A 57671-nucleotide genomic window follows, 5' to 3' on the forward strand; every position below is an offset into this window, starting at 1 on the left:
GAGCAGAAAAGATGGTAGCTCAAATGGATGCTGAAGGTTTTGGAGCTTGCACCAACACTGGGGCATGCGAAGCTGAATGTCCAAAAGGGATTTCAATCACCAATATTGCGCGAATGAACAGAGAATATTTCTCCGCTGTAGTAAGCAGCGAAAACGTCTAATTACTTTCCGAATTGAGAAAAAGCCAGACCAAAAGTCTGGCTTTTTTATTTTCACTATTCCAAGACTAAATTGAATTATTATATCATATTTACGATATAAACGCAATAAAATTGGGTTTAATCCTTAAAATATTTAACTTTGGCGAATTATATTTCTATTTCAAATTGATTCAAATCCAAAAAAGTAATGCATTTCATAGATCTGGGGATCTTCATAGCCTACATGCTCGCCATGCTTGGTGTAGGGTATTTTTTCATGCGGAAAAACTCCAGCCAAGAAGATTACTATGTTGGTGGCAGATCAATAGGTAGCTGGCACATCGGATTGTCTGTAGTGGCCACTGATGTTGGCGGCGGGTTTTCAATCGGTCTGGGCGGCTTGGGTTTTGCGATGGGGATTTCAGGTTCTTGGATGCTTTTCACAGGCTTGGTAGGTGCTTGGCTAGCTGCAGTTGTACTGATTCCCCGAGTCAAATCAGACTCAGCATTCGCCCGGTTTTTCACTTTTCCCCAGATTATTGGCCATCTATTTGACTCGACCGCAGCAAAGGCTGCAGCAGTCATTTGCTTTTTGGGTTACTTGGGTTTTACTTCCTCCCAGCTGCTCGCAGGAGCCAAACTTGCCTCAGGGACTTTCGAAGGAATAGACCTTCATACTGCCCTACTGATCATGGGCGTCATCGCGGTGGTGTACACGGTCATGGGAGGTCTCAAGGCGGTGATTTATACAGATACCATCCAATGGATTATTTTGATGCTGGGTCTGATGTTTATCGGGATTCCCATGTCTTACAATTTTGTCGGAGGCTGGCAAGGAATCACCCAAACTTTGCCTCCTGAATTCTTCTCCTTTGGTAATCTTTCCTGGCAGGATTTAGTCAATTGGGCAATCACCATCATCCCGATTTGGTTTGTAGGAATGACCTTGTATCAGCGCATTTTTGCTGCGAGGGACGTGAAATCAGCCAAGAAGGCATGGTTTATCGCGGGACTTTTTGAATGGCCAATTATGGCATTTTTGGGAGTGTCTTTGGGGTTACTATCCAGAGTGGCAGTGGATCAAGGTGTGCTGGAGGGATTTACCGCCGCCATGGATCCCGAGATGGGATTGCCCGTCTTACTCAGTCAGATTTTGCCCGCGGGGATTTTGGGATTGATGATGTCGGCCTATTTTTCAGCGGTTCTTTCCACGGCCGATTCCTGTCTGATGGCAGCCTCAGGTAATCTTTCTACAGATTTGATTGGTAAATACCTAAAAAATAAAACGCATAAACAGGAGGTTAGAATCAGTCAGTATTTAACCCTCGGTATTGGGGTCTTAGCGGTTTTTTTAGCTTGGCAAATGACAGAGGTGCTTAGCCTGATGCTTTATTCGTATGCTTTTATGGTGTCGGGGTTACTCGTGCCGGTTATTGCCGGTCTTTTCTTTGACCAGCGAAACCCCAAAGCCGCAGTCGCATCGATGATTGCCGGAGGTACATTGACGGCTGGTCTGACCTTTTCAGGACATTCCTTACCCTTAGGCTTAGATCCCAATTTTTTTGGGATTTTGGTTTCGCTCCTTGCCTTTTGGACGGTAAATAAAATTTCAAAAAAAAGATAAAAACTAAGATTATGACTACACTAGAGACGCTCTCCGCTATAGATAATGCCACTTTTCTCCAAAAGAATGAAATCGCTGATTTCCTTTTTGAGCATCTGGGAAAATATGGAGATCCCAAAGAGGACATTATGAAATGTCTCGATTATGCACTCGATGCGGGATTGCAGGCCGGAGGATTTGTGATTTTGGCAAGAGAAAATGGAAAAATTGTAGGTGCCTTGGTGATGAACAAGACTGGGATGTCCGGCTACATCCCTGAAAATATCCTCGTTTACATTGCAGTGGATGCCAACCAACGTGGAAAAGGAATCGGTGGGAAAATAATGGATTTGGCGATAAAAATGGCAAATGGGGCCGTCGCACTTCATGTTGAAGCCGATAATCCAGCACGCAAACTTTATGAGCGATTGGGCTTTACCAATAAGTATTTGGAAATGAGATTAACCCGAAAGTAACATGGCAAGTCTGACATTAAATCTAGAAAAGCTACGGGTCAATTTTCAATTTCTTAAAGACTTATTTGGACAAAAGGAGGTGAGTTGGGGCGTTGTGTCAAAACTCCTCTGTGGAAACAAGCTTTTTTTACAGGAGTTGATCAATCTGGGCATTCGGGAAATTCACGACAGCAGGATATCGAATTTGGCAATGGTCAAGCGGATCAATCGGTCGGTTCAGACGGTTTATATTAAGCCAGTCTCAAAGAAAAATGTATCCCAGATGGTGGAATTTGCCGATGTGAGTCTGAACAGTGAGCTGGAAACCATCCGGATGATCAGTCAGGAAGCAGTCAAGCAGGACAAACTTCACAAGATCATCATCATGGTCGAGACTGGAGATCTTCGTGAAGGCGTGCTGGGGGAAAATCTTGTGGATTTCTATGCGGGGATTTTTGAATTGCCCAATATCGAGGTCATCGGATTGGGGACTAACCTGAATTGCCTCAATGGAGTGATGCCTAGCACAGATAAGCTCATTCAACTCTCCCTTTACAAGCAAATCATCGAGTTGAAATTCGGAAAAGAGATTCCTTGGGTCTCGGCAGGTACCTCAGTGACTATTCCGCTGATGTTTTCCCATCAACTTCCCAAAGGGATCAACCACTTTAGGGTAGGGGAGACCTTGTATTTCGGAGTGGACTTGGTGGAGGAGAAAGTGATCGATGGAATGTATGGTGATGTCTTTGAGCTTGAATCTGAAATTATTGAGCTTCAGGAAAAGCCACTTTTGCCTACTGGGACTTTAGGAGCAAATCCTCAGGGCGAGGTGACCGAAATTGATGAATCTCTCTACGGAAAGACCTCATTTCGGGCAATTTTGGATATTGGATTACTCGATGTAGATCCCAAGTATCTGATCGTATCCGATCCCAAAATTGAAATTTTAGGCGCTAGTTCGGATATGTTGATTGTCAATCTAGGACAAAATGAACACAATCTAAAAGTCGGTGATACCCTGAGTTTTAAGCTGAAATATATGGGGGCATTGGCCTTGATGAATTCAAATTATATAGAGAAAGCCGTGGTCTGATGAGTCCCTTGCTGCTTGATTTGGATGGTTTTGGTATTGTTTTGGACTACTATCAAGCGAATCAAACCCAAGTAGACATGAAAAAAATATTTTTAATCCTATTTCTAGGTGTTTTCACGGGATTAAATGCCAGCGCTCAATCAGGCTTAGGTATCAGAGGAGGTGCAAGTTTCTTCAATTTTGGAGGAGAGGATGTATCTGAAAATGACTACACGAATAGAACAGGATTTCATGCGGGTGTATATGCAAGCATTTTTGGTGGTAGCGCCATCTCGATCGAGCCGGGGATTTACTATTCTGTAAAAGGGACCCAGAATGATGATGTCCTCAATACTCGGGCAATTCTGGATTACATAGACGTTCCAGTTTTGGTCAGGTTAAAATTTGGAGAAGGATTTAATTTCTTCGTAGGACCTCAGGTGTCATTTTTAGCAAGGTCTAAGTTTGAGGGTGATTTTGGTGGATCTACAGTATCCTTGGATACCGATTCGGTAAAAGAAACGGATGCGGCCTTGGTTTTCGGATTAGGGTACAACCTGCCAAAAGGGTTGAATATTCAGGGTTCGTACGACTATGGATTTACGCCGATATTTAAAAATAGCGACGCAGACGTATACAACAGAGGCTTTAAAGTCTCTTTAGGTTATACTTTTTAATATGAGCGTTGGATCGAAAGGGCTGCGAAAGTGGCCCTTTCTTTTTTGTCTATTCCAATTCAGCAATCCAAGCCTTAATCAGTTCCACACCTTTTTTATCGACAGTGGTCCGGCCAATCTCTGGCATGGCTACTCCTACTTGAGTTGAATTCATCCGATGAATCAGAATAGACTCTTCAGGCTTGCCGGGTACGATATCGTAGGTAAAGCTTCCTGCTCCACTTCCTGCTGCGACAGGGGTCTTATTGATGCCCAATTTCATAGGATCCTGCTGATCATAGGTTAGAAAAAGCCCAGAGGTACTGGCTGGTCCTGCAGCGCTATGACAATGTGCGCAATTAATGTCCAAGTAGGCCATAGCCCGGTCATTCAGTTCCTGGCTTTGATCCTCATAATTTACCAATGTGGGATAAGCTTTTGCCTCATCCCATCCAAGGAGCTTCCTACGGTCACTCCAGTATTTCAATTGGTTTGCCTGGATGTGGCCATAGTCCACTTCATTGTTGAGATGCTTGATCTGTACTCCGATGGGGGCCATTGCCTCATTTTTATTGTGGCAGCTTTTGCACTGGTTTTTATTCGGAACAAGGTAATTGATGATTTGATTTTCACCTTGCAGGTCGATATACCTTACTTCAAATTCACCTCCGACAACCCTGAGTACTGCCTCGGTTTGACTTTCATTCCACACGTAAGGATAAGCTTGCCAGCCTTTTTCTTCATGGATCATCAGTCTGGTTTCGATGATTTTTCGGTCTCCGTCAGGATTTCTGAAGTCTGTAGGGTAGTAAAAGTTTTTGATTAGAATAGTGCCCAGTGGCAAATTCAATTCCTCGGCTTCGATTTCGGCATTATTCCCCTCAGGGATGAAGACAAAGCGGCTTTTGAACGCATTATCCGTGAAAAGTGAGGAGGCAGGTTTGTAAAAGATGACCCCCTCAGTCGGATCTAAGGCATTAAGATCTCCCTGGAAAAAACCATACGTAGAGAGTCTTCGGTAAGGGTAATTCCCACTGGCAGATTCCTCTTTTAAACTATCCTCAGGTAAGGCGGATTGTATTTTTATAGTGGCATCTTCTGTTTTTTGACAGGAAATAAACAAGACCAGCAACAGTATGCAAAAGCTGATGGCTAAAACCCATTGTTGATTTTTACGCTTGATATTTTCCATTCTGATATAATTTATTGCCGGTAATCGTTCACTCTGCTGAGTTTGTTGGGATCTATTCCAGACCTGATCGATCCGTGTTCACTTTTACCTCACAGTTTTTAAATGGGGTGGCGTCTTTTGAAGCAGTGATGTTTTCCTCCCCTTTGCTCAGGTCAAAGCGTGTGAATCTCAGATTTTCAATTTCCGATTCTTGGATACACACGCGCATGGGATTGGAATCGATCGATGCACTGAGCTTTTCATCCCAGATTCCATCGTAGATGATGTCTTGGGTTTTTGCAAATCCGTGTGCATTGTATACTAGAATCAGTTTTCCAAGTTCCCGTGAGAAATCAGGGAATTGATACCAGTTTCGCTCGTATTCATTTTCGTGAACATAGATATCGGTAGTGTATGGTGACCAATTTGGGGCTTCGGCAGGGAAGCCAGTGACCTGATAGCTAGCGATGGATATGCCCGCAGTCTTGTTTCGTAGAATTCGATTTCCATAGACTTCGACTTCTTTAGCTGCCAAAAGCACAACCCCTGATCCGGGAGGGATCATAGTCACGGTGTTCCCATTTGGCCCTTCTCCCAGAGGGGTTGCAAAGTTTTCATGGTTATTGTCTAGGATATCATTGTCATAAATCTTGGTGCCTTTGCCGTCAGATTTGGGCAAACCGGGCAAGTTAAAGACCAAAATCCCTCCTGCATTATCACGAGCAGTATTTCCAAAAACCTCAGCATTGTCGCAGTTTTCGATTTCAATTCCAGCGACATTTCCAAATGCCAAGGAATTCTTCACCACAATATTTTCGGATTGGCCGACGTAAATCCCGGCATCCTTAGAGTGAGAAGCGATGCATTCGTCGATCACTACATTTTTGCACTGTACGGGATAAATGGCATAGGTGCCGTTTTTGGATTTGTCACCATTGGTCCAGGTTACGTTGATTCGCCGGAAAGTAATTCCGTCGGAATGTTGCGCTTTGATTCCATCTCCCGGAGCGTCTTCTATGGTGAGATCTTCAATGCTGATAGCATTGCCGACGATTTTAATGCCTTCGCCACCAGACTTCAGGTTCCGAAATGAGATCACCGTCTGATCCATTCCAGCGCCTTTTATTTTAACCCCGGTTTTGTTGTCCAAGATTAATTGGGAGTTCATTTCATAAAAGCCAGCCGGAATCTCAATTGTGCTCGAATCCTCTGCCATGATGAAGGCCTCAATTACCTGATCAACTTCAGTCTGACTTACTCTAGTCAATTGAGAGGAATCAAAAGACTGCTCAGAGGTACTGCTTCCGCAGGAAAAAAGGACTGATGCCAAAGCTATTCCGATTAAGCAAGGAATGGATTTTCTCATAGAAAGTTGGAATGGGGTGATTTTTTTCAAAGCTACCCATTGACCAAAGAATTATCTTTTGAGAAAAGTCAATTAATCAGATTCTTGCTCTGATGCGGCTGAGTGTCTCAATACTCATGTCAAGGTAGGATGCAATCTGGCCTACAGATGCCCGCTGGATGATCTTTGGTCTGTATTCCATCAGATCAAGGTATCGATCTCTGGCAGATTTGAATTTGGTGAAGATCAACTGTTCTTCCAGGGTAATGTAATATTGCTCCAAGATAAGTCGGTAAGCGCGCTCGAGGTCGTGGTGTTTTTCAAACAATTTCAGGAGAGATTCATATTTGATACGTCCCACTTTGGTCTTTTCCATGGCTTCTAAATTTTCATAAGAAGGTTTCCGTGAGATGAAGGAATGCATGGCTGTCAAAAACTCGCCTTCCAGCGAAAATGAAACTGTAATATCTTTGTTGTCCCGGGTATAAAAGCTTCTGGCTGATCCCTCAGTGATGAAATAGAGATGGTTACATACTTGTCCCTCTTGCTCGAGTAATCCCCCTTTATCTACAGAAATCACGTCTAACTCCGCTTCGAAGGCTCTTTTAGCCTCTTCACTCAGGTCAGGAAATTGGTCAAACATGTCAAAGTTTTTCTTCATCTGGGGTTTAAAAAGTTGAGGTTAGACAAGAAATGGATAATCTTGCGTTTGTATACTGTAAATTATAAAGATTTGAATCATGAGAAAAATTTTATTGGCATTCTTTCTTCTAGGAATGGCTGCCACTGCACATGGGCAATTTGGAGTGAGGGCTGGATATAATTCCGCAAATTTTGCCAGCACTAATTTTGATGCGAAATCAGGATTTCATGTTGGAGGGTATTACACAATAGGAGCGGGTTTTATTTCAATAGAACCGGGCATTCAATATTCTCAAAAGGGCTACCAGGGTACCGAAACCGCAACTGGGAAGATCGTCGATGAAAGCCTTGGGTACATAGACGTCCCGGTGCTACTCAGATTGAATCTCCTGCCGGCGGTGAATATTTTCGCGGGGCCACAAGCATCTGTATTTGTTTCGAGCAAATATCAGCTGGGAGATGAGATGTTTGACAGCTCTGAAGCGATCAAAGGGTACGACCTAGGCGGAGTAGTAGGTGCTCAGGTGAAGTTGCCTCTTGGTTTCAATGTCCAAGCAAACTATGATTTTGGTCTCAGCTCGCTCAATTATTATGATACCGATGTGAAAAACCAAGTCTTCAAAATCTCCCTTGGGTACACTTTCGGAAGTACCGATTAAATTTCGGTTAAAGTCAATTGAATAAATCCCGGCTCCAAAAAGTCGGGATTTATTTTTTTATCCGGTTGGGATTTTCCTCGATGAATGACTTCCATCCCTCATTTCTTCCTCTGGTCTGAACTCTTCCTTCGTGAAAATGATGGCAAAGCGCCACTGCCAAAGCATCTGTCGCATCGAGCATTTTAGGTAGTTCGGTCAGGCTAAACAAGGTCTGAAGCATGGCTGCCACCTGCTCTTTGGAGGCGTTGCCATTGCCGGTGACTGATTGCTTCACTTTCTTGGGCGAATATTCGGTGATGGGGATTTCCCTGGCCAAAGCTGCTGCCATCGCTACCCCTTGAGCTCTTCCGAGTTTTAGCATGGATTGTACGTTGGCCCCATAGAATGGTGCCTCCAACGCCATTGTATCCGGTAAAAATTCATCAATAATTCCAGTAACCCGCTCGAAAATTTTCTTGAGTTTGAGCTCGTGGGTTTCGTATTTTTTTAGGTGAATGACTCCGTATTGAAGGATTTTGTACTTTTTTCCCTCAGTCAAAATCAACCCATACCCCATGACATTGGTACCTGGATCGATCCCGAGTATGATTTTTTCGTTTGGCTCTTTTTTATCTTCTTTACTCACCTGCGCAAGTTAGCCGAAAAGATGATCAGTTTTTACCTCCTGTGGATAGGATGCTATGTAGTTTTGCTTGGTTTACTGGCGCAAAAGTGGCCCCGAAAAAGGCCCAATGGTAAAGTGGAAGACTTTTTCCCTGCGGTCACGATTGTAATTCCTTTCAGAAACGAGCTCAAAAATCTGCCTAATCTTCTTTCCGAACTTCAGGCAATTACCTATCCAGATTTGGATGTTTTGCTCGTGGATGACCAAAGCGACGATGATTCTGTTGCCTATATTCAAGAAAGACTTCCATCCGATTCCCGGATTCGGCTAGCTAGAAGTCAAGGAATCGGAAAAAAAGAGGCAATTGAATATGGGGTTAAAGCAGCTAAGAATGATTTGATTCTTTGCTCCGATGCCGACTGTTCTTTTCCAGAAGATTGGGTGAATGGATTGATTTACCCGTTTTCTGATCCCAAAATCCAATTGGTAGCCGGACCTGTCATGGGTAAGGGGAGTACTAATTTTTTTGAGCGATTTCAACAGATCGAATGGTCCAGTATCCTATTGGTCACCCAGTATTTTTTTAGCAAAAAACAGCCCTTAATGTGCAGTGGGGCTAACCTTGCCTACCGAAAGTCTACCTTCGAGGCAGTGGGTGGCTATTTTACCAATAAACATCATTTGTCTGGTGACGATGAGTTTTTGCTGAAAAGAGTAGCCGATACTTTCGGAGGCGAATGTTGCGTCTATCTTCCTTTCTCAGAAAACTTAGTTCATACCCAATCCGTCAGTACCGTGTTTGATTTGATCAATCAGCGAGTTCGCTGGGCAGGCAAGTGGAAGGCCCATCGGGAGATTATTCACTTAATTTCAGCAGTTTTTTCATTTGTTGTACAATTAGTCTGGTTGGTTAGTCTCCTGCTCTTATTCATGGGCACTTGGGAGATAGTAGTATTTTGGGTCGTGTGGATAGGGAAAATTGCAGCAGAAAGGCTGGTATTGGGCAAAGTCCTGAACTCTTTTGGAAAAGTATTGCCGACGTTGGACTTTTTGAAAACAGGCTTTGTTCACCCGTTTTATGTTCTGTTCGTTGGTTTTGGGGTAATTCGTGGAAAATTTACTTGGAAAGGGCGAAGCAACTGAAGAATCCTTAATTTAGCCTTCGAATTGAAAACTATGAGTGACGAGGAATTTGACCTGCTCGATGAGCTGTATTTTGTGCAGCATTATGAATACCTCAAAGAAAGATTGGGATGGGAAAATGAGTTGCTTCTGGCTACACTCCAATCACTCTATCAGAACGGGATGATCAAATGTCTCACAACTCCTGATTCCGAGCGCTTTGACAGGGTTGAAATCTTAGCCGAAGGGAAAGCCCTCTTTTACCTGGCTACAAAAAAAGGCCTCATGGCTCACAACACGATATAAGACTTGCTGGACGATACCTACAAATACCAACGAAAAGAACTAGAGCTCAAGGCATTACTTGAGATCACCCAGGCGATCAATGAGAACCAATCTGAAGCTACCCTAGTCAATATTTTTAAATTCACTTGCCTAGTTCACCTGGATATCAAGTCCTTGATCTTATACGTGCTGAAAAAGGATGTTTTTGAACGAAAGATCTCTCATGGAGTAAAGGGAAAAGTTCCGGTGACCCTAGAATCAGCTGCCATCCTAGACAAAAAGGAATCCGGCCAACTACAAATCCAATTAGGGGAGGAATATACATTCGAAGAATTGGAAACCTATCTTCCTGTATATCACAAGGACAAGTTACTCGCAATTTTATTTCTGAAACGGAAATCAGAGGAGATGGAATTGGACTTGGACTTTACTCAAGCTTTAGCAAATATCTTGGTAGTGGCTTTGGAAAATAAGCGGTTTGCCAGAAAACAGCTGGAGCAAGAGGTTCTCAACCGTGAGGTAGAGATTGCTTCGCAAGTCCAACAGATGCTTTTTCCCTCCTCGCTGCCTAATACTCCTGAGCTAAAAGCTATGGTAACCTATTACCCACACAGCATGGTGGGCGGCGACTATTATGACCTGATTCAGAAGTCGTCAGATGTCCTTTATTTCTGCATTGCTGATGTATCCGGCAAGGGGATTTCTGCTGCACTCCTGATGTCCAACTTCCAGGCAGCCTTGAGAACGTTGCTACGGAGTGATGCAGACTTCAATGTCATCATTCATCAGTTAAATTATACGTTGATCGAAAATACCAAGGGAGAGCGTTTCATCACTTTTTTCCTCGGAGAATACAACCGGAAAACCAAAAAACTGAGGTATGTCAATGCCGGACATAACCCACCGATCCTGTGCTGGGAGCGAACGAAGAAAAGTGAGCTTCTGGAGGCAGGGACGACTATTTTGGGAGCATTTGATGAATTGCCGTTTTTGGAAGTCGGGGAGCGTGAAAATCTAGAGAATTTCACCGTCCACCTGTATACCGACGGATTGACCGAGTCGATGAATGCGGAGGAAGAAGAGTTTGGAGAGGAGCGATTCCAGCAGTTTGTAAATGAGCATTTATGCATGAATCCAGAGGATTTTCACCAAGAGTTTTTTGATAAGATGCAAGCCTTTACCCAACAGATTCCTTTACGGGACGACTTGACGCTGTTAAGCCTTAGATTTCGGTAGAATATGGTTTGGCATACCGTCCCTAAAGCTGTTCAACTCTTATTTCCAAAGCGGATTTGGACTGCGGATGGGTTGGAGAACCAAGTTTACCTCACTTTTGATGATGGGCCAGTTCCTGGAGTAACGGATTTTGTCCTCAATGAACTTGCAAAAAGAGGACAGCAAGCCACTTTTTTTTTGGTAGGGGATAACCTTCGGAAAAATCGGGCTTTAGGACGCGAGATCATAGCATCGGGGCATCACATCGGCAATCATACCTTTAATCATCTGAATGGGTGGAAGACATCCGATCAGGATTATTTGAAAAATATTCAAGCTTTTGATCAGGAATTTGAAGCATCTCTTGGTCTCAAGACTGATCTCTTCCGTCCACCTTATGGATTGATTCGTAATTCGCAAGCCAAAGCGCTTCTAAAAACCAAGAAACTGATCATGTGGAATGTACTCTCCGGTGATTATGATCAGCGGATCCCAGGCAAACAGATTTTATCCAAAAGTATCGATCATACAAGATCTGGTAGTATCGTTGTTTTTCATGACCAAGAGAAAACTGTGGAGGTTCTTCCCAAAGTCCTTCCACCGTATCTTGATTTTTTGCTCGAAAGAGGGTTCATTACCGGACTTTTGTAGTCATGATTTGGGTCGCTATTTTCTCCGGAATTCTGATTGTCCAGTATGTATTGCTGGTGTTTTTCCTGAAAATGAACTGGAAAAATCATGCACGGAAAAAAAGTTTACTTCCAAAAGTTTCCGTTTTGGTAGCAGCTCGAAACGAAGAAGTTCACATTTTGAACTTGCTCCAAAGCCTAAGTGACCTTGACTATCCCCCAGAATTGCTGCAGGTATTGCTTGCTGATGATCAAAGTGAGGATCGCACGGCTCAAATAATTAGGGAATGGGTTCAAAATGAAGGAAATAGAACTCTGGTATCGATTGGTTCGATTGAGGGAACAAAAAATCCAACAAATGGGAAAGCAAATGCGCTGGCGATTCTGGGTCATCAAGCCACTGGAGATTACTTTTTTTTCACAGATGCAGATTGTGAAGTGCCTGCCACTTGGATCAGAGAGGGAGTCAAATGTTTTGAGGGAGGAACAGGATTAGTGATTGGGATTACACAGGTTCGCAGTCGAGGCTTCTTCGAACAAATGCAGGAGATCGATTGGTGGAATACTCTTGGCCTAGTGAAAGTGGTGACGGACTTGGAAATGCCGACTACTGGACTTGGTAATAATATGGTCATCAGCAGAGCGGCCTATGAAGAGTGTGGTGGGTTTGATCAAATACCATTTTCACTTACTGAGGACCTTGAGATCTCCAAATCCATCCATAAACAAGGATACAAAATCAGACATCAGGTCAGTGAGGATTTTCTGGTTCGGACAAAACCGGAAAATGGGTTAAAATCTCTGTTGAAACAGCGGAAACGATGGATGGCAGGAGCAATGACACTTTCAATTCCTTGGAAGATATTACTCAGTCTTCAGGTGCTTTTCTATCCTGCAATTTTGATCCTGATCGCTTTGGATTGGCAGGTTGGAGTTTTTATTTGGTGTATAAAAGCACTTGTTCAATCAGTTTTTCTCCAGTTTTTCTTAAAAAAAGCAGGGCAATCTAAAGGAGTTTTGGTGCTGATTCTTTTCGAGTTTTACCAGATTTGGAACCTTAGCCTGACGATTCTTTATTACTTTTGGCCCGGGAAAATAGAATGGAAAGCCCGAAAATACCCATGAACCTGATCGATACACACGCACATATTTATTCCGCCAAGTTTGATTCCGATCGTGATGAGGTCATCGAAGAGATCCGACAGGCAGGGATAGAGCGGATCTATATGCCCAATGTTGATGTGGAAACGATTGACCGCATGCTGGAGTGTGAGTCACGCTACGGAGATCTCTGCGTGCCAATGATGGGCTTGCATCCTTGTGATGTCAAGGAGGATTTTGAGCAGCAACTCTATGTGATGGAAGGCTGGCTCAATTCGCGGGAATTTGCGGCAGTGGGAGAGATTGGCACCGATCTGTATTGGGACAAGACCAATTTTGACAGACAAAAGGAAGCGCTGCAGATCCAGCTCGGTTGGGCCAAGGCAAAGGGACTTCCTGTTGTTTTGCACTGCAGAGAATCGATTGATGAGACCATTGAGCTCCTAGAAAATGCGCAGAATGGATCACTTACGGGGATTTTTCATTGTTTTACGGGCTCACTTGAGCAAGCTAATAAGATTGTCAAATTGGGATTCTTGTTAGGAATAGGAGGAGTAGCCACATATAAGAATGGTGGACTTGACCAAGTTATTCCATTTATTGGTTTGGAAAATCTGGTTTTGGAGACAGACGCCCCTTATTTGGCCCCGGTTCCATACCGAGGAAAAAGAAATACTCCGGCCTATTTGCCTTCTATTGCTGAGCGGGTTGGGGATATGTTGCATATTTCCGCAGAAATTGTCGCTACGAAGACCAAGTCCAATGCATTGAATTTATTTAAGGAGATCAATTCATGAATTATAAAATCGTACGTCTGAATACGGGACTGAAAACAGCCAGAACAGCTTCCGTTTTGATTATTTACACCGGAGGGACACTAGGTATGGCCTATGACGAATCCGGAGCACTTGTACCTTTCAATTTTGGTCAAATCCTGGAAAAGATCCCTATCCTTTCCAATATGGATATTGCTATTACGGTGATCTCATTTCCTGAGCCGATCGATTCTTCTAATGTGACCATGCGTCACTGGAAAGATATGTCCTATATCATCTATGAGAACTATGACAGTTATGACGGTTTTGTGGTTTTACATGGGACAGATACTATGGCGTATTCCGCTTCCATGCTCAGTTATATGCTGCATGGGTTAAACAAACCAGTGATTTTTACCGGGGCGCAATTACCCATCTCAGCGATGCGATCTGATGCTAGGGAGAATCTGATGACGGCATTGGAAATAGCTACAGCTAAAATCAACGATCGACCGATAGTACCTGAGGTTTGTATTTTCTTCAATCACATGCTGCTGCGAGGCAATCGCTCCAAAAAAGTCCAAAGCATCCATTTCGATGCCTTCGAATCTGAAAACTATCCCTCTTTGGCTGAGGCAGGTATCGTCATTGATTATAATATGAATGCAATCCGTCCTTTTGAAGCAAAGCGAAAATTGGTCAAAATGAATCATCTGGATAATCGGGTGATGATTTTAAAGTTGTTTCCGGGGATTACAGACAAAATAATGGACGCCTGCTTTAATATTGAGGGACTTCGGGGAGTGGTTTTGGAAACTTATGGTTCGGGAAATAGTCCTTCGGAATCTTGGTTTATGAAATCGCTAGATCGTGCTATTAAGAAGGGGCTGATTATTCTAAACGTCTCCCAGTGTAATGGGGGAAGAGTAATCCATGGGCGATATGAGACCAGTAAGGAGCTTTTGGCAGTTGGTGTGGTCAGTGGCGCTGATATGACTACTGAAGCTGCAGTGACCAAGCTTATGTTTTTATTGGGTCAAAATTATACCCGTGATGAGATTTGTCTCAAATTAACCCAATCCCTCGCCGGAGAGATCACCGCTTGATTTTGATTGAATTTTAGAATTGGGTTTGGAATCGGCGGGAATAATAATTTTCTTTGCACTCCGATTCGCAAAATCTGCGAAAATCAACACAGAGAGGTGTCCGAGTGGTTGAAGGAGCACGCCTGGAAAGTGTGTATACCCCTCAAGGGTATCGAGGGTTCGAATCCCTTCCTCTCTGCATGAAAAGCCAACTTTAGAAATGAAGTTGGCTTTTCTTTTTTTAAGTCCATACCGTATGTCAGAAAAAAGGCTGGGGAATCGAGACATGAATTTATTGAGGGATTGGACATTAGATTGAGATATGTCTGAGGGCTATTATTCTTGGGCTTTTCAAGAAAGGAAAGTGTTCAGGTGGATTTAGCCTCAGAATAGAATTTATTTTTCTTTAAATCTGAATAAAGGGTCACTTTTTCGCCAAAACAGAAAAAAGAGTTGGGTATTTTGATAAAAAATGGATAAGCTTGAACCTCTTTAGATTTGTATAACGGACAAGAGGCAAAAAAGACCGTTATCCTATTTAAAAGAGCAGTTTCGAAAAAATTTTAAAACAGGTCATTCACTCCATTCGTGTAAAAATTGCCTCAAATTCGATTTAAACAGGGGATTCTTTCAAAAAAGTTAAAAGACCCCATTGTTTTTTGAATTTAAAAAATCATAACTTTAAAACTCGATTTTAATCTGGAAACCATTTAACCTTTATCAAAAGTCTAATTCAAAACAAATTATGAGAAAGTTAATCGCTTTGTTCATGCTTGCAGGTATCATGTTTGTTCCTGTCTTTGCTAACGCACAAGATGCATCAGCAGATACTGCTGCTACAGAAGAAGTAACCCCTGCAGCTGAGCCTGCCGCTTCACCAACTATTGTTGACGACGAAATTGTCGCTGAGGAACAAAGCTTCCATCAAGTGATCAAGGAAAAATTCATCGAGGGAGATCCGCTTTACATGACTCCAGTATTGATCTGTTTGATCTTGGGTCTTGCTATTGCTTTGGAAAGAATCATCTCTTTGAATTTGGCAACTACCAACACTAAGAAACTTATCTTGAAAGTGGAAGATGCACTTTCATCAGGTGGTATCGAAGCTGCAAAAGATGTGACTAGAAACACTAAAGGTCCTGTTGCTTCTATCTTTACCCAAGGTCTGATGAGATATTCTGAAGGTATCGAAATGGTAGAAAAATCTATCATCGCGTACGGTTCGGTAGAAATGGGACGTCTCGAAAAAGGTCTTGTTTGGATCTCGCTTTTCATCTCCCTTGCCCCGATGTTGGGTTTCATGGGTACTGTAATCGGTATGATCGGTGCCTTTGACTCAATCGAAGCTGCAGGTGATATCTCTCCATCTTTGGTTGCTGGTGGTATCAAAATCGCACTTTTGACTACAGTTGCTGGTTTGATCGTTGCGATTATCCTTCAATTGTTCTACAACTACCTAGTAGCAAAAATTGACTCTTTGGTTAACGACATGGAAGACGCTTCTATCTCTTTGGTAGACGTATTGGTGAAGCATAAATTGACCGGTAAGTAAACCGTAAGTCACTTTTGCTTAAATCAAATCCTATAATTTTAACAAAGAATCAATACTATGGATACTTGGGATATATTGCTCTACGGGAGCTACGCACTGGTCGGAATTGGAGCTGTAGTTTCAGTTCTTATGCCACTCTTCAAATCACTTGACAATCCCAAAAGTTTACTAAAAACTGGGCTTGGTATAGTACTGATTTTGGTCTTATTCTTTGTGTGCTACAGCATTTCCAGCAACGAGGTACTTCCAAAATTCGAAAGTGATCCGTTTAACCTCACCCCTGCCATGTCTCAAATGGTTGGAGGTCTTATGATCACTACTTATGTGTTAACTATCGTGGCTCTAGTAGGCATTGTAGTTACAGAATTTAATAAAGCTATCAAGTAACAAAATGGCAAGAAATAAAAGCAGAGCGACTACGGAGGTAAACGCAGGTTCGATGGCTGACATCGCATTCCTGCTTTTGATCTTCTTCCTCGTTACCACCACGATCGCTTCGGACAAGGGTATTTTGAATATTCTGCCTCCAAAGTTGGATCCAAATGTTCCGCCACCTGATATCAAGAAGAACGAACGTAACATCTTCAATATCTTGATCAACGCTAATGATGATTTGTTGGTCGAAGGAGAATATAGAAGAACAGCGGAAGGTCTAGATGAGGATATCAAAGATTTTGTGTTGAACTTCGGTGCACCTGATGAAGAGGCACAGGCTCTATTTAACTCTCTTCCAGCTTCTCTTCAAGCAAAGGCACTCAGAAGACCAGAGTCCTCAGATCATCCAGGTGAAGCTGTAGTTTCTATCAAAACTAACCGTGGGACTAGCTATGAGTTATATTTGGAGGTTTTTGACCTTGCAAAAAAGGCTTATTTTGAAATCTACGGTGAGCGAGTAGGATTGACAGCTGATGAATATCGTGCACTTACTGGCGACGATGAAGCATCAAAATTGTTGCTAGACAGAGGCAAAGAGGGATTCCCTTTGGCGATTTCTATTGCAGAACCGGATAAAATAGGAGGAAATTGATATGGCAAAGTTTAAGAAAAAAACAAATACTTCTACAAGTATTCCTACTTCAGCTCTTCCCGATATTATCTTCATGTTGCTGTTCTTTTTCATGGTAACGACCGTATTGAGAGAGCAGGATCTATTGGTTGAGCAAAAAATTCCTCAAGCTTCTCAACTTCAAAAACTTCAGAAGAAAACTCTTATTTCTTACTTATATATCGGTAAGCCTAAGAATACGAGTTTGTATGGCTCTGAACCAAGAGTTCAAGCCAATGATGTTTTGATCAGCCCACCTGAAATTGTGCAGTGGGTGAATCAGGAGAGAGATTTGCTGCCTGAGTCAGATAGAGGATTTATCACCATCTCCATGAAAGTGGATAAAGACGTGAAAATGGGTCCAATTTCAGATGTTCAGACCGAATTGAGAAATGCTGATGCCAGAAGGGTTCTTTATGCATCCACAGGAAAAGTAATGAATTAAAAAATTCAATATTTATATTTAAAGCCATTCGCTCAGCGAATGGCTTTTTTGTTGATAAGCTATGAAACCTCTTCTCTCAAATAAAAATAAAGTTCATGGTGCTTGGGCCATGTACGATTGGGCCAATTCTGTATATAGTTTGGTCATTACCTCTACTATTTTCCCCGTCTATTACAATAGTGTCACTAAAGGTATTGATGGATCCGATAAGGTTGACTTTTTCGGGTGGGAGGTAGTCAATACTGTATTGTATTCCTATTCTATCTCATTCTCCTATTTGGTAATTGCGATTTTTTCGCCACTGCTTTCGGGTATTGCTGATGCTTCCGGAAAGAAGCTTTTTTTCATGAAAGTATTTGCTTACATGGGTTCAGTGGCATGTATTGGATTATTCTTTTTTGATGGGGATAACTTGGAGTTTGGAATATTTTGTAGTGTGATGGCTAGTATTGGCTACGCTGGAAGTATCGTATTCTATAATGCGTATTTACCCGAAATAGCTGAGGAGCATGAGTATGATTTCCTCAGTGCAAAGGGATTTGCTCTGGGGTATATTGGGAGTGTGATCTTGCTTGTTTTTAACCTTGCCATGATTCAGTTTCCTGATTTTTTTGGAGTTCCAGAGGGAAGTTTCGCTGCCCGTTTTTCATTTTTAATCACTGGATTATGGTGGGCTGGGTTTTCACAAATTCCATTTCGGATTTTGCCTAAAAACCCTTACAAAAAGAAGATAAAAAGTGAATTTTTGATTAAAGGATATCAGGAAATTCAAGAGGTTTTCTCTCAAGTTCGTCAGTTCCCTGTGATGAAACGATTCTTGGCTTCTTTCTTCTTTTATTCCATGGGTGTTCAGACAGTCATGTACTTAGCCGCATCATTTGGAGATAAAGAACTTGGTCTGCCGGGAGATCAGCTGATACTTACTGTTTTGATTATTCAATTTGTTGCGATTGGTGGTAGCTATCTTTTTGCATTTATATCCAAGGTGTTTGGCAATAAGATCAGCCTTATGGTTATGGTTTTAATTTGGGTGGGAATATGTGGTGCTGCATATTATGTTTATTCTGTCTATGAGTTTTATGCACTTGCATTTGTAGTAGGGATGGTTATGGGAGGGATTCAATCACTCTCTCGCTCAACTTTTTCCAAACTTATTCCAGAAGAAACCACCAAACATGCCTCTTTCTTTAGTTTTTATGACGTCACCGAAAAGCTTGCAATAGTGATCGGTACGTTTACTTATGGTGCGATTGAACAATTAACAGGAAGTATGCGAAATAGTGCGGTTTCATTGGGTGTATTCTTTTTAGTAGGACTTGGATTTTTGATTTTGGTGACTATTCCCAAGCAATCTATTATCCAGCAAAAAGTCTAATTATGCTTAAAATTCTCAATGGAAATCAGGTAAAACTACTTGACCTTCACCATATTCAGATGACTGGAATAAGTAGTCTGGAATTGATGGAGCAGGCGGCCCTTGGTTTTGTGAGGTGGTGGAAAGATCAAGGTTTTCCTCAAGACTTGCCCGTTGCCATATTTTGCGGAGCTGGAAATAATGGAGGAGATGGTTTTGCAATTGCAAGATTGCTGTATGAGTTAAGGTTAAATATTACAGTTTATACCTGTTTTGATGAAAGAAATAACCTCAGTGCTGATGCCTCTCGAAATTTTCAAAAATTGCCTGAAAAGGTAAATGTCAGAGATTGGAAAGATTTTAATACAAATGGTAAAGCACTAATTATTGATGCTTTTTTGGGAGTTGGATTAAAGGGAGATCTACGCGGCCAAGCCAAAGAAATACTTGCTAAAATCAATTCTAGTTCCGGAATCAGAGTTTCTGTCGATATTCCCAGTGGGCTTCCATCGGATACGATTTTGGGTGAAGGATGTGTCAAAGCAGACTATACGGTGACTTTTGCCTTTCCGAAGCTATCTCTCCTCTTTCCTGAGCATGCATCTGTTACAGGCGAACTAGCTGTAGTTGATATAGGAATCAAAGATGAAGCTTACGAAGGCTTTCAGACCTCAACTTTTTTTCTTAGAAAAAAGGATGTTTCCCTTCATCATCGGAAATTTCATCGCTTTTCACATAAAGGAGATTTTGGGAAAGTGCTTTTGGTGTCCGGAAGTAAAGGTAAAATGGGAGCTTCACTGTTGGCGTGCAAGGCTGCACTTCGTACTGGTTCTGGATTGGTAAGTGCATTGGTTCAGGAATCTGAGCGGCAAATAATTCAAAGTTCTGTGCCGGAAGTCATGTGTCTTTTCGATCTTCCTCAGGATTTATCCACTTTTGACTCAGTAGGACTTGGTCCAGGAATAGGTATCGAAGGGAATGCCTTTTTGGTGGAAAGGGTTTTTCAGCTCTTTAAAAAACCAATGGTTATCGACGCAGATGGCCTTACCATACTTTCTCAAAACCCGGATCTGATGCCGCTGATTCCTGAGGGAAGTATTTTGACCCCACACTTGAAGGAGTTTGACCGATTACTAGGACAATCTACTGATCACCCTCAAAGACTTAAAAAGGCAAAAGAATTTTGCCAAAAATGGAAGCTTAACTTAATCATCAAAGGGGCCAACTCTGTAATCTGCTTAGCCGATGGAAGGCAGATTTTTAATTCCTCCGGTACCCAATATATGGCAACTGGAGGATCCGGTGACGTGTTGACGGGGATGATTACTTCGTTTTTAGGACAGGGCTATAGTCCCGAGAATGCAATGATCTGTGGTGTGTATCATCATGGTCTCGCGGGTGAAATTGCCGGAGGGAAAAAACGCCGCGGAACAATCGCCTCTGATATAATTGAGGCTATTCCAGCTACCTTTATTGAATTAGATATTTCCTGAAAAAATATGCTTTTGACCAAACTTAATTTTTCCAGTCTCGGTTTTCAAACCATAGATTTTTGATATGCAAAAGGAAAAAGCGATTCTTTGGACACTCGCAGCCATCAATTTCATTCACATTGTAGATTTTATGATTCTCATGCCGCTGGGTCCACAGCTGATGAGAATCTTCGATATTGGTCCCAGTGAGTTTAGCTTGTTGGTTTCTTCTTATACGTTCAGTGCGGGGATTTCTAGTTTTTTTGGAGCCTTTTTTCTGGATCGTTTTGATCGGAAGAAGATCCTCATTTGGGTGTATGTGGGATTTACCGTCGGAACCCTCGGTTGTGCTTTGTCGCCAAGTTATCCTGTTTTGCTGGCGGCTCGGGTGATTTCGGGAGTTTTTGGAGGGCTGACTTCCGCTTTGATTCTTGCGATAATCGGAGATGTCATTCCTGATGAGCGAAGAGGTCGTGCAATGGGGTTGGTGATGGCAGCTTTTTCTTTTGCATCTGTGATGGGGGTGCCTTTGGGGCTTTTTTTGGCAAGTTTATCTAACTGGCATATGCCATTTTACATTTTGACAGGGCTTGCGGTATTAAGCCTTGGCATGATTTATAAGTTTATTCCGCCGATTAGGGAGCACTTGGGTAAAGAGATCAAGCGGCCACATCCGCTAGCGGTAATCTCCCGTGTGACTAGCAATAGCAATCAGATGCGCGCCATCACGCTATCGGTGATGATGATGTTTGGGCAGTTTATGATTATTCCGTTCCTGAGTCCTTATAATGTTGCCAATGTAGGCTTTACGGAGATGGAACTTACTTACGTATATATTGCCGGTGGAGCTTTTACGATTTTTACCTCGCCTTGGGTAGGCAGACTTTCTGACAAGCATGGTAAACTGAAGATATTCACCATTTTTATGCTGCTTAATTTGATTCCGATCGGGGTGATTACCCACCTTGGAGTGACGCCAATTCCTTATGTTTTGCTCATCACCACCATGTTTTTTGTGACATCAAACGGACGCTATGTACCGGCGGCGGCGATTATTACAGGAACTGCAAAACCAGAAAATCGTGGGAGCTTCCTCAGCTTCAATTCTGCGGTCCAACAATTAGCTGCAGGTATAGCTTCGCTTGCCGCTGGGATGATTATTGGAGAAAATGAAGCCGGAGAACTGACCAATTTTCATATTGTGGGCTATTTGGCAATCTTCTTCAGTGTGCTATGTATTCCCTTGGCAAGGAGAGTGAAGGTGGTTAGCTAAAAAAAAATCCCGACTCTCATCGGGATTTTTTTTAGAATTCTGCATTTCCAGGTGTCCTAGGGAAAGCGATCACATCGCGAATGTTTCCCATTCCAGTGACGAATTGGACCATTCGTTCAAAACCCAAGCCGAAACCGGCATGAGGAGTGGATCCAAATCTGCGGGTGTCTAAGAACCACCACATTTCCTCTTTTGGAATATTCATCTCATCCATTCTAGCGGTCAATACATCCAGCCGTTCTTCTCGCTGGGAGCCACCTATAATTTCGCCGATGCCTGGGAAAAGGATATCCATAGCCGCAACTGTCTTTCCATCTTCGTTTTGACGCATGTAAAAGGACTTGATTTCTTTAGGATAGTCGGTCAAAATTACCGGTTTTTTGAAGTGCTTCTCTACCAAGTATCGCTCGTGCTCAGACTGGAGGTCAGCGCCCCAACTCTCGATCAGGTATTGGAATTTCTTCTTTTTATTCGGGTTAGAGTTTCTCAAGATATCAATTGCCTCCGTATAGGTGATTCGGACAAATTCGTTGTCAACTACAAATCTGAGTTTTTCCAACAGATTCAATTCACTTCTTTGATCCGTAGGTTTGGAACTTTCCTCCTCAAGAAGCCGAGTTTCCAAAAACTTCAGATCTTCCTGACAATGATCCAATGCATATCGAATCAGGTATTTTAGAAAATCTTCGGCCAAATCTGCATTATCCTCCGCATCATAGAATGCCATTTCAGGTTCGATCATCCAGAATTCAGCCAAGTGACGGGTAGTATTTGAATTTTCTGCGCGGAAAGTCGGGCCGAAAGTGTAGATCTCAGACAGGGCCATAGCAGCTAATTCTCCTTCGAGTTGGCCAGAAACGGTCAGGTTAGTTTCTCTTTCGAAGAAATCTTTCTTAAAATCTACGGAGCCATCCTCCATTTTTGGTGGATTTCCAATGTCCAAAGTGGTGACTTTGAAAGTCTCTCCGGCGCCTTCTGCATCCGAGGCAGTGATAATTGGCGTATGGATATAGAAGAAACCTTTATCATTGAAGTACTTGTGTACCGCAAAAGCCAAAGCATGTCTCACTCTGAAAACTGCACTGAAGGTGTTGGTACGAATCCTCAGGTGAGCGATTTCTCGCAGAAATTCTAAAGAGTGCTTCTTCGGTTGTAATGGGTATTTCTCAGGATCTGCTTCACCAAGAACTTCGATCGATTTTGCGTTGAGTTCAGAAGATTGTCCAGCACCTTGAGATTCGACGACAGTTCCTGTGATTTTAAGACATGCACCTGTACTGCACTTTTTGAGAATATCCTCAGAAATAAGGTTAGGGTCCGCCACCACTTGGTAATTGGTAATGATAGAGCCATCATTGAGTGCGATGAAAGAAACATTTTTGTTGCTTCTTTTGGTACGAACCCAACCCATTAGGGTGATTTCTTGCCCGATTGGATTTTGATCCAGGATGGTCTTGATTTTGACCCGTTTGTTGAATGCCATGGGAGATTTTTTTATCGGAAAAAAGTTCTTTTCCGGCCAATTTTTAGTGGAATGCAAAAAAACGATTAAATCACCTTTTTATCAAAAATTTGGCACTTTTTCCTAAATTTGATTGCAAAGCTTTTTCGAATGAAAAGGCTTTTTTTCACGCAAATTCGCAGATTTTAATAGATATAAATGCAAAAGCTTAACCTTAGTCAATCTCTTTCTCAAAAGCTTTCACCCCAGCAGATTCAGTTTATTAAACTGCTTCAAGTTCCTACTGCTGAGTTGGATACGAGGATTGAAGAAGAGCTGGAGATCAATCCGGCCCTAGAAGAAGGCAAGGATGAGGAGCCAGAGCAAACTCAGGAGGATGATTTTGAGGACTCATTTGATGAGGATGCCGGTCGTGATGATCATGAATTAAATCTGGATGATTACCTCGACGACGAGTATAGTGGCTACAAAATGCAGGGCGATGGAAACTATAATCCTGATGAAGATGATCGGGAAATCCCCATTTCGTCACAGGCTTCCCTCCATGAGCAGCTTATTACCCAACTCAATTTTCTCAAACTTGACGAACGTCAAAAGATAATCGGTCAGCAGCTGATCGGAAGCATAGAAAATGACGGCTACATTCGTAGAGATTTGGAAGCTATCATCAATGACCTGGCTTTCAGCCAAAATATCGAAACCGATATCGATGAGATGGAGGAGATTTTGCGGAAAATTCAAAATTTTGATCCAGCCGGAATTGCCGCCAGGACGCTTCAAGAATGTTTGATCATTCAATTGGAGCGAAAAGAACATCCGGACGATCCTGCGGTGATGAATGCCCTATTGATCCTGCAGGACTGCTTCGAGGAATTTACCAAGAAGCACTACTCCAAGATTCAAAAGCGATTGGACTTGGATGAGGAACAGATTAAAGATTCAATTAACCTGATCACGAGACTTAATCCAAAGCCTGGAGGAACTTCAGACGGCTTGGTACGGACTCAATATATCATCCCTGATTTCATCCTGACCAATGTGGGCGGTAAACTTGAGGTCAGCCTGAATTCAAGAAATGCACCTGAGCTTAGAATCTCAAGGTCCTATTCGGAGATGTTTGATGCGTATGATAAAAGCGATAAAAAAGACAAAAAACTGAAAGACACAGTCACTTTTGTCAAGCAAAAACTGGATTCCGCAAAATGGTTTATAGACGCTATTAAGCAACGCCAAAATACGCTGCTAAGGACAATGGAGGCTATATTGGACTATCAGAAGGAATTTTTTATCGACGGAGATGAAACAAATCTACGTCCAATGATATTAAAGGATATCGCCGAGCGGATTGGGATGGATATTTCGACTGTTTCCAGAGTGGCAAACAGCAAGGCTATTCAGACTGAATTTGGAGTCTACCCACTGAAGTATTTCTTTTCTGAAGGGATTGCTACGGATAGCGGTGAAGATGTAAGTAACCGTGAAGTGAAGTCTGTACTGCAGACAATGGTCGATGGAGAGGATAAGAAGAGACCACTATCGGATGATAAACTTGTGAAAATGCTGAATAAACTAGGATACAATATCGCCCGGAGGACAGTGGCCAAATACCGTGAACAACTTCAGATTCCTGTAGCCAGATTAAGAAAAGAGCTATTGTGAGATCGATTGCCCTAGTGATTTCCGTAGTTTTTCAGCCACTTTTGATGCCCGCATTAGTCTTTGGCATGGTGCTTTTTGCAGTACCTGAGGCGACAAGCATTCCAGTGGAATTTAAGGATCGCATCTTTTTTTTAATTGTTCTCTGCACCTTGGTCATCCCCATGGTGACTATCATAGGATTAAGACTGAGTGGTACTGTCAAAAGCCTCCATATGCCTGAAGTCAGAGATAGGCGGGTACCGTTTTTGATTACTACACTTTATTTTATACTTACTTCTTGGTTTTTGTATCAAAAGACAGAATTGGATCCAGTTCTATGGCTTGGAATGGCAGTGATTTGTACTTCGGTAGTTATTCTTACAGTGGTTAGTTTTTTTTGGAAAATGTCTGCACATATGACAGGTTTGGGTGGTTTGCTGGCTGTTATTCTGGTATTGGGATCAAAATTTCCAAACTTTGCAGTCCTCTACCCGCTGCTGTTCGTTTTGATCCTTTGTGGGTTAGTAGCCTCTTCTCGACTCTTGCTTCAGGCACATCGGCCACTTGAAATTTATGTCGGCTTGGGAGTTGGATTTCTGGTTTGTTGGGTCGGATTTTCTTGGATTTGGGCATAAAAAAACCCGGAATAGTCCGGGTTGAATTTTAAGTTTTTTTCAGTTTAGAAAACTGAAACTGCAATTCCGAAATTCAATTGGCTTGCTTCAGTAGCGAATGGGCCTCTATCTGCTTTCCATACATCATTCAAGTAAAAGTTTCCCCAAACATAAAATCCCGGAGATCCTGCTTTGATTGAAATGGCATATCTGATTTTTTCCAAACCGAAGTTTTGAGAGTCTTTGACTTTTCGCTTGTCAAATTCGGCAGACTCATATTTGACTTTGGTATGGGCGTTATACAGAAACCCAACCTTGCCTCCAATGCTCAATCTGAAGCTTTTGCTGTAATTGTTTTTATTGAGGTGGTATCTTAGGTCAAGCGGAATTTCAAAATAATTCATTGCGAAATTATTCGTCTTGATTCGGATGTTGTCACCATACACGTCTGTTACATCAACCAATTCTGAAGAATTGCTTCCCAAATCCGAATTAATGAAAAGATTTTCATCGTTTTTGAATTCGATCTTGTCTGTGCCTACACCAAATCCTGGATTTAAAGTAAAGCCCGAAGTCTCACCAAAGATTTTGATCGGGAACTGGTATGACACATTAAACGTCCTGGAACCAATGAAATCTACCCCAATATCAGCAGGGCGGTTGGTCAACTGATTAAAGCCAAACTCAAAATTCAAATCGCTTGGAATGTTGGGACGACCTCCGATGGGAGATTTTGGTTTTGTCTCGGATTCCTGTGCCTGCACGAGTTGAAAAAACATGAAGACTAGCGACAGCGTAAATAATTTTTTCATCAAAGGGAAATTCAATTCATTGGAATGTGGGCAAAAATATGAAATCCCGAAGGATTTACCTGCTTGACAGTCTTAATTATTCTTAAGTGATCTGAAGTAAGGAAAGATTGAGTTTAAATTTTCTTCGTGTGATCAGTTTGTGAGAAAAAGAAAAAATGCTACTTTTGCAAACCTAAATGGCTTCGTAGCTCAACTGAATAGAGCACCTGATTACGGCTCAGGAGGTTTCAAGTTTGAATCTTGACGAGGTCACAAAGCTCAGTCCGCAACAGGCTGAGCTTTTTCTTTTTTCAGGCAAAGTTTTTCAAATACCAATTTTGGGCTAATTTTAGATCAATTACTCTTCTCATGCGCCAAATCACCCTCTTCTTCCTTTTAATTTTCTTGGCTTCCTGTGATGAGATATTTGATGCCAAGGGTATCAAAGGTCCATGTACCATCGAGTTGGTGGACGGGGGGACAATTACAGTCGAACGAAGCATCGAAATTTTACAAAGCACCGGAACCATCACTTATCGGGATGAAGATGGAAAGCTTTGGTCGATTTCAGCAGACGAATATGTGAGCTATTCTTGCGGAAATTAATCCAATGCATCCACGATCAAAATCCAATCATTTCCTCTTCCATTACTGGGAGGAATAACCTCGAATTCCTTTTTTTCTAGAATTTTTTCTCCAGTATTCCCAAGGAATTCGACACCGGTTCGTGGGTCTTTCCAAGTCATTTTATAGCCTGATCCTTTTAGTGAAGTCAAGTTGATTTTTATCGTTTTTCCGTCAGGAAAGTAAAAGAATGCAAAACTCCCTTTCTTGTCTCTTGTCGCAACTGCATAGGTCTGATCATCTACTTGAGAAGAGGAAATTAAGCCTTGATCGGGTATCCGGTCGAAAAACGGCCTGCTGAGCATCAAGTTTTTCAAGTGCTTGACCTGATTTGCGACTTCAAGGTCAAGCGATTTATGCCAAGGTTTAAGTGGACCATTCACTGGGCTTTTATCCAAATCATACATTTGCCAGACCGCATGGCAGCCGTAAGTTTGACCGGCTGCTCCAGTGAAGACATTCCAATACATGATTTTGCGTATGTCTGCGGCCTCGCTATAGCCCAGCTCCTTCGCATTGAAGCATTTGGGGTGTTCTTCGTACATCGGTTCCCCATCGATTGTGGGCTTCAGTGGGGAGAGGCTAAGATCATGAGCGATCTTCTCATAAGTAGGCTGATTAGGACAGTGGCCAGTCTGATGCATATTAAAGTCGAGCCAATTGGCTTGATGAAACCAATTGGAGCTTCCTCCGGGTGAAGTAGGTTGCGGATGAAAGGTAATTGGGATAGGATTTGCGGGATTTTGGGATTCGAGAAGACCCTTGGCCATTTCATTCCAAACTTCGACATCCTGTGAGCTTTCCCGTGGATTTCTATCCCCGCCTAGAACCCAGATCAGATTCTTTTGATTTCGATATCTATTTCCTATCCATTTCCCATACGCATAGGCTGAGGAAGGAGTGAAGATCTCTGGACCGATTCCCCATGAATCTTTGAACAGCTTATCGCCCCAGGTAGGAAGTAGTGCAATATGCATATTCCGCTCCAAGGCCATATTCAGCACCTTGTCCACATGGCTGAAAAACGCCTCATTATACTCCCATTTTTCTAGGTTCAAAAAAGGAGTATCGCCATTTGCATTAGGTGTCTGAATTCCGTCCAATTCAGCCAACACTACAGCTTGCACCACATTGAAGCCTTGCTCCTTTCTGACATCCAAGTAGTGAGTGGTCTCTTTTTCATCCAAACGATGAAACAATTCCCATGCGGTATCTGCCATCCAAAAGAACGGCTGCCCATCAGCCGTCATCAGGTATCGCTGGTCTTGATGGACTTGGATTGGGCCAGTGATTTTCTGAGCTACCAAACCAAAACTTAGGAGCAGGGCAAAGGAGAATAGAAGCTGTTTTTTCATTTTGGGTCAAAAAAAAGCAGCCCGAAGGCTGCTGTGAGAGTTGAGTTAATGTGCTGCTGCAGTGACAGGTTTTGAGCCTTTTTGCCAGATAAAGAAAATGATAAACAAAACGATCAGAATCCCTGGAAAGAGAAGCATTTTTTGCAAGGTTTCCTGTCCAGCTGCGAGCTCAAGGGCATCGCCAGCTAATCCTGCGGCGCTTTGAGTAGCACGTGAGGCATCGATCCATCCCCCGATGATTGGCTGAAAGATCGCGGTGGAAAACATCCCAACGCCACCGATAATTGACATTCCCAAAGCTCCAGAAAGCGGAACTCGCTGGGCAACTGCACCGACCATCACAGGCCAGAAATAACATACCCCAATCGCAAAGATTACTGCTGCTACATAAGCCATTGGACCTGTTACTGTACTGAATAGGAATATACCAATAGCAGCGAAAATAGCTCCACCAAGCAAAACTCCTGTTTGGCCAAGGGCTTTAACAACTGGCCCTGCAAAGAATCTTCCCACTGCCATCACTCCTGTAGTCAGTGCCAAGATCAACATTGGACTGGCTCCGCTGGAACCCATGATCAATCCTACCCACTGTTGTGGACCAAATTCAGATATGGCAGTTAAAGCCATACAAACAAAAAGGAAAATAAATACAGGACTGAGCATCGCTTTGAAGTTTGAGCTCACAGATGTAGCACCTTCGACTTTTGGTTTAGGGAATGCTTTTCCGAAAAAGAGAACAGCGTACGCGATGGTAGGGATCATCATCACCCATACTTGGGCCTGCCAAGTGAAGCCACCATCCGTCATAAACTTAGAAACTAAGCTACCTAAAACAATGCCACCTGGGAACCACATATGGAATCTGTTGAGCATTTTATTTAGAGTGGTTCCGGAATACATATCTGCGATCAATGGATTACAAGCGGCCTCAGTACATCCATTGCCAAAACCAATAAATAAAGTTGAAATAAGCAAAGTGGTGTAGCCATCCGCAAAAATTGTCAGCAAAATCCCTAGGGTGTGCGTAACAAAAGCGATTCTCATAATATTAGCTGGGCCAACAATATGGTAAAATAAGCCACCAAGAATCATAGAAATAGGGAATCCTAGGAACCACATGGAATTGATGAATCCAAGTTGCTCAGCAGAAAGGCCAAAGGAATCGCCTAGTTGAGGAAGAATACCTGCTCGAATAGAAAACGAGAAAGCAGTGGTGATTAGTGCCAAACAACTTGCGTTGAATAAGGCACCTTTGTTGATGGTTTGAGTCATAGATGAGTGCTTTTTGGTTTTTGGGTTGAAGAAAACTGAAGCTATAAACGGTTCAAAATAGAAAAAAAAAAGGATTTAGCTTTCCCGCAAAGAAAATTATTCCTTGAATGGAATTCTTGACTAATCCAACACCAGCAAAGAGCCAATTATTTTCTCTTCAAACTGATAGAGCGGGTTTTTTCCTACCAAGACTACAACATAGGTTCCGCTTGGGATATTCGCACCAGACACCTTTCCATCCCATTGTAAAATGGGTTCCCCATAGGAGATTTCTTCGGTACGATCCGAGTGGACCAGCCCTCCCTTTCGGTTGATAATGAATAGATCAACGCTTGTAATTCCTTCGGAAACCCTCACTTCAAAGGTTCTCGATCCATCATCCAAAATCATTGCATTTGGGAATACATATTCAAAACTACACGCATCGTAGGTTCTAAATGAAGCAAAAAACTCACAACCATCTGCAGTAGTAACCTTAAGTGTATATTCTCCAACTTCTTTTGGAGAAAATTGAGGATCGGTGGAGACTAATTGTTCACCCAGAAACCATTCATAGGCATCAAAATCTCCCGGGTCAATTATTGGCCCTTTTTTTCCTTTGGAACAAACCCCATATGATTCCTCTACCATGGGCTGGGTCAGTAGAATTGAATTTTCTACGGCTATCAAATTTCTTCCTATTTCACATCCAAGCTGGTTGTAAGCGACCACTTCATAAGTGCCGGGATTTTCTACCTGGATCTCAAACAATCCCTCAAACTGATCCAATTCTGTCCTCTGATCATTTTCATCAAAATAAATCCATTCCGTACGGTCTACTTCTTCTTCCGTTGTACTCAGCGTTATGATCGCAAAGTTGGGTTCGGGACAGATTTTGTTTGCCTCTAGATCCATCGGTACAGAGGTGATAGGGGCAACCACCACAAAATCAACAGGGCTTACCGGACAAAATCCACTCTGTAATGGCTGGACCAATAACGAATAATTGCCCAGTCCAGGAGGATAAAAATCCGGCCCTCTTCCGACAATTTCACCCGTTTCATTGAACCATCTGATGCTTGCGTCCTCTTCTGCGACGCCCTGTAGGTCGATCTTGTACCGAATGGGATCAAAGCATTTTTCTATCGCCAATATTGGGGCAAAAGCAATGGAAGAAGATAAAGTTGCGTCGAAGGCAATCTTTTTTGGACAAAGTATTCCTGTCGGATCAGATCCAATAATAGTATAAGTACCTGATTCCGTTAAAGTGTAGCTCTGTCCGGCTGAGATGGTTTCGGTGTTGCCATTGGGAAAGTTAAGTGAGAATGTCAGGTTTTGTGAAGTTTCAGGCTTCAGTTCAAATGTCTCACAAATATTTAATGAGGAGGGTACTGTGTATTCAACTTGGGTTGCTTTGGCAATGGTAATAGTCTCAACGGGATAAGTACAGCCATCCGCTGTCAACTCCAAAAGATAGGTGCCTGCACTGATAGGGAAATTTAGTTGGCCACTGGTTGGAATTATTCCACTGTCGGTTTCACCTCTACCGATTGCAAGTACTCGGTATGATCCGTTAGGGACTGGTGCCCCAAAGTCAACCTCCACTATTCCTGAGCTGACTCCATCAGTACTGCAGGTTTCATCTTGGATAGAAAGGGTAGGGTTAACCTGCCCGATACTAGGGTCAGATGGCAAAATTAACAATTGGGTCACTTGGCAGCCATTCTTCTCTACTACAATTGAATAAACCTGTGATTTCAAATTGGAAAATGTCTGCACACTACCTGCTGAAAGGTTGTTTTGGATCACATTCAATTCAGGAATATAAAGTGCGTCAATGTCTGAATCCACCCGGATTGCTATAGTTCCATTTGGATTCGTGCACGCATCCGGCTGGTTTAAAATTGTTGCTGTGACTTTTGGGGTTTCCTTCACTTCGAAGGCGATTATTTTTTCCGAGATACAATCCGGATAGTCTTCAGTTGTCGTCTGAAATGTGACTATATACAACCCGGGACCTGTGAGGTCAGCTGGTTCGACTGTGAAATCAAAGCCGCTTTCAAGCAAGGTTCGAGGTCCTGTAAAATCTTTTTGTAAGAACCAATCGCCTGACAAGGGAGTGTCCAATTCAAAGGAAACCGATTCCCCTTCACAGATGCTCGTAGAGGAAGGCACAATTTCAAAATCTATAGGAGGACCTACGAAAGTAGAGCCGTTGATTACGCAGGATCGATTGCCAGAGGCATCAGTTTGAAAAAGTTCGACCAAATAAAAACCAGGCGTATAGGCAAGAAGCTCATTACCTGTTCCAATGATATTCCCTAAAATATCTTTCCATTCTATGGTGTATTGGGATAAGTTTGGCGTATTTGGATTGAGAGCAGTGATGACTGCTGCAGAGCCTGCGCACAGCAAATAATCAGGAAGTAGTGCCAATTCAGGTCCAGCCTGAACTAAGACGGCTAATTGATCCTGATAAAAATTTGAATTGGTCCCGCGGCGGACTTGTAATTTTACTGTATAATTTCCTACCGTTGGGAAGACCACTTGAATCGTCTCCAGTTGGATGCCTCCGCTTCGCGAAAAAATCACCTCTCCGGCCGAATTGGTGACTTCCCAGTCATACACATCACCCGGATCACCACCTGCGCTGTACATGCCTACAATGTTGCCAAAAACAATGCATAGGTTTTCAGGGCCGACCAACTGAGGGTCTGCTTCTAGCGATAAGATGTGATTATCTCGGGCATTTGGTGGAGTATTACTTCCGCTCAAAGCGAATAGGGGTAGAAGTAAACTTGCCCAAATTAACAGCATCTCAATCTTCCTTTTTGGAAATTGAGTCTTTACCAACAGGGTTTATGTAATTTTTAGGTGATTGATTCGGGTTCTTCTCCCGATTTTTTTTAGATGCCAAATGTCAAAAAACATTCCACCTATGCTCTAAAGAGGAAAATAAATTTTTAATCTATCACAAAAATGGACCCAAGCTGTTCTTTCACAATATTTTTCTCATAATTTCTGAAGGTCATCCGAAAAGCATACGATCCTGGCGGGATTTTTTCTCCGTCAAAAAGACCATCCCATACACAGGTTGATTCTTCGGAAATCAATTCGGTTTGTTTACAGTGGAAAATCATTTGTCCCCATTTATTGAAAATCCAAATTTCCAATTCATCAATCAGGTAGTTGGTATAGATGAGGAATGGTTTGTCGGGATTTCCTGGCTGAATGGCATCTGGAAAAGCCACGCGCAATTCACATTCTTCCTCGGTAACGAAGTTGGTTTCATAGGCGCATCCTTCTGAGCTGAAGACCACCAGTCTGTAATTGCCCACCTGTAAGGGTTTAAAAGTCGGTGAATTAGCTACCAAAGATTCTTCAAAATACCATTCGTAGCTGGCAAAATTGCCGGGATCGATCACAGGTCCTATTCCATACCTTGGGCAGATTTGGTAGGAATTTTCCACAACCGGCCGAACGGTATCTTGACTCCTTAAGATCAGTACCTGATCTCTCCCTAATTGACAGCCAAATTGATTGCGTAAAATTACCTCATAGGTTCCCTCTGCGATCGCCAGAATTTCTGTCTTATCCGTATCAGAAGTCAAAGGGACCCTGTCGTTATCTATGGACGTAAACCACCATTCAATTTTCGAAACTTCTGTCAAATCCGCATTCACTGCCAAGGCCGCCGCTGTCTGGTCAGGGCAAAGTGGTTCTGCCAGGATCGAAGTTGCAACACTGAGCACCGGCTCCGGTGCTTCAAAAATTAGTGGCGAGATTTGGCAGGGAAGAGAGCCTTTAGGCTGGACTTCCAGCGAATAAGTGCCATAGCTGGAAAGGAATAAAGTCTGATCCGTGCCGATTACAGCCCCGCTTTGATTTTTCCAAAATATGTCAACCTCTGAGACGGTGTAATTTGCCAGCGAAGCAGTAAACTCATAAATTCCTTCACAAGTCAAATCGACAAGTTCAGGATTGAATTGGACAGGCTCGTATTTGGTGACAATGAAGGTTTTTTGTTCGGGGCAGAGAGGAAATAAAACATCTGGATTATAACCCAAAAGAGTATACGTTCCCGGCATTATGATCTCAAAGGCTTCATTCCAAGCCCTTGTCTGTGTGCTTCCATCTGGTAGGGTAAGGGTAAAAGTAAGGGGTGCTACACTTTGCGGGACTAGCTCATAGGGATCACAAATGGAAAGGGTGTTTGGGATTGTGAATTCTACTTTTTGAGGAGTTAAATCCAGATTCAACGTGCTTCTACCAAGCTCGCAGTTTTTCTGAATGGCTGGGATGATACTAAATACTGCAGCTTCATATACACCTTCTACATCGGCAATGATTTCAGTTTGATTTTTGAATTGAGGGAGGGTTTCGATTTCGCCTAAGTCGTTGAACCGTCTCCATTCAATATCCGTCACTTCTTCAAAATCTGTTGTGGTAATTGAGAGAATGGCCCTTGGTCCAAATTCACACAGTTTGGTAGATGTCAAATTTACTTCAACAGATAAGACAGGCTTTTTAATCTCAAAAGCTATCGGAGGAATTGGGCAGGCCGAACTGTTTGCGGGTTGGACATCGAGTGAATAGTTTCCAGAAATAAAGGGATCTAGGTCAAGAAACTGACCCGTTCCTACCACATTATTGTTTTCATCAAACCATCTGAATTTAACGGTTTGGGGATCTCTTCCATTGATGTTGGCTTCATAGGTCCTATTTCCAAAGCAATCCTGAGAAATCAAAACAGGTTCAAAATCAACAGGCGCTACAAGCGTCACATCAAACTCCTTCAAAGTCGGGCAAATTTCACTTTGATTTGGAATTGTACCCAAAATGGTGTGGGTACCAGCCTGAGTTAGCGGAAATACTTCTCCAGTACTGAACGTACTCGAAGTTCCATCGGGTTCAGTGATAGTAAACTGAATCTCTTGGGCTGTAACTGGAGTAAAATCCAAAGTCTGACAGACTGCAATCGAGGCTGGAACCTCAAAATTGGTTTGCTCTAAAGATTTGATTACCAATTGGTTTGATTGTGGAAGTGTGCAATCATCCTCTCCATACAATTCAAAAAAGTAGGTTCCTCCAGCGATTGCTACTTTGATTGTAGGTTGATTTCCAGTCGGTTCTTCAAGCAACACGGCACCCTTTTCATTGATTAATCGATAGAATCCATTAATTGGTCCATTTAAAAGATTAACGGTAAAGGCCCCATCGATTTTACCGGTTGCTGTGCAGGTTTCCGGTTCAATGTCTACGATATCAAATTTCAGCTGCTCGGGAGGATTGTCAAGAGGAACTACCGATGCAAGGGCATTGCTACAGCTTCCTAGATTTGCCACTACAGTGTAGGATCCAGATTTTAGCCCACTCAAATCGATCTCATCTCCGGGTGACAGAGGCCCAAAACTTACAGATGAATTTTCAATTGAAATCTGGTCAATAGCTGTCAATGCTTTTATACGAATGGCGCCATTGGCTACCTGACAGCCACTGGCTGATACAGGCGATAAAAATTCAAACCGAGGTTGATCGTAATAAATGAAAGTGGACGAAGATTCCAGAGTACAGGCCGGGTTTTGACTATTGGTCACTGTCATGAAAACAGTGTAATCGCCTGGAACGAGCATCAAAACCGATGGATTAAAGGTAAGGCTTGAACTCTCACCTAATTCTATTCGCTCTGTTTCGCCATTCTTCAGAATTGACCACTTTCCGTTAGTGACAGGTTGACTGAAAAAGCTTATTTCCTGATCTGGACAAACAGTCGAAGCAGATGATTCGATCGAAAAAGAATTGGCCAAAGAGACTCGGGATGTGAGCTGAGTACTACATTCCTTCTCTCCATTGGAATTGATAAAGAAAAAAACTACGCTATAACTCCCCGCTTGATTGACTTTTAGGACGTTTTCGTTTCCAATGATATCTCCGCTTTCATTTTTCCACTCAAATTCATAGAAGGAAAAATTGCCGCTCTCGGAATCTATAGCGATAAGATCAATCTCCTGATTCTCACAGATGACATATGTGGGTTCAAGTACCAATTCTGGTCCTTTGACCAATTCTACGGGTTTACTAAGTGCTCCGAAAGGAATTCCACCTCTACTTACAGTAAGCTTTATGGTATGTATTCCAATCTGTGAAAACGTAAAATCCAAGGTTTGAAAACCACCACCACCTGTAGCCGAAAATATCAATTGACCTGAGGGTCCAAGTATCTCCCAACTATAGACATCGGTAGCAGGATTGCCTCCACCAAAAAAACTGCCCAAAACACTCCCAAATACATTACAAAGCCGATCTGGTCCCGACAACTCGGGATCATTAAGTGCAAGTGAAGCTTTGGTTGGAGAAAATTTTTGAATCGAAAAAGTATCAAAATCAATCGTACGCTCTATCGCTAAGAAGGGAAAGAGGAAAAATAAAATAAATGAAAAGAAAATTGAAAGGGACTTTTTCAAGGAGTAGAAAAAACTGGTTTTCAGCACACTAAAGTACCTAATTATCCTCGAAATTGTCTCATCAACAAATCGAAATCAAAAATTCGATTTCAACCTTACCTGACAAAGACCCAGTCTTTGTGATCACTCATGGGAGCTGAAAATTCATACCTCTCCAGATTGAATCCTTTCAAATGCTCCGGATCAGTGATTCTGTTTTTGATAGCATAGTCAGTCATTAATCCTCTGGCCTGCTTTGCAAAGAAGCCAATGATTTGATATTCACCGTTTTTGAATTCCTTGAAATGAATGGTGATCACTTGACTTTTTAGCGCTTTGAGATCTACAGCTTTGAAATATTCTTGGGAAGCCAGATTGATAATTGTAGCCCCATTTGAGGCGTTTTTTATTGCTTTTGCAATTTTTGTCCCCCAATATTCATAGAGATTTTTCCCTTTTTTTGTTTCTAGACGGGTTCCCATCTCGAGTCGATAGGGCTGAATGAGATCCAGTGGCTTTAGCAAACCATAAAGACCAGAAAGAATCCTGAGATGCTGTTGGGCAAATTCAAAATCTGCTCTGGAATAGTGATCCACATCGATTTTGGTATATACATCACCTTTGAATGCAAGTAGAGCCTGCTTTGAGTTAGTGGTGGTGAATTCTTTTTGGAAAGATTTATACCGTTCCTCATTCAGGGTAGCCAGATTTTCACTTACGTGCATCAGTTCCGAAATCTCCTTTGCGGTCTTTTTTTTCATGACGCTGACCAGCGCTTTGATTTCTGAGTTAAAGTCGGGAAGCGTGTGCTCTTTAAAAATCGGGTTGGAATAATCTAATGTTTTGGCAGGAGAAATCAGAATCAACATACTTGCTACTATTGGATAATCGTAATCGCTTTGGTTTCGGTCTCGGTTTTGTTTTGTGCTCGGGAGGTAAACTTCACTACGACCGCATATGTTCCATTAGGGACAAATTTTCCGTTGACCATACCATCCCATGGACAGAAAGGTTGTCTGGGTTCTAGATTTTCGTGTTCACAGAAGAAAATCAATTCTCCCCATCGGTTGTAAATGAATACATCTACCTCATCGATGTATTCGTTGGCATAGAGGATAAATCCCCGGTTGGGATCATCTAGAACCACACCGGTAGGATAAGTAATCCGAAGCCTACAATCTTCATTCACAGTAAAATTGGCCACATATTCACAGCCTAGATTGTCAGATACCCGAAGTTCATAATTTCCCGGAAGGGTAGGGGTGAAAATGCCGTCCTGGGAGACTTCTTCCCCATTTAATCTCCAGCTGTAATTATCGTAATCTCCCGGGTCTATACTGGTAGTGACTCCCTCAATGGCGCAAATGGTAAATTCCGAAGGCACCACAGGAGGAATAATGGTAGACTTGGATACGACGCCATTCGCCCTGCCAAGTTCACAGCCAAACTGGCTACGAAGGAGAGCCTCATAGGTTCCTTCCACACTCACTTCAATGACGGGTAAATTATCAAACTCAAAAATCCGCGTTCGGGTGCCGCCTACTACTGAGTACCACTCTATCTCAGTCACAGTCGAGAGATCCGCTATTACAGTAATGGTAGTGCTTGTTTGCTCGATACAGAAGGGTACTACGTCCAGACTTACTACCACTGATTCTGTTAAAACCTCAGCAGAGAAAGGAATTTCGCTGGATGGACAAAGTCCTCCTGCGACTGGCTGAACTTCCAGCGTATAATCACCCCCACGAGTCGGAACAAAAGTCTGCCTTCTGCCTACGATGACACCAAGATTATCCTTCCAAAGAAAAATGACGTCTGCCGGATTAGCGTTATTCAGAACTGCCTCGTAGGTCACGCCCACCTGACAATCGATGATTGGGCCAGAAAGATTATAGTCCAGTGGTGCCGTGATCGTCACATTCATATCGATCTCCCGCGGGCAGTTTGTACCCATCGGATCCACACCGCTGACAGTGTAGCCCCCACTTTGGGTGAAGGTGAAATTTCCATCAGCATCGGGAAAAATAGTTGTCCCCAAAGAGTTAATAGCTGAATAGATCAAAGATTCAGGGCCACTTGGAGCAAAAGTGAAGCTTTCGCAGGCTTCTACTTGAGTAGGGACTGAGAAGACTACTTCAAATCTCTCCAAAATCGTTATCGGATCATCCAGGGTAATTGGGCACCCAGGCAATGAAGGATCTGCCTGAAAGAGAATATAGGCCTCATACTCTCCATGAGGTACGTCCACTGTCCAAATATGAGTGACTGGTAGTGGACCAGTTATCTCTAAACCATCTCCGACCCGGATCAAATGGTATGAGCCGGTCTGAGCAATTCCAGCGTCGAAAGCAAAAGTAACTGTACCTGGCAATACACCATCAGGTCCACAGATTTCATCTCTGACACTAACACTATACCTGAGTAGCGTAGGAGGATCAAGATTTTCTACCGTGACAGGTAGGAAGTAAGTACAACCCTGACTGTTTTCGGCTTCGATTACATAGACTCCCGGCAGCAAATTAGACACTGGAATGATATCTCCTGCATTTACATTTGAAAATGTCAAACTGAGTGCTGGAATTCTGACCTCAGCGGCATTTGCCTGCATAGTAATTTCAAATGCCCCGTCTGCAGTGGCACAATCCGTGGCAGGAGTAGTTTGAGTTGGTACAAACAGCGGCAATTCATTGACCAACAAGTCCAGTTTTTTCTCGACGGTACAACCTTCTAAAATCGGATCCTGTGTCACAAAAATTATCTCGTATTGACCTGAGCTAGGAAGGGTATTGATGAATAATTCCAATTCGAAAAACTCACCCAAGCTTACCCGGTTCCCATCTTGATTTAACTCATAAAACCACTCACCGGAAATTGGAGTATTTGGAGCAAAAGTAACTGTGGTCTCTTCAAAGCAAACTTCAGTTGCCGTTTGAGTCAGATCAAATTCAAATGCTGGACCTACAAATACCTCAGCTGTAGCCGGACAAGTTTCAAAAAGCAAAGCCTCATCATCACTCAATCCTGAAGGGAGTTTGAAGCTTACTTGGACTGTATAGATGCTTTCTTCGTCTACTGTGATTGAGTTGGAATTTTCGTCTCCAAACACAACTCCAGCAGCATTGGTCCATTGGAAGTCATAGAGCCCTTCAGCTGGATCATAGCCATCTATGGCTGTAAGTGTTACCGGCGATCCTGCACATAGGGTTGCATCATCTTCCAAGGTAAGCGTTGGAGGCGCAACTACCTCGATTTCTCCCTCTGCTCTGAAATATTCAGGATCTCCGCATCGATCTACTCTAAGTTCTACCGTATAGATACCCGGAGCAGTGAAGATTTGATCCAACGTCTGGAATTCTTCTCCCGGTCCGCCAAAGTTATTTCTGACCACGGTCCCATCTTCATTGGTAATCGTCCAAAAATACGAGTCGATATCAGGCTCACCTGCTCCTTCGAGTAGACCACTTGCCCCAAGTTCCGGATCTAGACACAGTCTGGGCGGAAGGGAAAGGGCTGGCTCAGGAATAGAGCTTCCGGAGTTTTGAACAAAGGATGGCAGACCGAGATTGGATGTGCCGGGCATCGGTTCTACTGCATCCTGAGTGAAGGTGCTGGTGCCTGTACATCCTGATCCGACTTGAATTTGTCCGATCCGATTGTCTCCTACCACAGCTACATAAATCTGCCCATCCGAAGCGATTTGTAAGGCGCCAAGATCTAGACTGGATGTCCCGCTAAGTTGATTTCTCGTGGTGAGAATACAGGCCTCACGCTGGGCTCTGGTAGTTGCTGAGGAAAAGCAAGAAGGACAAACAGGTGCATTCGGGTCATCATTTTCGACTGCCTTGATGATAAATTCTTCAATTCCCGGACCTCCATTTCGGTAGGAAACCAATACTCTGTCCGAATCTTGTGAAAACTCCAAGCCGTACACATCTCCATCACATCCCAAGTCGATTCGTGCATATTCACTAAGCTCTCCCGTTTGCTGATCAAATTCAAAGATTTCGGCTTTATTACAGCCTCCTTCGGAGATCGTTACAGCCAGCTTAGTTCCGTCAGGGCTAAACTTCATCGCTCCGACTCCTGAGTTAAATCCATGGTTACTCCCTACCGAACTGAGAACTGGCTGACCGATGCCCTGGCTCGAAACAGGATAGGCACGGAAGGTATTATTTCCCAGCTCATGAAACATCACCCATGTGGTATCACCTCCTGAAATTGCGGCTGATTGTTCCGTGGAAGGACTAAAGAGGAAATTGTCTTTGGTCGTTACATTGCCGACTCCGTTCTGGTTTTCGGCTTTGATGTCCACGAGAGAATAACTCACACTATTTGTTCCACTGGCTGTTGCCTGAGTGGTAAATAAGTAAAATAAAGTTTGCTGTGAGGGAACAGGGACTGCTAAAACTGACTGACTAGAGGTATTATCTCCACCGATGTCATCCCCGTTTTCCATAAGGTTTCCATTCAGATCCCACACCGATTGTCCGTCTGTAAAAAAGAGTACTTCCCCGGCTTGGTCCGAAATGGTCGTCGTACCGGCGGGAATGTTTTGTGGATGTCGTTGCTCGATCGGTCTTGGAGTGGGTGCGTTTTCATCATTGGGATCAGGATTGAAGTTCAAGCCCGCACCGTCACCAAAGTACCAGATGTTGTTGGATTGGTCTGGTAAATCCCAGATTTTTACTCGGATTTCAGCATAAGCATAGCATTCAGAACCTGGCTCTCTGACCAAAACCCAATACAATCCCGGAAGACAAACTTCATTTTCTTCTTGTCCTATCCATCCTTGGTCACGCTTGTTTGACCAGAAATATTCATAGTTGGATCCGCCTCCTCCAGGAGCTTCTCCGCCTTGTTCTCCTTCCGCTGCTTGGGCTTGCAGCAAAGGAGATAAGTCAATACAACTCAAACATAGAGTCGTGTCTGAAGGAGTGAAATTTGCCTCAAGGTTATTTTCGGTCAGCGGGATTGTTTTGTCTACCACTTGTGTGCTACCGTCTTCAAATTCAACCGTCAAGGTCACCTGTAGACTTGTCCCCTGTGTAGCATCCTGCGGAACTAAAAAGTGCTCCTGTGAAAAGTCAGCAGGTAACGGGTTTCCTACAGAATCGGTCAGTGGAGGGTTAAATTCCCAATTGAACGATACAGGTTGGTAGTTTTCCGGAGTAATGACACTGGTGAGCTGCACAGGATTGTTGGAGCAGGGAGCGTCTGGACTCCAGGTGAAATCCGCAGTAGGGTCGATATCCGCATTTGGAGCAAAAACAGGAAAAATCGTTCCGCAAAAGTCAGTCCCCATAAACGGGTCCTCTTCCACTGTCAATAAGCTCAGGTCAGGCTCATTGGGATTAGTGACTCTCCCGATCAACTGTGGCCCTCCTGGTACTTCTTCGTAGATGTAGTAGAGCTGTCCATCAGGACCGGACTTGATATCATAGACCTGATTCAGTCCTGTGGTCAACGAAATTTCCTCAGGAGTTGCTGTCAAGTCACCACTTGGTACCCTGAATAGCTGGTTTCCTCGCGAGAAATAGATGAAGTTTCCGTCAGGAGAAAAATCCGCTCCACCGATTTCGTCACTTCCTCCGGAGCCTGTTATCGGTGCAGGATTGCCAAAATTGCCAGAACTTGTATCAAAAGGAATGACCAAAATATCATCGGTTGAATCCTCTGAAATCACGATCAGCCGACTGTTTTCCTCGTCAAAGATGATGGCTTTAGGAGTGAAAGGAATCCCTTCTGTATCAGTCTGTGTAAAATTCCCTTCCGAATTTCCGATTCTTCGGGAAATGAGATTTCCACCGTCAAAGCTGATAAGATAAGAGGATGAGGAGGGCGTCTTAACCACCAAAATTGCTCCTGAGGAAGAACCGATTACCTGATCTTTTGCGGTGACTTCTCCCAGGGGTCGTTCATTTCCCGTAGCCTGACCTGCGGCATTCATATCTACCACGGCATATTGCAGCTGTCCTCCCGGCGATATGTAAAAAATGTAGAAAAGCTTATTTCCATCCGGATCGTATTCCAAAAAGCCGGTCGCTACTTTCTGTCTCCCATCGATATCTCCATCAAGACCGGGGGCGCTGCCTTGAATCGGATTGGAACTGTTGTCGTAGACCAAGACTCCATTCGTGGAGAAAAGCGGCTGTCCGGTAATCGGGTCAATAGCCAGTGCATTATTGTTTTCGCCGATAATGACCGATCCGGGAAGAGTTTGTACAGTAGCAGTCCCTCCTTTTCCGAAGGATAAATAGCTGTTTGGAGTCCCGCTGCCGCAATTTCCAAAAATCCATTCGTTATCATTGAAGCCTTGTGAATAGCCAATCCTGCTAAATCCCAAAAGGCTCAGGAAAATGAAGCTTGTAAAAATTAAATTGAACCTTATGGAAATAGGTCTGCTTTTCATATTTTTCGAACTGCTTACTAAAACATCCAAAGGGATGAATCGTTTAGAAGCTAACTGAATATTCAAATAAACGAACAAATCCTTGTTACGGTCTCTGATAGTTATTGTTTTTTTTGTGGCAAGTTGTTTCATCTTTGTCTCGCCGTCCTTTGGACAAGACCCACAATATAGTCAGTACTACGCAGCCCCGCTTTATTTAAATCCTGCCATGGCAGGGGGAGAACTTACGGGAAGGGTAGGATTTAATTACCGAAATCAATGGCCTTCTATTGATGCGCAGTTCACCACATTTTCAGCTTATTATGACACTTATCTGCCTGATTACAACAGTGGGATAGGCTTTCATGTCATGCAGGATACGGAGGGTGCTGCCAAACTTAGATCTACGACCATTTCTGCGATGTATTCTTACGAGTTGAAACTAGGGGAAAACTCCTACTTCCGTCCCGGCTTTCAAGCGAGTTACATCAGAAGGGAAATTGGTTTCTATGAAAATTTGGTTTTTGCGAACCAGATCAATCCAAGTGATCCTTTTGGTCCGACGCTTCCGGGCACTGACATTCCTGGCCTAGGAGATCCAATAGGTATGCTTTCCGTCTCAGTTGGAGGTTTGTTTTTTACCGAGAATCTTTGGGCAGGATTTTCAGCGCACCATGTGAATGAACCTAACCAGTCCTTTATAGATGGTATTAGCCCGCTTCCGATGAAGCTTTCCTTCCATGCCGGCTATCGGATCGACTTGGGAGAGGGAGGCATGCGTGGGGATTTTACACATATGAGAAGACAGCGTTCCATCACGCCTACGATCAATTACAAGCAACAAGGCCCTTTTGAACAACTCGATGTAGGGGCATATTTTTATGTAGAGCCTATCGTTTTTGGAGTTTGGTATCGAGGTCTGCCATATAAGCCAGTTGAAAACCAAAGCAATCGCGACGCTATCGTGATGATGGTTGGGGTGAATTTACTCAGCGGATTGAATATCGGGTACAGCTTTGATTACACCGTGTCGCAGCTTGGCATTCAGTCTGGAGGAGCGCATGAATTGAGTCTTTCCTGGACCTTGCCCAATAGCTATCAAGGAAAACCTTCCCGCCGGGACACCATCCTTCCCTGCCCTAAATTCTAAAATTCATGGACCCGGAAAATTTAAAATACCTCCTCCTTGGGGTGTTGGTGTTTGGTTTTTTGGTACGGAAAACGCTCGGGTTTCTTAATGTGAAAAATCCGGTTCCAGAGATTCCAGCGACGCTCTCTCAATACCTGAGTACCTCCAAACTTGAAGAAGCAAAAGCCTATCAGCGAGAAAATTTTCGATTCAAATTCCTTGCGGGTACCTTTTCATTCATCTTGACTTTTTTGTTTATCGCCTTGGGTTGGTTTGGTGCGATTGATTCCTGGGTTTCCGCTTTCGGCTTTGCACCCTTAGTCAAATCACTGGTGTTCTTTGGGTTGATATTTGTCGGTTCGGATTTGCTCAGTTTACCTTTTGATTACTACAACACCTTTGTAATAGAAGAGAAATATGGATTCAACAAGACTTCCATCCGGACGTTTTTCTTGGATAAGGTAAAAGGCTACCTGCTGTCAATCTTAGTAGGAGGAGGATTGCTTTTGGTTTTTCTTTGGCTAATCCACCGGATGGGCCACCACTTTTGGTGGCAGTTTTGGTTGGTGGCAGCGGTTTTCATGGTCTTGGTCAATCTTTTTTATACGGCATGGATTCTTCCACTTTTTAATAGACTGACTCCGTTGGAGGACGGTGAACTGAAGCATAAAATCCTTCACTATGCCAGATCGGTCGATTTTCCTTTAGATAATATTTTCGTCATCGATGGAAGCAAACGGTCCTCCAAAGCCAACGCTTTCTTTTCCGGATTTGGAAAGCGAAAGAAAATCGTGCTGTATGACACCTTACTCGAGCAGCACCCACCGGATGAATTGGTGGCAGTTTTGGCTCATGAAGTGGGACATTATAAGCGGAAGCACATCGTGTCCGGAATGATTATTTCTGTACTTCAGGTTGGATTGATGCTGTTTTTGTTGTCCCAGTTTATTTTTTCAGAGCGAATGAGTTTGGCTCTTGGCGGCCAGGCTTGGTCAGCAGAGTTGAATATCATTGGGTTTACTATGCTATTTACTCCGATTTCTATGGTTTTGGGAATGGGTATGAACTGGCTGAGTAGGAAAAATGAATTTGAGGCGGATGAGTTTGCCAAAACAACATTCTCTGGTGAACCTTTGGCGGAAGCACTGAAAACACTTTCAGTCAAAACCTTGAGCACCATTAATCCTCACCCTTGGTACGTTTTTGTTAACTACTCGCATCCGCCACTGTTGGAGCGGTTGGAAAAGTTGGAAAATTGAAAAACTTCTGAAAAACTATCACCTAATCTTAGGTTGATTATTTCCAAAAGTTGACTTGAAAAAAGTTAAAGACATTTTGATCTGGGTATTTCAAAAGAAAGACCGCCAGGTATCCCAGCGGTCTTAGTTCTTGCATATCGGCTCTAGTTTCTTGATACTTATGTCTTGCTACTAGATACTCTGAAATTATTTTTAAACCCTATAAAACTCCTCCCAGCCTTTTCTTGGCGGCATGCCGGCCAAAACCTGATTGGCCAGTGGATTGTTGGTAATTTGTCTCGTTTCCCGGTCAAATTCCAGTTTCACGCCCATTTGCTGCGCCATTACTCCAAGGCAGAATACCTGACTGAGAGGTCCGGCGATTTCAAAAGGTGAACGTGTCTTTTCCTCGCCTTTACAGGCTTTCAGGAAGTTTTCAAAATGGTTGGATGGACTCTGAGGCACTTCGGGAAGTTTGGATTCCCACTCCTTGGCCTTTTCCTCGGGAATAATAGAAAGCGTGCTACCGTGCGAACCGCCTTTGAAAGTCAGTTCTTTGCTGTAAATGATTTTGCCGGGATTCAACTTTGCAGGCTGGATCTGTCCATTGCTCGGTGGTGGAATATTTGGGTCCAATTCAGAGACACCATATCCATCAGGAACAGCCGGGATATTGTCCAAACCATCCTGCCAGGTGATCGTCATTGGAGGCATTGCGCCTCTAGCCGGAAACTTGAATTCCAAGGTGGTGGACATTGGGAAAAAGAACATGTTATGTCCACTGAGTTTGGTGGGGTTGATTTCGTAAGGAAGTCCCAAATCCAAAAACTCATGGGCTGTATCTATGATATGTGCTCCCCAGTCACCCAAAGCGCCCATTCCGAAATCATACCAGCAGCGCCATTGACCGTTGTGGTAGTCCTTGTTAAATGGATGCGGTCGTGCCTGAGCTGTCCAGACATCCCAGTCGAGGGTAGAAGGAACCGGTTCGGCAGCCGGAAAACTACTGATGTTGGGATCCCAGCTGTGCCATCTTCTTCGGCTATTCATGTGGGCCGTCATCGCTGTGACATCCTTGATTATGCCTGCTTCTTTCCAGGCTTTGAACTGGAAATAGTTTCCTTCCGAGTGACCTTGATTACCCATTTGGGTGGCAAGCTTCGGGTATTTTTTGGCGGCAGCCATCATCAAGTCTACTTCTTGGAAAGTACGTGCCATTGGCTTCTCGACATAGACATGTTTGCCTTCGGCTAAAGCCATCATGGTCGCCGGGAAGTGGGAAAAATCGGGTGTAGCGATACTTACCGCGTCAAATTCACCCCCGATTTCATCGAACATCTTTCGGAAGTCCTGATACTTTTTGGCTTGAGGAAACATCTCCATCACCTCCAAAGTCTGCTTTGCACCCATATCCACATCGCAAAGCGCTACGATATTGCAAAGTCCAGTCTTGTGAAGTGCCTTGATGATTTCGTTTCCTCGGTTGCCGATGCCGATGCATGCAAGATTGACTTGATCAGATGGAGCGACATAGCCCATCGATTTGCCCAGAACTTTTGGGGAAATCAAGGTAAAGCCTGAAAGCCCTAGCGCCGCTGTGGCTCCGGTTTTCAGAAAGTCTCTTCTATTGGTTGACATGATGGGGTTGTTTTGGGTAAAAATCTTGTGTTTTAGGAAGGTTGAACAGACTTCTATTTTTTTTCGAGAAGTAATCTACTATTCAAAAACCAAAATTGTGAGCATCTTAAAGGAAATCAGCGAAAACGATATCGGAAACGATTTTTTATGGGGAGGATTTTAAACTTTTCAATTTTACCTATCTTTTAATTTTCAAAACAAGACTTAAACCCATGCCCGACCTAGCCGACTTCCATTATCCTTTGACCGATCTTTTTCCCCAACCGAAAACCAATTCAGATTGGGATCAATATCGTCTCAGCGAAGATCAGATCAGCTTTTTCCATGAAAATGGATATCTCGCAGACATCAAGCTTTTGAATGAAACTCAAATTGAGGTCTTAAAAAAAGCATTGGACGAAGTGATGGATCCACAGCATCCGCTTCATCACCTTTTCCATGAGTTTCACAGCAATGAGTCAGGAGATCCAAATAAGGTCTTGTTTCATTCGCTAGGTCATTGGCGGATTGCAGCCGCTTTTCACGATGTGATCTGGAATCCAGCTTTTCGCATGGCCGCTAGTCAGTTGCTTGGAGATCGGGCAGTTCGATTTTGGCACGATCAGCTTTTTTGCAAGCCTGCCCATCACGGAGGCAATGTCGCTTGGCATCAGGATTACAGCTATTGGACCCGAACGGTTGCGATGCAACACCTCACTTGCTGGTGTGGATTGGATGATGCCACCGAGAAAAACGGCTGCTTGCAATATGTTCCCGGATCGCAAAGATGGGGCTTACTCGAGAAGCCTGCACTCGCCGGAGAAATGGACGGCCTCATGGCGATGATGACAGAAGAGCAAAAAGCGAATTTCAAAACCGTGGCTATTCCGCTCAAAGCCGGTCACGCGGCATTCCACCATCCGCTTTTGGTGCATGGCAGCTTTGCTAACTTTTCTCCCCGATCCAGAAAGGCCTTTGTGCTGAATGTGTTTGCAGATGGGACAGTTTCGGATACCAATGAACCACTTTTGGAAGGCGTTCCTGTCATTCCAAAAGGTGAAAAAATGGGGGGGAAGTTTTTTCCATTGATTTTTGATCCAGAGAAATTGGAAGGCTGAAAAATTTTAAGAATAGAAAATCAGATTTAGCCAAAAGTCCAACTTCTTTTTAGTTTCGTAAGCCTAAAATCGCGCAAAAGAAGGTTCCGCTTCTTAAGGCAAGGTTTGTTGGGTGAAGAAAATGTCGTAAATCAAAAATCGTAAATCTAAATTTTATATGGCTTCAGGATTATTTGCACTATTGGATGATATCGCCACATTGATGGATGATGTGGCAGTGATGAGTAAAGTGGCGGCGAAAAAAACCGCCGGGATTTTGGGCGACGATTTGGCTGTAAATGCCGAGAAAGCCTCTGGGTTTGTTTCTGATCGTGAGCTTCCTGTACTTTGGGCGATCATGAAAGGGTCGCTGCTGAACAAGGTGATCATCCTGCCCATAGCTTTTTTACTAAGTGCTTTTTATCCTCCTGCTATTATTGCGATTTTGATTCTTGGAGGCTTGTACCTAGCCTATGAGGGGGCGGAAAAAATCTACGAATACCTGGTGCCTCATCCTAAAGAAGCGCATATAAAGCTGGAAACCGAAATCACCGAAGAGCAGATTTTGGCTCTGGAAAAACAAAAAATCAAGTCTGCCATCACTACAGATTTTATCCTTTCTGTGGAGATCGTGATCATAGCCATGAGTACTGTGGTGGATAAATCATTGAGTACCCAGATAGGTGTGGTATCAGTGATTGCGCTGATAGCGACCGTCGGTGTCTATGGAATCGTGGGTCTAATTGTACGCATGGATGAGTTTGGAATGAGGCTCATCAATCTAAATGAAGCCAAGGACAGTTTCTCGGACAAGGTGGGTAAATTCCTCGTTGGAGCCCTTCCTTGGGTGATTCGTTTGCTTGGGGTCGTAGGAACCTTGGCTTTGCTTTTGGTATCAGGCGGGATTTTTGCCCACAACATTGACTTTTTCCATCACCTGCTAGAGTCATGGCCGGCAATAGTTAAGGAATTCCTGATTGGTTTGGTCGTTGGGATTTTAGTGCTGATTCCGGTTTTGATTTTTAAGAAGCTGCGCAAAAAGGCTTAATCACCAGAGCAGGACTTGTATTTGTCCAAAAAACTCTATTTTGAGAAATCAAATCAGGTAGCTGTTTTGCTTATTTACTCTCAAACCCCATTTGACCATGGTTTACCTTCGGAAAAGTCTCCTATTTAGCGTTCTTTTCACTTTTTTCACGCTACTGGCTTGTGCTCAAAATGGCCAAACCTTTCTTCAGTTTGAAGGAAAAGAGGGGCCAGGAAAGGGTAAGCACATCGTGCTGGTGGCTGGAGATGATGAATACCGCTCCGAGGAATCCATGCCCATGCTGGCCAAGATTCTCGCTGAGCGCCATGGATTTAAGACTACGGTTCTCTTTCCTATAGAGCCGACCACAGGGAATGTTGTTCCTAATTATCAGAATAATATCCCGGGTTTGGAGCATCTGGAGACAGCAGATCTGATGATTATGTTGATTCGCTTCCGTGAACTCCCCGACGAGCAGACGCAACACATCGAAAATTTTCTCAAAGCAGGCAAGCCGATCATCGGATTGCGCACCTCCACGCATGGATTTGCCTATCAGAAAAACAAAGAGTCCAAGTTTGCAAAGTGGACTTGGAATGGAAAAGAACCAGGTTGGGAAAAGGGATTCGGAAAGCGGATTTTCGGGGAAACTTGGGTCAATCACCACGGAATCCACGCCAAAGAAGGCTGTCGAGCGCTCATCGATGGAGTACAGGAGATGAATGATCATCCCGTCCTGCGGGGTGTGAAAGATATCTGGGTGCCCGAAGATGTGTATGGGATTCAGTTGCTTCCCGAAAATGCCACCGTCCTCATTCACGGACAATCCACCGCCGGAATGAATGATCAGGCTCCACTGATGTGGGAAAAGTCAGTGATGCCCATTGCTTGGACCAAACCCTATCAAATAGAAGGAGGAAAGCCGGGAATGGCGTTCGCTTCGACCATGGGTTCTTCCTTGGGTTTTCAAAGTGACGATCTCAGAAGATTGATTCTCAACGCCTCCTTTTGGCTTTTGGATATGCCAGAAACGATTACCTCCGAGCTGAATGTGGACATTGTGGGGGAATACAAGCCTACCATGTTTGGCTTTGACACATTCCGAAAGGGAATGAAAGTGGGGGATTTTAAGTGAGCGAAGTCTTTATTATTCGATATTTAAAATTCGATATCCATTGTTAAAAATATCGAACACCGAACGTCGAATACTGAATGATGAAGATGCCGGAGTTTCAGAGAGAATTTGAATATAGAAAATCATGAACAAAATAGGATTCAATGTGCTGGCTTGGTCAGCAGTAGTGTCAGCTGACTTATTTCCGATTCTGGATAGATTAAAGCAAATCGGCTACGATGGCGCAGAATTTTTTATTGGACCCTGGGAAGAAAAGGCATTTGTCTCGGTAGGGAAGCACTGTGCCGACATCGGGCTGGAAGTTACGACCGTGACTGTCCTTAGCCCCGATGAAAATCCGATTTCACCTGATCCCAAAGTCCGTGAAAAGGCAAAGGAAAAGTTGCTCTGGACCTTAGATCGTGCAGCAGACTTGAATTCTCAGGTGCTCTGTGGACCTTATCATTCTGCTTTCGCCACCTTTGCCAGCCGTGCACCCATGGAGGACGAATACAACTGGTCGGCTGAAGTGCTTCACTCAGTGGCTGACCATGCGCAAAAGCTTGGTGTGCTCATGACTCCTGAAGCGCTTAATCGTTTCGAATGCTACCTCACCAATACCATGGACCAGTTGGATTACTTGCTGGCGAAAGTCAATCATCCGAACGTGCAGGCGATGTTTGACACGCATCATGCCAATATGGAAGAGAAAAAGCTGGGTTTGGCAATCGAAAAGATCGCTCCTCGCTTAGGCCACTTCCACATTTCCGAAAACGACCGCGGAACTCCCGGTTCGGGTCATGTGAACTTTGACGAAACCTTTGCTGCCCTGAAAAAAGTCGGTTATTCCGGTTGGTTGACCATTGAAGGCTTTACGCGAAATGATCCCGATTTTGCCAATTCCATCGGAGTTTGGCGTGAGTTTTCAGCACCTTGGGACATGGCCGAAAACGGCTACAAACTCATCCGAGAGATGGGGGCGAAGTATGGGTTGTAATAGAGAGCGGCAAGAGATTAGAAGCAAGAAATAAGAGTTGATTTTTTAAGGACGTCTTGGAATATATGATCCATAAGGCAGTTTTTATCTTCTGATTTTTGATTCAATTCGCTCAGCTTGATTATCTTAGGAAGTCTCTTTCCTATAATTTCAAGTATGAAAACTATTTTTCTTCCCGCCATTTGGCTCGTTTTTCTCTTTTCTTGCAAAGATAAAGTACAGGAAGAATCCCCAGAATCTGAACCACTGGCGGCTCTTTCCAAACTTCAATGGATCGATCTGACCTATCCTTTTGATTCGACTACACTTTATTGGCCAAATAACCTTAAAGGCTTTGAACTGGAAACCGAAGCTGATGGAATCACTGATTTGGGTTATTATTATTCTTCCAACAGTCTCTCCACTCCCGAACATGGGGGGACACATTTGGACGCACCGATTCATTTTTCAGCAAGTGGGAAAACCCTAGATCAGCTGGATTTGGATCAGTTGACTGGTGAGGCTGTCTTGGTTGACGTGAGTGAGTTGGCTTTAGCTGATCGGGATTACCTGATAGATTCTATAGCTATTTTGAATTGGGAAAGCCAACATGGAGAAATTCCTGAAGGAAGTATTGTGCTGTTTCGTACCGGATATGGAGCTTTTTATCCGGATCGGGAAAAGTATTTTGGGACTGCCAAAGTCGGCATGGAAGCCATTCCTGAGCTGCATTTTCCTGGTATTCATCCCGATTGTGCCCGTTTTTTGGCAGAAAAGCGCAAAGTCAAAGCTGTAGGACTGGACACGCCGAGTTTGGACTATGGTCAGTCGAAAGACTTTGCAGCGCATCAAGTTCTGATGGGCTACAATATCCCAGGATTTGAAAATGTCGCCAATCTGGATCAACTCCCCGAAAAGGGATTTTACATCGTAGCACTACCGATGAAGATCAAAAATGGAAGTGGAGGCCCGCTGCGGATCATCGCCGGAGTAGGAAAGCCCTGATTTTTCCCATTAGATTATGCTAAAGAATAGTCTGCTTCTGGTTCTTCTGCTTAGTCTGCTGACCCAGCCTGTCTTTTGCCAAAAGTTGGATAGCCTGCTCAAGGTCTATAAATCAAACCCGAAAGGAGAGGATCGCTATTCAGTGCTTCAGGCGCTTTTTGACAGCTACGTTTTTAATGATCTCTCAGAGGCCAAAAAGTACGGGTTTGAACATTTGGAGCTTGCCGAAAAGGAGGGAGAGACGATGCAAATTGCCCGAGCCACCTACAACATCGGTGTGCTAGTCAACAACACAAATGACTACGATTCGGCGGCGGTTTGGTACCGAAAGGCTCTGGTTATGTTTCAGGAGCTGGAGGCATTAGAAAGGGTGGCTAAGGTCAATTTTGCTTTGGCAATTTTGGATTATTACAAGGGCGATTATCCCAGCGCATTGGCGCTTTTGGACCAGAACATTTCCATGTTGCTGGAAATCAAACCGGATAGTTTACTCTTGGGCGGGGATTTTCAGTTGAAGGGGCAAATAGAGGTTCGTCGTGGCAATCTGAATATTGCTCTGAAAGAAACACTCCGTGCAGTAAAAATCTTCCAAAACACCGGAGATGAACTCCGACTAGCAGATGCTTACAATTTGCTCGGAAGTCTCGAGACCAGCCTGAAAAATTTTCAGAAGTCGATCGAATACAATCTCCTCGCTTTGAAAATCTACAAGAAATATGAGGATCGATTTTTTCAGGCTCAGGCCCTAAATGACATCGGGAATAACTATTTCTATCTGAATGATTTCCCCCAGGCGATCCAATATCTCCAAGAAAGCATTGCCCTATCCGAAGCTCTTGGATCCAAAGACCTCCAAGGTACCGCCTATACCAACTGGGGGAAGACCTTGAACGCTCAGGAAAACTACCAAGAGGCTATTCCGCTTTTGCTTAAAGGTCTATCGCTTGCTGAAGAAACCGGGAACGCGATCAAGGTGGTGGAGGCTTACAATGACCTTAGTCAGAGTTATATCGGACTCAAGCAATCTACCCAAGCTATTCTTTACTTGGATCGGGCCATCGTATTGGCTAAGGAGCAAGGGGCCAAGGAAACTTTGAGTACTGGGTATTTTTTTCGATCTCAAGCCAAAGAGCTCATGGGAGACCCCAGTGGGGCTTTGGAGGATTTTCGTGCTTTTGCAGCGCTCAAAGATTCCCTTTTGGACGAGACCAAATCCCGACTGATTGAAGAGCAGCGTACCCTTTTTGATTTGGAAAAGAAAGAAAATGAGATTCTTCTGCTGGAACAAAAAGCTGAGATTTCCCAACTTCAGATGACTTTGCTTGCTTCAGGTGTGATTGCGCTTACCTTACTACTGGGGATTGGTTTTTACGCCTATCGGCAAAAGCTCAAGAAAAATCAACTTGAGCGACTCCGTATGGATGAGCAACTTCAATTCAAGTCCCGAGCACTGACTGCCCAAGCACTCCACTTGGCAAAAAAGAATGAAACTCTCGAAAACCTAAAGCAAACGGCTCTCCAGCTTAAAGATGAATCCGACGCTACTTCTGGCTACCAAAAGCTGATCCGAACCATCAACTCAGACCTGAGCGACGACAGGGGTTGGGCTACTTTTTCCAAGTATTTTGAGGAAGTGCATCCCGAGTTTTTTTCCAAAGCATCTAAAAACTTCCCTGGACTTTCGCCAGCAGAATACCGCTTGATGGCATTGATTCGCATGAATCTCTCCTCCAAGGAAATGGCCAATATCCTAATGATCAGTATGCCTGGCATAAAAAAGGCCCGACAGCGACTTCGCAAAAAGTTGGGTTTGGAAACCGGAGATTCGCTTGAAGAAGTCATACTTTCGCTCTGATTCAATCAATTTTCGTAGAGTATACCATTTGTCCCCCCTCGATTTTTTGCTTTCCATGGATTGAAAGATAGGTTTGATTCATCCGTTGGGCTTTTCAGCGGAGTACTCTTTTAATTCCTATTGATCATGAAAAACACATCACTGTTTTGCCTCGCAATGTTAGTTTTCAGCTTATTCTTTGCTTGCGGAGAGACCGAAGAGCCGACCCCTACTGGACCCGGTACTGTAGCGGAAGGGGACGGAATATCGGAAAGTGATCTGGAAACCTATGCAGGAGAAGTTGGACTGACTTTGAACCTGAGGCAAATTGCCAGAAAAGGCTTGAGTCCGGCAGAAGTCGAATTTGAAATTCAAACCACTGGAGGAATCCTAACCGAAAAGGTGCCTGTAAATGAAGTCGCCTATATAGCGGTGCTGAAAATCCCCGTAGAAGACCTCACCGAAGCCCAGAGCAAGCAGTTGACGGATGGTGTCAAGGTGAATATCACTGTCAAGGACCAAACTGGCAAAACGATTGCCTCGAAAATCGATTTAGGCATTCGGTCCTTACTTCCCAGCTTGACTCCTATCGTCGTAGATGCGGGTTCGATACCAGAGACGGAGCAAGTCTCCACGTACTTGTTTGGAGAGGGAACTGGATTTTATTTTCAAACCACAACTAATGAAGGAGTCCCTGGCAAATCTGCAATGACAAATAATAACAATGTTATGTTTGTCAGCTCCAATACCACTTTTTCTGGAGCTCAACCGAATTTCTTATTCAATATCTCGCCTGTTTTGGGAAAGAAAAATACCTTCCACATCCGACTGGCCAGCACAGGCGAATACCTGGTTTTAGGAAGTTTATCTGCGGGGTTGAGGGTAGTGAATTCAAAAAGGACAAATCTAGCCGTGCTTTCCAGTGCCAATCAAGAGCCCTATCAATTTGTAATTAAAAAATTAAAAGATGGAGTTTTCCAACTACTTGATTTCAGAAATAGGAAAATTCAAGATACACCTGGCATAGGCTTGACGGTCAACCATAGCAATGGCAAAGATGTACTTTGGAGAATCGTCGCCAATGATATCAAGTGGGCTGCTCAACCCATAGCTTCCACCTCGATTCAGCCAATACTTCCCAAGCCCACTACCGGCTTCACATTCAACAGCACACTGACTAATTGCAGTAGTGGACAGCTCCAGCAGACAGTGGGAATTGACTTCAGTGAAGAGCGGACCACCACAGTGGGATGGTCGGAGACCATCTCTGTCAATACCACTCAGACCGTATCTGTCTCGGCCACGGTAGGAGTGGAGGTAAGTGGTACGTTTTTCGGGTCAGGAGCCACGGCCAGTGCATCGATTACTTCAGGGTTTGAATGGAGTCAATCGATCACTTCCGAATCTACAGAATACCAGTCTCAAACCATCAGCAAGCGGGAAAGCTACTTCTCCAGCCGTGTCATCACTGTGCCTCCCCGTACTGCATCGCTAGTCTATGATGCCTATCAATACTATGAAAATGTGCGGGTCAACCATGTGCAGCGAATCCGGATTACAGGCAAAAATGAAAAAGGACGTGACCTGACTGGAGACGAAATCCGCACGATCTTTTTGTTTTCCAATTTCAATGGAGTAGTGAATGCTGTGGAGGAAAATTCCGTGGTGATCACGCTGCTGGGATACACAGTATTGGATAAATTTATCGATACCCAAAGCAAAGTTCAGGAAGTAGCCCCAAAATGTAATTGAGGAGAATTAAAGTTTAGATTTACTTCAGTTCCTCCTCGGGAATCGCCATCGTGTGATTGCCTAGCAATTTCCATTTGCCATCGATCCTGCTGTAGGTCCGCATAAAGTGATAGGTGGTCGGACTAGGCCCGCGATCCACGACAGTAAACCCGCTAACTACCCCCGTTTCTCCTAAAATCACCACTTGTTGATCTCGGGAAGTGCGGTTTCGGGTGTCGTTTGCCTGGCCAGCCTGAATCCGTTTTGCCCGGCCAATGGCTTGTTCTTTTCCATCGATTAGACTGGCGTGATTATGGACCCAGACGAACTCATCCGCCAAGAGATTTTCCAAAAAATCCACATCTGAGTTCAATACTGCTTTTTCCCAACCAAGATCAAGCTGCAGCAATTGTTCCTCTGGAGTCTGGGCAAAAGTCCAAAAGAGGCTGGCAAAGAATAGGAGTGGAGTAAGTAGGTATTTCATAAATGAAAAGTTTGGCCTGAATATTAATTTATGATCCAATGGTTCCGGTATTCACCTCGCCAGCTCGATGGTAATTGGCGTAAATAACCCCACTGGGGCTGGTGATGCTTTCCATAAGGGTAAATGCAACCGGAGTTGATTCGGCATTGAACAGTTTTTTGCCTTGCCCCAATAGAACCGGATGGATCATCAGCCAAAATTCATCCACCAGTCCGTGTTTCAGAAGCAGCTGGACCACTTCACTGCTGCCCCAGACGTGAATTTCCCCGCCAGCAGTGGACTTGATTTTTTCTATATCAGAGACGGAATCGAGGAATACTGTATTCGACCAATCCGAGGAGTTTCTAGTCCGAGATAGCGTGTATTTGGTGACTTCATTGATTCTGGGCCAATGGGCAGCATGTGCTGGCCAGTAGTTTTCCCAAATCTCAAATGTTTTTCGCCCGAGAAGCAAGTCTGCGGGTTTCAGGAGTCGCTCCATGATCTTGTCCGAAACTGCGTCATGGTAGGGTGCTACCCAACCGCCCAGATTAAAGCCTCCATCGGTATCTTCCTCAGGGGCACCCGGTGATTGGATCACGCCATCCAAAGAAATAAAAGACATTACGATCAGTCGACGCATGAATTAGTTGGAATTAAGGTGAGTCAAACTTTTTCTAGTTTAGAATTGCATGAAGATGATTTTTGAGTGGTCATTCCCTGCTGGTATTGAATCAGATTCATGCCATTCATCCAAGTTCCGCCAGCGTCTTTTCTATCAACTTTTTCATGGCCAGAATTCCTTCTGAATTGGACAAGTAGCTCATGTCACCGCCCATATCTCGGTACAGTCCCCCTTCGTATTCGATGCCGATATAGCCATCAGTCCAGCCGGAAGCTTTGATAAGTTCAAACATTCGGCGATAGTCTGTCTCGAGGTCATTGCCTGCAGCGTCAAACTTGTGGGATTTGGCACTGATTCCTTTGGCATAGGGCATCATTTTGGCCACACCCTCATACTTATCATGCTCCTTGATGCAGGTAGTGCTCAGTAGCGCCTGGATTCCCGTTCCTTCCGGTTTGCTACGCTGTGCACAGAAGTTGCCAAAGTCCGGCAGGAATCCTTTCCGATCCGATTTAACCTGACTCATGATGCCCACCAGCCAGTCTGGATCTGTCGAATAGCCAAAATGGTTTTCAACAATTACATTGATTCCCATCTTTTCGCCATACTCCAAAAGGGAGGAATAGCCATCTAGTGCAGCTTTTGCCACCTCTTCTGCACTTCCTTCCTCTGGTTCCCCGCTTAGTGCTTTGCTGGTGTCACCCAAATTTACCCGGATGGAGGTACAGCCAAGGTATTTGGCGGCATCGATCCAAGGGTGATGGCTCGCCACGGCTTTTTTTCGCGCAGCGGAATCCAGCGCTGCGATATTTTCTCCATCCACCATGATCAGGTGATTGCTCGCTCCGAGGTCCTCGGTGAGGGCTTTTAATTCTTTCAGAAAAGCGGCATCGGTGTGCTTGCCATTGAAAAACATCGAAACATATTCCAATCCGTTGATGCCCAGTTCTTGGACTGCCCGCTTGGGAAAGTCCATCATTGTCATCTTACCTGAAAATAATTCCGAGGCGAAAGAAAACTGACCCAATGAAATCTTCGCTTCGAATTGCGCTTTTTTTGCAAAGGCTGAAGCAAATAGACTGGTCGGTAAAAGAGGGGATAAGCCGAGTCCTGCGGAGGTTAGGCCAAGCTTGGTGATGAAATCGCGTCTGGAATTGTCCATTTTGGGTTAGAGAGGGTTTGAGTTTAGGAGTGTTTTTAAAATATAATCAGAATGTAATGCGTAATCCAAACGGGTTTTGATTTTCAGTATCAAGACTTGAAAAATGGTCTCTCGAGATTATGTGTATTCAGGTTTTGATCTGGAAAAAGCTATCGGCCCTTCCGTTGTAGGATTTTCTTATTCATATCCTGAGTAAAGAAGAATATCAACCCCAGAAAGACGCCCAGAAACCCAAGCAGGAACCCATAACCTGTGAAGCTTGCGATTTTCCCGAAAAGAAAAGGCATCAGCGTGATCCCCACGTAGGCACTTGCCATCTGAAATCCCATGATGCTTTGGGAGTGTTTTTCTCCAAAATTGCCGGGGGTCTCGTGAAGTAGACTGGGAAAGATCGGTGCGCAGCCCAA

Annotated in this window: 49 protein-coding genes and 2 tRNA genes (2 of these 51 running past the window's edge); 34 read left to right on the forward strand and 17 right to left on the reverse strand. The window is 43.6% G+C overall.

What is annotated here, in order from left to right; all coding sequences use genetic code 11:
• The 5 genes from DK188_RS14120 to DK188_RS14140 all read left to right on the forward strand — a co-directional run.
• Positions 1–161 carry the 3' end of a succinate dehydrogenase/fumarate reductase iron-sulfur subunit gene (locus DK188_RS14120; protein WP_111671460.1) on the forward strand. It extends 589 nt beyond the left edge of the window, so only the last 161 of its 750 coding nucleotides appear in the window; its start codon lies beyond the left edge, outside the window; its stop codon occupies positions 159–161.
• A gap of 187 nt (positions 162–348) precedes the next feature.
• On the forward strand, positions 349–1764 hold the full coding sequence (locus tag DK188_RS14125) for a sodium:solute symporter family protein (RefSeq protein ID WP_111671461.1): 1416 nt from the start codon (positions 349–351) through the stop codon (positions 1762–1764).
• Between the two features lie 11 nt (positions 1765–1775).
• A complete protein-coding gene (locus tag DK188_RS14130; RefSeq protein ID WP_111671462.1) occupies positions 1776–2219 on the forward strand; it encodes a GNAT family N-acetyltransferase in 444 nt (147 codons plus the stop codon).
• Position 2220: 1 nt separating this feature from the next.
• Positions 2221–3291 carry an alanine racemase gene (locus DK188_RS14135; RefSeq protein WP_111671463.1) on the forward strand — a complete coding sequence of 357 codons (1071 nt, stop codon included), beginning with the start codon at positions 2221–2223 and terminating at the stop codon, positions 3289–3291.
• Between the two features lie 77 nt (positions 3292–3368).
• Entirely contained in the window at positions 3369–3947 is a 579-nt protein-coding gene (locus DK188_RS14140; protein WP_111671533.1) for a porin family protein, read from the forward strand.
• A 49-nt stretch (positions 3948–3996) separates the two neighbouring features.
• Here the strand turns inward: DK188_RS14140 and DK188_RS14145 are convergent, their stop codons facing one another.
• From DK188_RS14145 to DK188_RS14155, 3 genes are all read right to left on the reverse strand, one after another.
• Positions 3997–5118: an SO2930 family diheme c-type cytochrome gene (locus DK188_RS14145; RefSeq protein WP_111671464.1), complete on the reverse strand. Its 1122-nt coding sequence runs from the start codon at positions 5116–5118 to the stop codon at positions 3997–3999.
• 52 nt (positions 5119–5170) lie between these two features.
• Positions 5171–6463, reverse strand: coding sequence for a parallel beta-helix domain-containing protein (locus DK188_RS14150; RefSeq protein WP_111671534.1), 1293 nt, complete (start codon positions 6461–6463; stop codon positions 5171–5173).
• A gap of 76 nt (positions 6464–6539) precedes the next feature.
• Positions 6540–7103, reverse strand: coding sequence for a Crp/Fnr family transcriptional regulator (locus tag DK188_RS14155; protein ID WP_111671465.1), 564 nt, complete (start codon positions 7101–7103; stop codon positions 6540–6542).
• Positions 7104–7182: 79 nt separating this feature from the next.
• Here DK188_RS14155 and DK188_RS14160 point away from each other — a divergent pair, with 79 nt between their 5' ends.
• The gene (locus tag DK188_RS14160; protein ID WP_111671466.1) at positions 7183–7743 is read left to right on the forward strand and encodes a porin family protein; all 561 of its coding nucleotides are present in this window, start codon (positions 7183–7185) and stop codon (positions 7741–7743) included.
• Between the two features lie 49 nt (positions 7744–7792).
• Here DK188_RS14160 and ruvC read toward each other — a convergent pair whose 3' ends face one another.
• Complete coding sequence (ruvC, locus tag DK188_RS14165) at positions 7793–8368, reverse strand: crossover junction endodeoxyribonuclease RuvC (protein WP_111671467.1); 576 nt, start codon at positions 8366–8368, stop codon at positions 7793–7795.
• A 21-nt stretch (positions 8369–8389) separates the two neighbouring features.
• Here ruvC and DK188_RS14170 point away from each other — a divergent pair, with 21 nt between their 5' ends.
• The 15 genes from DK188_RS14170 to DK188_RS14240 all read left to right on the forward strand — a co-directional run bounded on the left by DK188_RS14170 (position 8390) and on the right by DK188_RS14240 (position 21680).
• Positions 8390–9490, forward strand: coding sequence for a glycosyltransferase (locus tag DK188_RS14170; protein ID WP_111671468.1), 1101 nt, complete (start codon positions 8390–8392; stop codon positions 9488–9490).
• Between the two features lie 33 nt (positions 9491–9523).
• Entirely contained in the window at positions 9524–9775 is a 252-nt protein-coding gene (locus tag DK188_RS14175) for a hypothetical protein (RefSeq protein ID WP_111671469.1), read from the forward strand.
• Positions 9776–9778: 3 nt separating this feature from the next.
• Positions 9779–10990 carry a PP2C family protein-serine/threonine phosphatase gene (locus DK188_RS14180; RefSeq protein ID WP_111671470.1) on the forward strand — a complete coding sequence of 404 codons (1212 nt, stop codon included), beginning with the start codon at positions 9779–9781 and terminating at the stop codon, positions 10988–10990.
• 3 nt (positions 10991–10993) lie between these two features.
• Entirely contained in the window at positions 10994–11620 is a 627-nt protein-coding gene (locus tag DK188_RS14185) for a polysaccharide deacetylase family protein (protein WP_111671471.1), read from the forward strand.
• Between the two features lie 2 nt (positions 11621–11622).
• Positions 11623–12723: a glycosyltransferase gene (locus tag DK188_RS14190; RefSeq protein ID WP_111671472.1), complete on the forward strand. Its 1101-nt coding sequence runs from the start codon at positions 11623–11625 to the stop codon at positions 12721–12723.
• Positions 12720–13496 (forward strand): TatD family hydrolase, encoded by a 777-nt coding sequence (locus tag DK188_RS14195; RefSeq protein WP_111671535.1) that lies wholly within the window; start codon positions 12720–12722, stop codon positions 13494–13496. Before DK188_RS14190 ends, DK188_RS14195 begins: the two co-directional genes overlap by 4 nt.
• Positions 13493–14560 (forward strand): asparaginase, encoded by a 1068-nt coding sequence (locus tag DK188_RS14200; protein ID WP_111671473.1) that lies wholly within the window; start codon positions 13493–13495, stop codon positions 14558–14560. The genes DK188_RS14195 and DK188_RS14200 overlap by 4 nt, the downstream gene beginning before the upstream one ends.
• Positions 14561–14650: 90 nt before the next feature.
• A tRNA-Ser gene (locus tag DK188_RS14205) sits at positions 14651–14738 on the forward strand.
• Positions 14739–15284: 546 nt separating this feature from the next.
• A complete protein-coding gene (locus DK188_RS14210; protein ID WP_111671474.1) occupies positions 15285–16091 on the forward strand; it encodes a MotA/TolQ/ExbB proton channel family protein in 807 nt (268 codons plus the stop codon).
• A 57-nt stretch (positions 16092–16148) separates the two neighbouring features.
• Positions 16149–16478 (forward strand): hypothetical protein, encoded by a 330-nt coding sequence (locus DK188_RS14215; protein ID WP_111671475.1) that lies wholly within the window; start codon positions 16149–16151, stop codon positions 16476–16478.
• 4 nt (positions 16479–16482) lie between these two features.
• Positions 16483–17118, forward strand: coding sequence for an ExbD/TolR family protein (locus DK188_RS14220; protein ID WP_111671476.1), 636 nt, complete (start codon positions 16483–16485; stop codon positions 17116–17118).
• 1 nt (position 17119) lies between these two features.
• Positions 17120–17581 carry an ExbD/TolR family protein gene (locus DK188_RS14225; protein WP_111671477.1) on the forward strand — a complete coding sequence of 154 codons (462 nt, stop codon included), beginning with the start codon at positions 17120–17122 and terminating at the stop codon, positions 17579–17581.
• 61 nt (positions 17582–17642) lie between these two features.
• Positions 17643–18956 (forward strand): MFS transporter, encoded by a 1314-nt coding sequence (locus DK188_RS14230; protein ID WP_111671478.1) that lies wholly within the window; start codon positions 17643–17645, stop codon positions 18954–18956.
• 2 nt (positions 18957–18958) lie between these two features.
• The gene (locus DK188_RS14235) at positions 18959–20428 is read left to right on the forward strand and encodes an NAD(P)H-hydrate dehydratase (protein WP_111671479.1); all 1470 of its coding nucleotides are present in this window, start codon (positions 18959–18961) and stop codon (positions 20426–20428) included.
• Positions 20429–20492: 64 nt separating this feature from the next.
• On the forward strand, positions 20493–21680 hold the full coding sequence (locus DK188_RS14240; RefSeq protein WP_111671480.1) for an MFS transporter: 1188 nt from the start codon (positions 20493–20495) through the stop codon (positions 21678–21680).
• Positions 21681–21711: 31 nt separating this feature from the next.
• Here DK188_RS14240 and asnS read toward each other — a convergent pair whose 3' ends face one another.
• Positions 21712–23163, reverse strand: coding sequence for an asparagine--tRNA ligase (gene asnS, locus DK188_RS14245; protein WP_111671481.1), 1452 nt, complete (start codon positions 23161–23163; stop codon positions 21712–21714).
• Between the two features lie 177 nt (positions 23164–23340).
• On the opposite strand from asnS, the gene rpoN reads away from it, so the two are divergent.
• Both rpoN and DK188_RS14255 read left to right on the forward strand, forming a co-directional pair.
• Complete coding sequence (rpoN, locus tag DK188_RS14250) at positions 23341–24801, forward strand: RNA polymerase factor sigma-54 (protein WP_111671482.1); 1461 nt, start codon at positions 23341–23343, stop codon at positions 24799–24801.
• A 44-nt stretch (positions 24802–24845) separates the two neighbouring features.
• Positions 24846–25415: a PA-phosphatase gene (locus tag DK188_RS14255; protein WP_232825741.1), complete on the forward strand. Its 570-nt coding sequence runs from the start codon at positions 24846–24848 to the stop codon at positions 25413–25415.
• A gap of 44 nt (positions 25416–25459) precedes the next feature.
• On the opposite strand, the gene DK188_RS14260 is transcribed toward DK188_RS14255, so the two are convergent.
• Positions 25460–26206: a porin family protein gene (locus tag DK188_RS14260; RefSeq protein WP_111671484.1), complete on the reverse strand. Its 747-nt coding sequence runs from the start codon at positions 26204–26206 to the stop codon at positions 25460–25462.
• A 178-nt stretch (positions 26207–26384) separates the two neighbouring features.
• Here DK188_RS14260 and DK188_RS14265 point away from each other — a divergent pair.
• Positions 26385–26458: transfer RNA gene (locus tag DK188_RS14265), tRNA-Arg, on the forward strand.
• 96 nt (positions 26459–26554) lie between these two features.
• Positions 26555–26791: a DUF903 domain-containing protein gene (locus DK188_RS14270; RefSeq protein ID WP_111671485.1), complete on the forward strand. Its 237-nt coding sequence runs from the start codon at positions 26555–26557 to the stop codon at positions 26789–26791.
• Here DK188_RS14270 and DK188_RS14275 read toward each other — a convergent pair.
• The 6 genes from DK188_RS14275 to DK188_RS14300 all read right to left on the reverse strand — a co-directional run bounded on the left by DK188_RS14275 (position 26788) and on the right by DK188_RS14300 (position 42267).
• On the reverse strand, positions 26788–28164 hold the full coding sequence (locus DK188_RS14275) for a glycoside hydrolase family 140 protein (RefSeq protein ID WP_111671486.1): 1377 nt from the start codon (positions 28162–28164) through the stop codon (positions 26788–26790). The two genes, DK188_RS14270 and DK188_RS14275, sit on opposite strands and share 4 nt — an antisense overlap.
• Positions 28165–28209: 45 nt before the next feature.
• Positions 28210–29436 carry an MFS transporter gene (locus tag DK188_RS14280; RefSeq protein WP_111671487.1) on the reverse strand — a complete coding sequence of 409 codons (1227 nt, stop codon included), beginning with the start codon at positions 29434–29436 and terminating at the stop codon, positions 28210–28212.
• A gap of 120 nt (positions 29437–29556) precedes the next feature.
• Positions 29557–32232: a hypothetical protein gene (locus DK188_RS14285; RefSeq protein WP_198673022.1), complete on the reverse strand. Its 2676-nt coding sequence runs from the start codon at positions 32230–32232 to the stop codon at positions 29557–29559.
• A gap of 146 nt (positions 32233–32378) precedes the next feature.
• Entirely contained in the window at positions 32379–35879 is a 3501-nt protein-coding gene (locus DK188_RS14290) for a gliding motility-associated C-terminal domain-containing protein (protein ID WP_157963242.1), read from the reverse strand.
• 95 nt (positions 35880–35974) lie between these two features.
• Positions 35975–36727, reverse strand: a complete 753-nt coding sequence (yaaA, locus tag DK188_RS14295; protein WP_111671490.1) for a peroxide stress protein YaaA — start codon at positions 36725–36727, stop codon at positions 35975–35977.
• Between the two features lie 8 nt (positions 36728–36735).
• On the reverse strand, positions 36736–42267 hold the full coding sequence (locus DK188_RS14300; protein ID WP_111671491.1) for a gliding motility-associated C-terminal domain-containing protein: 5532 nt from the start codon (positions 42265–42267) through the stop codon (positions 36736–36738).
• 82 nt (positions 42268–42349) lie between these two features.
• Here DK188_RS14300 and DK188_RS14305 point away from each other — a divergent pair, with 82 nt between their 5' ends.
• On the forward strand, positions 42350–43396 hold the full coding sequence (locus tag DK188_RS14305) for a PorP/SprF family type IX secretion system membrane protein (protein WP_111671492.1): 1047 nt from the start codon (positions 42350–42352) through the stop codon (positions 43394–43396).
• Positions 43397–43401: 5 nt separating this feature from the next.
• Complete coding sequence (locus tag DK188_RS14310) at positions 43402–44634, forward strand: M48 family metallopeptidase (protein ID WP_111671493.1); 1233 nt, start codon at positions 43402–43404, stop codon at positions 44632–44634.
• A gap of 192 nt (positions 44635–44826) precedes the next feature.
• Here DK188_RS14310 and DK188_RS14315 read toward each other — a convergent pair whose 3' ends face one another.
• The gene (locus DK188_RS14315) at positions 44827–46251 is read right to left on the reverse strand and encodes a Gfo/Idh/MocA family oxidoreductase (RefSeq protein WP_111671494.1); all 1425 of its coding nucleotides are present in this window, start codon (positions 46249–46251) and stop codon (positions 44827–44829) included.
• Between the two features lie 212 nt (positions 46252–46463).
• Between DK188_RS14315 and DK188_RS14320 the strand changes: the two genes are divergently transcribed.
• The 7 genes from DK188_RS14320 to DK188_RS14350 all read left to right on the forward strand — a co-directional run bounded on the left by DK188_RS14320 (position 46464) and on the right by DK188_RS14350 (position 55035).
• On the forward strand, positions 46464–47348 hold the full coding sequence (locus DK188_RS14320; RefSeq protein WP_111671495.1) for a phytanoyl-CoA dioxygenase family protein: 885 nt from the start codon (positions 46464–46466) through the stop codon (positions 47346–47348).
• Positions 47349–47505: 157 nt separating this feature from the next.
• On the forward strand, positions 47506–48375 hold the full coding sequence (locus tag DK188_RS14325; RefSeq protein WP_111671496.1) for a DUF808 domain-containing protein: 870 nt from the start codon (positions 47506–47508) through the stop codon (positions 48373–48375).
• A gap of 97 nt (positions 48376–48472) precedes the next feature.
• A complete protein-coding gene (locus DK188_RS14330; protein ID WP_111671497.1) occupies positions 48473–49489 on the forward strand; it encodes a ThuA domain-containing protein in 1017 nt (338 codons plus the stop codon).
• A 124-nt stretch (positions 49490–49613) separates the two neighbouring features.
• Positions 49614–50465 (forward strand): sugar phosphate isomerase/epimerase family protein, encoded by an 852-nt coding sequence (locus DK188_RS14335; protein ID WP_111671498.1) that lies wholly within the window; start codon positions 49614–49616, stop codon positions 50463–50465.
• A 156-nt stretch (positions 50466–50621) separates the two neighbouring features.
• Positions 50622–51449, forward strand: coding sequence for a cyclase family protein (locus DK188_RS14340; protein ID WP_111671499.1), 828 nt, complete (start codon positions 50622–50624; stop codon positions 51447–51449).
• A gap of 16 nt (positions 51450–51465) precedes the next feature.
• Positions 51466–53304 (forward strand): tetratricopeptide repeat protein, encoded by a 1839-nt coding sequence (locus tag DK188_RS14345; RefSeq protein WP_111671500.1) that lies wholly within the window; start codon positions 51466–51468, stop codon positions 53302–53304.
• 126 nt (positions 53305–53430) lie between these two features.
• Positions 53431–55035, forward strand: coding sequence for a hypothetical protein (locus DK188_RS14350; protein ID WP_111671501.1), 1605 nt, complete (start codon positions 53431–53433; stop codon positions 55033–55035).
• A gap of 19 nt (positions 55036–55054) precedes the next feature.
• Here DK188_RS14350 and DK188_RS14355 read toward each other — a convergent pair whose 3' ends face one another.
• The 4 genes from DK188_RS14355 to DK188_RS14370 form a co-directional block, all read right to left on the reverse strand.
• Positions 55055–55498 carry a nuclear transport factor 2 family protein gene (locus tag DK188_RS14355; RefSeq protein WP_111671502.1) on the reverse strand — a complete coding sequence of 148 codons (444 nt, stop codon included), beginning with the start codon at positions 55496–55498 and terminating at the stop codon, positions 55055–55057.
• 28 nt (positions 55499–55526) lie between these two features.
• Positions 55527–56120 (reverse strand): dihydrofolate reductase family protein, encoded by a 594-nt coding sequence (locus DK188_RS14360; protein ID WP_111671503.1) that lies wholly within the window; start codon positions 56118–56120, stop codon positions 55527–55529.
• Between the two features lie 106 nt (positions 56121–56226).
• On the reverse strand, positions 56227–57264 hold the full coding sequence (locus tag DK188_RS14365) for a sugar phosphate isomerase/epimerase family protein (RefSeq protein WP_111671504.1): 1038 nt from the start codon (positions 57262–57264) through the stop codon (positions 56227–56229).
• Between the two features lie 149 nt (positions 57265–57413).
• On the reverse strand, positions 57414–57671 hold the 3' end of the coding sequence (locus tag DK188_RS14370; RefSeq protein WP_198673023.1) for an MFS transporter. Its footprint extends 1014 nt past the window's final position; only the last 258 of its 1272 coding nucleotides appear in the window; the start codon falls outside the window, past its right edge — the gene reads right to left on this strand; it ends in the stop codon at positions 57414–57416.

Source organism: Algoriphagus litoralis, assembly GCF_003259255.1.
GTDB lineage: Bacteria > Bacteroidota > Bacteroidia > Cytophagales > Cyclobacteriaceae > Algoriphagus > Algoriphagus litoralis.

Excerpts from the sequence above, each read along its gene's own strand:
- DK188_RS14125 (WP_111671461.1), top strand. The coding sequence starts at position 349 with ATGCATTTCATAGATCTGGGGATCTTCATAGCCTACATGCTCGCCATG.
- DK188_RS14130 (WP_111671462.1), top strand. The coding sequence starts at position 1,776 with ATGACTACACTAGAGACGCTCTCCGCTATAGATAATGCCACTTTTCTC.
- DK188_RS14135 (WP_111671463.1), top strand. The coding sequence starts at position 2,221 with ATGGCAAGTCTGACATTAAATCTAGAAAAGCTACGGGTCAATTTTCAA.
- DK188_RS14140 (WP_111671533.1), top strand. The coding sequence starts at position 3,369 with ATGAAAAAAATATTTTTAATCCTATTTCTAGGTGTTTTCACGGGATTA.
- DK188_RS14145 (WP_111671464.1), bottom strand. The coding sequence starts at position 5,118 with ATGGAAAATATCAAGCGTAAAAATCAACAATGGGTTTTAGCCATCAGC.
- DK188_RS14150 (WP_111671534.1), bottom strand. The coding sequence starts at position 6,463 with ATGAGAAAATCCATTCCTTGCTTAATCGGAATAGCTTTGGCATCAGTC.
- DK188_RS14155 (WP_111671465.1), bottom strand. The coding sequence starts at position 7,103 with ATGAAGAAAAACTTTGACATGTTTGACCAATTTCCTGACCTGAGTGAA.
- DK188_RS14160 (WP_111671466.1), top strand. The coding sequence starts at position 7,183 with ATGAGAAAAATTTTATTGGCATTCTTTCTTCTAGGAATGGCTGCCACT.
- DK188_RS14170 (WP_111671468.1), top strand. The coding sequence starts at position 8,390 with ATGATCAGTTTTTACCTCCTGTGGATAGGATGCTATGTAGTTTTGCTT.
- DK188_RS14175 (WP_111671469.1), top strand. The coding sequence starts at position 9,524 with ATGAGTGACGAGGAATTTGACCTGCTCGATGAGCTGTATTTTGTGCAG.
- DK188_RS14185 (WP_111671471.1), top strand. The coding sequence starts at position 10,994 with ATGGTTTGGCATACCGTCCCTAAAGCTGTTCAACTCTTATTTCCAAAG.
- DK188_RS14190 (WP_111671472.1), top strand. The coding sequence starts at position 11,623 with ATGATTTGGGTCGCTATTTTCTCCGGAATTCTGATTGTCCAGTATGTA.
- DK188_RS14195 (WP_111671535.1), top strand. The coding sequence starts at position 12,720 with ATGAACCTGATCGATACACACGCACATATTTATTCCGCCAAGTTTGAT.
- DK188_RS14200 (WP_111671473.1), top strand. The coding sequence starts at position 13,493 with ATGAATTATAAAATCGTACGTCTGAATACGGGACTGAAAACAGCCAGA.
- DK188_RS14210 (WP_111671474.1), top strand. The coding sequence starts at position 15,285 with ATGAGAAAGTTAATCGCTTTGTTCATGCTTGCAGGTATCATGTTTGTT.
- DK188_RS14215 (WP_111671475.1), top strand. The coding sequence starts at position 16,149 with ATGGATACTTGGGATATATTGCTCTACGGGAGCTACGCACTGGTCGGA.
- DK188_RS14220 (WP_111671476.1), top strand. The coding sequence starts at position 16,483 with ATGGCAAGAAATAAAAGCAGAGCGACTACGGAGGTAAACGCAGGTTCG.
- DK188_RS14225 (WP_111671477.1), top strand. The coding sequence starts at position 17,120 with ATGGCAAAGTTTAAGAAAAAAACAAATACTTCTACAAGTATTCCTACT.
- DK188_RS14230 (WP_111671478.1), top strand. The coding sequence starts at position 17,643 with ATGAAACCTCTTCTCTCAAATAAAAATAAAGTTCATGGTGCTTGGGCC.
- DK188_RS14235 (WP_111671479.1), top strand. The coding sequence starts at position 18,959 with ATGCTTAAAATTCTCAATGGAAATCAGGTAAAACTACTTGACCTTCAC.
- DK188_RS14240 (WP_111671480.1), top strand. The coding sequence starts at position 20,493 with ATGCAAAAGGAAAAAGCGATTCTTTGGACACTCGCAGCCATCAATTTC.
- asnS (WP_111671481.1), bottom strand. The coding sequence starts at position 23,163 with ATGGCATTCAACAAACGGGTCAAAATCAAGACCATCCTGGATCAAAAT.
- rpoN (WP_111671482.1), top strand. The coding sequence starts at position 23,341 with ATGCAAAAGCTTAACCTTAGTCAATCTCTTTCTCAAAAGCTTTCACCC.
- DK188_RS14255 (WP_232825741.1), top strand. The coding sequence starts at position 24,846 with ATGCCCGCATTAGTCTTTGGCATGGTGCTTTTTGCAGTACCTGAGGCG.
- DK188_RS14260 (WP_111671484.1), bottom strand. The coding sequence starts at position 26,206 with ATGAAAAAATTATTTACGCTGTCGCTAGTCTTCATGTTTTTTCAACTC.
- DK188_RS14270 (WP_111671485.1), top strand. The coding sequence starts at position 26,555 with ATGCGCCAAATCACCCTCTTCTTCCTTTTAATTTTCTTGGCTTCCTGT.
- DK188_RS14275 (WP_111671486.1), bottom strand. The coding sequence starts at position 28,164 with ATGAAAAAACAGCTTCTATTCTCCTTTGCCCTGCTCCTAAGTTTTGGT.
- DK188_RS14280 (WP_111671487.1), bottom strand. The coding sequence starts at position 29,436 with ATGACTCAAACCATCAACAAAGGTGCCTTATTCAACGCAAGTTGTTTG.
- DK188_RS14285 (WP_198673022.1), bottom strand. The coding sequence starts at position 32,232 with ATGCTGTTAATTTGGGCAAGTTTACTTCTACCCCTATTCGCTTTGAGC.
- yaaA (WP_111671490.1), bottom strand. The coding sequence starts at position 36,727 with ATGTTGATTCTGATTTCTCCTGCCAAAACATTAGATTATTCCAACCCG.
- DK188_RS14300 (WP_111671491.1), bottom strand. The coding sequence starts at position 42,267 with ATGAAAAGCAGACCTATTTCCATAAGGTTCAATTTAATTTTTACAAGC.
- DK188_RS14310 (WP_111671493.1), top strand. The coding sequence starts at position 43,402 with ATGGACCCGGAAAATTTAAAATACCTCCTCCTTGGGGTGTTGGTGTTT.
- DK188_RS14315 (WP_111671494.1), bottom strand. The coding sequence starts at position 46,251 with ATGTCAACCAATAGAAGAGACTTTCTGAAAACCGGAGCCACAGCGGCG.
- DK188_RS14320 (WP_111671495.1), top strand. The coding sequence starts at position 46,464 with ATGCCCGACCTAGCCGACTTCCATTATCCTTTGACCGATCTTTTTCCC.
- DK188_RS14325 (WP_111671496.1), top strand. The coding sequence starts at position 47,506 with ATGGCTTCAGGATTATTTGCACTATTGGATGATATCGCCACATTGATG.
- DK188_RS14330 (WP_111671497.1), top strand. The coding sequence starts at position 48,473 with ATGGTTTACCTTCGGAAAAGTCTCCTATTTAGCGTTCTTTTCACTTTT.
- DK188_RS14335 (WP_111671498.1), top strand. The coding sequence starts at position 49,614 with ATGAACAAAATAGGATTCAATGTGCTGGCTTGGTCAGCAGTAGTGTCA.
- DK188_RS14340 (WP_111671499.1), top strand. The coding sequence starts at position 50,622 with ATGAAAACTATTTTTCTTCCCGCCATTTGGCTCGTTTTTCTCTTTTCT.
- DK188_RS14345 (WP_111671500.1), top strand. The coding sequence starts at position 51,466 with ATGCTAAAGAATAGTCTGCTTCTGGTTCTTCTGCTTAGTCTGCTGACC.
- DK188_RS14350 (WP_111671501.1), top strand. The coding sequence starts at position 53,431 with ATGAAAAACACATCACTGTTTTGCCTCGCAATGTTAGTTTTCAGCTTA.
- DK188_RS14355 (WP_111671502.1), bottom strand. The coding sequence starts at position 55,498 with ATGAAATACCTACTTACTCCACTCCTATTCTTTGCCAGCCTCTTTTGG.
- DK188_RS14360 (WP_111671503.1), bottom strand. The coding sequence starts at position 56,120 with ATGCGTCGACTGATCGTAATGTCTTTTATTTCTTTGGATGGCGTGATC.
- DK188_RS14365 (WP_111671504.1), bottom strand. The coding sequence starts at position 57,264 with ATGGACAATTCCAGACGCGATTTCATCACCAAGCTTGGCCTAACCTCC.